This window comes from bacterium, assembly GCA_026708015.1.
Lineage (GTDB): Bacteria > Actinomycetota > Acidimicrobiia > Acidimicrobiales > Bin134 > Poriferisocius.
On sequence record JAPOVT010000035.1, the window covers coordinates 1 to 57,119 of the forward strand.

Genomic DNA, 57,119 nt, shown 5'->3' on the forward strand with positions numbered 1-57,119 from the left:
GGATCGGCCGCTACAACACCCGCAGAATCCACTCGACCCTCGACTACCTGACCCCAACAGAATGGGAGGCCGCCCATCGGCACCGACTAGAACAAGCCGCATAAACCAAGTGACCGGACAACAGGGGGAACCTCAAACCCAACAGCTCCGAAGCGCCGGCCTCCGAATAGTCCGGAAACCCGAAACCCCCAGCAACGCCGGCGTCAGCGCCGCCTGTACTGGGATTCAACGTAAATTCCATAAATGAAATTATACCGACCCCAGTGACACATTCTCCCTTGAAATACAGCTGAAATGTCTATATACAGGTGCCCGCTTCTGTCCCTATTGAGCGGTGACAGTTTCGTAGATGCCTCGGGCTAGGCCGGCGAACACAATTTCTTGGAAGTCGGGGTCGTTGAGGCAGCGTTTGACGATTTCGTCGTTGTCGGCCATGCGGTCGATCATCAACTTGGGCAGCTCTTGGCGGATGGCGAGCTCGAACTTCTCGAAGGGGTTGGCTTCGGCGGTCTGACTGATGTTCTCGTCGTTCGCACCGTCTTCTTGTATCTGCTCGAAGAACAGCCGATCTGAATCGTCGAAAGCTGTGCGGAAGCGGTCTGTCGGGAATTTTGTGGGCGGTTTCAATCGGTGGTTGTTTCGCCGGTTGGGAGGCTGGCGGTGGCTGAGGGGGGATCGTCCGGGGCGAGCCGGGCGCGGTGATCGGGCGTCGTTTGGGCCGGGCGTGCTCGACGATCGCTCGGGAGATCTCGCGCGACGGCGGCCGCCGCCGGGGAGGCCCGCTCAAAGACACGGCGCCGATCGCCCGGCGGCCCGCAGAGGCCAACGACCGGAAGACGCCGGGGCATTGGGAAGGCGATCTCATAATCGGCAAAGGCGGCCGCCCCGCGACAGCCGCCCTGGTCGAGCGGACCACCCGGTTCACCATGCTGGTCCGCTTGCCCGACGGCCGAACGGCCGGTTCGCCGCACGCCGCGCTCACCACGGCACTGCCAAGCCTGCCCGACGGATTGGCACGCAGCCTCACCTGAGCATCCAGGGCAAGGAAATGGCCGATCACGCCCAGATCACCGCCGATACCGGTGTCCCGATCTACTTCTGCCGGCCCCCGTGCCCCTGGCAGCGCGGCACCAACGAGAACACCAACGGCCTGCTGCGCCAATACCTGCCCAAAGGAACCGACCTCTCACCGATCTCCCAACACGAACTCGACCAGATCGCCGCCGAGCCCAACGGCCGACCTCGACGAGTCCTCCAATGGATGACACCATTGGAGGCAATCAACCAAACAAGTGCAATGACCACATGAGAGCACCCACAAAAACTGACAGACCCGAAGACAGGCGGGAGGCGATATCGGTCCTCTTCGAAGAAGCTATCTCTTTCTTGGATACCCTCGGTGAGATACAGGCTGGGGCGGCAAGTGGGGCATCAACCGCGTGTGTGGGTGTTTGCCTCTAGTCTCCGTAACGGATTTTGACAGAGAGTGGTAGCCTCTACTAGTAAATCCACCTTCTGCAAATGACTCTGTGCGAGCATGTCAACGCATGTGCGCAGTTCGTGCAGCGAAAGGATTCTGCTTTGGCGCTGTCTGAGCTGCCAGACTTTGAGCGACCGCCGGTCATCGAGGTAGCACTCTCAGTTCAGTTCGAAGAATCGCTGGACATCCAGGCTTCCGGTGAGGACGTTCTCGCAGCTGCCTGGCCCGACTACGACCTCGAAATGCGTCCAGTACTGACGACGATGGGATTGGAACCGGGCGCGTTCGATCGGTCAGACGATGAAGCGGGAGACCTTAGGTTGTGGCTTTCGAATCCCGGCGGCAGTCGCGTGGTCCAGATACAGCATGATCGCCTCGCGGTTCATTGAACTCAAGAGGATTCAGAGGAGACGTATCCTCGTTTTCTTTCGTTGCGGGAGTTCTTCGTAGAGACATGGGACAAACTCGACGGTGCTGTCGGTGATCAGTTGGTGCCGGGCATCTGCCAAGTGCTCTATGTGAATCACATCGGTGCGGAGAGCGGCTGGCAAGGCCCTGAGGACACGGCCGAGATACTGGCACCTTGGGGTGGCATCATGAGCGATGACTTTCTTCCTGACCCCGGGATTGCTGCCACCTACCTGCACTTCCACATTCCTGATCCGGGCGAGTGGCTCGACATTCAGGCAGGCCCTGTAGGCGTTGATGATGAAATCGTCCTCGCGGTCTATCTCGCAGCTAGAGGAGTTGCGGCAACGCCCGATCTGAAAGGCGCTCTCGAATTCTTGGACCTCGCCCACGAATGGATTGTTCGAGGGTTTGCTTCGTTCACAACACCATCAGCACACAAGACATGGGGGCGAAAACAATGAACAGCCAAGCAGCGGGCCTCCTAGTCGAAACGCACCCCGTCGACGACTGTGAGAGCGGGGTCTTTCCGTGGGATCTAGAGACCATCTCGCGCCCCCTAAGAATTGTGGCCCCTGCGGCGTTCAATTTTTGGTTTCCCTTCGCTATGACCAGGAGAAGCCGTGGCGATGCTCTGGTGAGTGAGCAATTGTCGTCTGCGCCCATCGGCGCCTTGCATCAGGAGATTGCAGGGCTCGAAGAGCTTGAAGACGGCTGGTACGACACTGATGGAGAGGCAGGTAGAGCGCCAAATCCGGAAGCGATCCAAGGAGTCCGGAACCTCACGCCAGCTTTCCGGTTCTACGCATTGCCTTGTCCACATGTGTTTCCGTCCGTTGACGGCGGCGTTGCTATGGAATGGACACTGGGAGAGATTGAGGCGTCCATCGAATTCGGCGACTCGTCCGAGTATGCAACGGTCGCCTCATGGGACGCGACAACGGATAAACACATTTATGAGGAAGGTGTCCGAGTCGACAGAAAGTTCCTAAGGGACTGGCTGGGTGGCCTCATAGGCACACAAGTGCGGTGAGTTGGCCCGAACTGGAGGCTGGAGAAGCCGAAATCACCGATTCTTCTGAACGCCTGAGGCGTCAGATACACCCCAGATGGTTCCGCACCGACGGGTCCATCAAGTCAGAGGCATTCAAGCCCGGAAATAAGGTTGCGTCCACGACTAGGGATTCACTTCTTTCGCCGGAGGAAGCCCATTCCCGCTATCTGAACCCAACAGTGGTAGCTGCTTTGTCACAGTAGCCGAAATCGAAGACTGCGGACTTCGTGCTATTGACGACTCTGAAGTCGATGATGTGCCGTACGGCCATGCTTATATCGACCTCCGAATCTGTGGCAGAAGCGAGATGGACAGGAAGGCAAAGCAGCTCAAGAAGTTCGCGATGGAAAACGGGATATGGCGTCCTAGCGAGGTTGCCTGAACAAAGCTGTCACTGAGTGGGCCGGGGAGGATTTGAACCTCCGAAGGCGAATGCCGACGGGTTTACAGCCCGTTCCCTTTGGCCGCTCGGGCACCGACCCAACGAGGGACAACCCTACTTGCCTGCATCATTACCGCCCTACTCGAATTTCAGCTCGCTGGGTGGGGATATCTCCCAGCCGGCTTCTCTGAGGGCGGCAGCAGCATCTTCCTGATTCCGGCGTACTGCCGCTTTCAGCTGAATGGACTCCCACCGGGCTCTGTGCTCTTGGACCACCTGCTCCCAACCGGGCCGGGGATCGACCATCTCTTCTGTGATAATGAACTCCACAATGTCTTCCAAGCTGGGACGGAAGCGCTTGCCTCCCACGGGTAGGTGGAGGTCCCGGAGCTTGCGGGTCTTGCGCCTGTCTCCCAGGTAGACCGCGTCTAGATCATCACGCTGACCGGCTACGTGGAGGTGGGCGCTGGGAAACTGGTTAACGGGATTGCGGGCATAGTCAACGCCGAGGAGTAATTGGTCGTCTTCCATATCTGGCGATGTGTAGAGGCTCATAGTGCTCTCGGTCATGGTCAGGTAGACACCTTCGGGGTCCAACTCGTATGAGTGCTGCATGTAGAGGAAGATGACGGCCTTTCTACTGGAGGGTGAAATCGGGATTGGTTCTGGGTTTGGATTGGAACTCGTAATCCCCTTGCCGATGATTCCGTGACCTTTGTCGGTCTTCAAGGATGAGACTCGAATGCCATGGGTGACCGTCTTGTTCAGCAGTTCTGAGACTTCGTCGGCAAAGCGGCGCGCCTGGCTTTCAAGGCTCCCGGTCATTCGGGGATTCGACGCTATTCAGCCGCGGCCGAGACCTGAGACCACGAACCATGTCCTCCGGAGCTTTTCGGACTCGAACCTGCCGAGACGCGCCTGGCGGCGGAGTTCCTCAAGCTCAACCCCGGCATTATGAAGGGTCTCTTCGATGAGCACGTCAAGCTCTTCTTCGGTGATGTGGTACACCTCTGCTTCAGGCGCTGACGGCATGGCCTTCTCCCGTTGATTGCGGCACATTCAGTGTACTGGAACGCATGACAGTATCTCCGGTAGGCGTGCAGCCTGACATCAATATTACCTGTGGCGGTGCGGTAGGTTCGGGCCATGCCGACGTTTGATGTTTCTTCTGAGCTGGACATGCAGGAGGTCCGCAATGCGGTGGACCAGACGGCTCGGGAGATACACAGCCGCTACGACTTCAAGAACACCGGTAGCGAAGTGGCGCTGGGTGAGGGGGTCATCACGTTGCGGTCGTCCAACGAGGACCGGCTGGCCGCGGCCCGCCAGGTGTTGGAGGAGAAGCTGGTTCGTCGCAAGGTGTCGTTGAAGGGGGTTACCTATGGGCCGGTGGCCGACGCGGCCGGGGGGACGGTTCGCCAGGAGGCGGCACTGGCCGCGGGTATCTCAGCCGACAAGGCCCGGGAGCTGAACAAGTTCATCAAGAATCTGGGCATGAAGGGGATCTCTTCGCAGACCCAGGGCGGTCAGCTACGGGTGAGTGGCAAGAAGCGGGACATGCTTCAAGAGGTGATCGCTGCGCTCAAAGAGGCCGACTTTGCTATCCCTTTGCAGTTCGGGAACTTCCGGGACTGACCGGCCCCGGGCGAGGTTGACGGCTTAGTACGCCTGGGGGACCCACTCGCCGGCCCGGAGGCGGCGGATGCGCTCCTCGGCGGGGGGGTGGGTGCTGAACAGGTTGCGGAAGCTGACCCGGCCGGTGAGCGGGTTGACGATGTAGTGCGACGCCTGCTCCACCGGCACGTTGACCGGTATGCGCTGGGAGGCGGCGTTCAGCTTCTCCAGTGCCCGGGCCAGCGGCTCGCCGTCACCGATGAGCCGGGCTGCCGATGCGTCCGCTTGATATTCCCGGGTGCGGCTGATGGTCATTTGGAGCATCGAGGCGGCAATTGGGGCCAAAATTGCGGCCAAGATCACGCCGACTAACTCTCCAGGGCCGTTATCGCGGCCCCTTCCACCGAAGAAGATCATGCCCCAAATTGCGATTCGGGAGGCGAAGGTGATGGCCATGGCGATGGCGGCGGCCACCGATCCGATGAGGATGTCGCGATTGCGGATGTGGGCCAGTTCGTGGGCCAGCACACCCCGGATCTCATCCCAGGTCAAGTGGTTGATGAGCCCCTCGGTAACCGCCACCGCGGCGTGCTTGGGGTTGCGGCCGGTGGCGAAGGCGTTGGGCTGGGGATTGGGGCTCACGTACAGCTTGGGCATCGGAATCTGGGCCTTGGCCGTGAGTTCTTCCATGATGGCATGGTACTGGGGAAGCTGCTCCGGGGTGACCGGCACGGCCCGGGCCGAGGCGATGGCCAGCTTGTCGCTGAACCAGTAGGAACCGCCCACCACGATCACCGCGATGACAATCCCGATGGCCAGTCCGCCGCTGCCCCCCAACAGACCGCCGACAGCCACAAACAGCGCCGCCATCAGCACCAGCAGGAGAAATGTCTTGAACGTGTTCATACCCAGGGTCACTCCCTTTCGATCTGCTAGCAGGTTATCGGAGTGCAGCGAGTGTGCGGCAATGGCCGGTCGGACGCGGATCGCGGCACACTCTTGACGGGGCTGCTCAGCTAGTAGTCGGGTTCTCGCAGTTCGGCGTAGCCGGCCTCGGCTTCCAGGGATCGGCGGCGCCAAAGCCCGCCCAGCCACACGGCGAAGATCGTGATGACGAAGGGGATCATTAGCACGAACTCGCGCGGAACTCGCTCCGTGATGTTTATCTGCGATTGGATGCCGATGGCGTCGGCGAAGCCGAAAAACAACCCGGCCAAGGCCGCTCCGATGGGGTGCCATGCCCCGAAGATGACGGCCACAAAGGCGATGAAGCCTCGGCCGTTAGTCATGTTCTCGGTGAAGTTGCGCAGAGCTCCTACCGACAGCTCGGCACCGCCGAGTGCACAGAGCGCCCCGGCTATGAGCAACGCTTGAAGTCGGACGATCGAAGGGTTCACGCCCGCAGAGCGGGCCGAGAACGGGTATTCGCCCACTGCGGCAAGCCTCAGGCCGAACCGGCTGCGCCGCAGCACAACCCAGGCGGCCAGCACAATCAGCGGTGTGATCCATACCAGGATCGAGAGCTCGGAGACGATAACCCCTGCCCCTGAGGTGATCCCGCGCACCGGTCGGGGCAGCACTACGTCGGTGAAAATGGAGCCGCGTTTGTCAAAGATGGCGCCGAGGGCGAAGGCCGTGCCGCCGAGGCCGATGGAAGTGAGCCCCAGCCCGGCAATGATGACGTTGGCGCCGAGGGGACCGATTACCCACCAGTACAGCGCAGACAGGGCCAGGTTGACGCCTACGGCGGCCAGAATCCCAAGTTCCACCGAACCGGTGGCATCGCCGACGGCCACGGTTGTGAACGCGCCGCTGATCATCAGCCCTTCGAGTCCCAAATGGAAGATCCCGGCCCGGAAGGCGAAGACGCCTGCGGTTGCCACCAGCACCAGGGGGGCGGCCGAGCGAAGCGTGGTGGCGAGAATCTGCTCCATCAGCCCGCCGCTGTTTTCCCCTGAATGCCCGTCCGCCGCCACACCGCCTTGAACTTGATGGTGACCAAGAACGCCACCATGCCGTGCAGCAGCACTAGGGCGGGCGGTGGGAGATCGGTCACGATCGGCAAGAACAAGATGGCAGACTGCAAGCCCCCGAACAGGACGGCGGCCACCACCGTGCCTTCAACCGTCAGCAGGCCAACGAGCGCCACCACAACAGCGGTGAAGCCCACTTCGGGTGAGAACCCCGTGACCAGACGGGCACCGGGGCCATATAGCTCCACCGCCCCGGCGAGTCCTGCGAGTGCCCCGGACAGGGCGAAGGCAGCAAGGCCGACGCGGCGCACGTCGATGCCCTGCCAACGGGCCATCGTGGGGTTCCGGCCCACCAGAGTCATGGCCAGCCCGAAACGAGTGCGCTCCAACAAGAGCCACACCAGCACGGCTACGCCGCCGACGATTACCAGCACCGTGGCCGAAACGCCGGAGCCATCGGTGATGCGGAACGCGTCTGGTATGCGCTCGCTGGCCGCGGTCTGGCCCGTGCCCGAGGGGTTTCTCATGGGTCCGGCGGTGAGGTACTGGAGCACAAGCGCGCCGATGAAACTCATCATCAGCGTGGTGAGCACCTCATCGGTGCCGAAGCGCACCCGCAGATAGCCGGGGAGCAGTGACCAGGCTGTCCCGGCACCGATGGCCGCGAGCGTTCCGCACAGCATCACCAGCGGTGCCGGACCCTCGCGCCATCCCAGCGACACGGCCAGGGCGCAGCAGGCGCCAATGTAGAACTGCCCTTGGCCGCCGATGTTGAAGAACCCGGCCCGAAACCCGATCACCACCCCCAAACCGATGAGCAGCATCGGAATCGACCAACGGATTGTCGAAGTGGAAGCCCCTGTAGCAGTGACTGCTCCTTGGATGATGCCGGAGAACACATCGCCCACGGAGTAGCCGCTGATCCACAGGATAAGCGTGGTAAAGAGGAGGGAAACCACCACCAGCACCACAGTGGAGGCCACCCGTTGCAGGCCGCCGGTCAACGCAGGGCCCCGGTCATGGCCTTGTCCCGGTCACCGCAGGGCCCCGGTCATGGCGTCGCCCACCGTGCGGCGGTCGTAGGGCGCTTCGAAACTTGCCACGATGCGTCCGCCGTACATCACGAGGAGGCGGTCGGAGAGCTCGAACAGCTCATCGAGGTCGGAGGACACCAGCAAGACACCCGCGCCGCCATCTCGCAACTCCCGCAGCGACTGGCGCACGAAGTTGGTGGCGGAGAAGTCGAGGCCGCGAGTGGGTTGGGCCGCCACCAGCAGTTCGGCTCCCGGAGCCAGTTCTCTCGACAGGATCAAGCGCTGCACATTTCCGCCGGAGAGGCTTTCGGCCGGTTGCGCTACGGTGTTGTAGCGCACCCGCCAAACATCCATCGCCTCGGCTGCTCGACGCTTGTATTGGCGAAGCGAGATCAGCGGGAACCGCCGCCGGCGCCGCCCAACAAGGCGAAGCGCCGATTGGTTCAGCCACAGAGGGGCACTGCGGCTGATCCCCTCGGTGTTTCGGTCAAAGGGCACCAGGCGCAGTCCCCGCAGCCGTCTGCGAGCGGGACCAGCGCGGGTTGCGTCGATATCGCCGAGGCGCATAGAGCCGTCGGCGATGGGAGTCAGGCCGGCGATGGCCGAGACCAGGCTCCGCTGCCCGTTTCCCTCCACGCCGGCGATGCCCACGATCTCTCGGGATTCGACTCGGAGGTTGATTTTGCTGAGACCGAGCTCGAAGGCTGATTCCCGGCTGGAGACACCTACCAACTCCAACAGCGTCTCCTGAGCTGCTTCGGCTCTGGGTGCCATGCTGATGGTGCGATCAGCGCCGGATTCGGGTCCAACGATGGCGTCGCTCAGCTGTCCTTCAGAGACCTCGGCCATCTCGCTGGGGCCGAGGACCAATTCGCCGTCGCGCAGCACGCTCACCGTTTCCGCGACATCGGCTACCTCCCGCAACTTGTGCAGCACAATGAGGATGGTGACCCCGCCGTCGCGAAGGCGCTGCAAGCGCTCAAACAGTTGGTCGGTAGCGGTAGGCGTGAGCAAGGCCGTGGGCTCGTCCAACAGCAGAATTCGCGCGTCTCCAGCCAGCGCCCGCACAATCTCCAGCGACTGGCGGGTTTCCACGGGCAGATCCCGGATGCGAGTCGACAGCATTGCCAGATCGCCTAATTCGGCCACCTCGTTCTGCCATTGCCGGTGCAGTTCGGTCCGCCGGAAGAACCAACGGCCGCCTTTTCGGGCCGCGGTCAACTCAAGTGCCTCGGCGACCGTGAATGAGGGGGGCAGCGAGAAGTGCTGGTGGACCATCGCCAGTCCAGCGATTTGGGCGGCCCGCACGTCGCCGGGAGGAACCACACGCCCGCCCACCTGCACCTCTCCAGCCTGCGGTGCTTGCAGTCCGCCGAGAACTTTGGCCAGGGTGGTCTTGCCCGCTCCGTTCTGGCCGACTAGCGCGTGGATGCGACCGGGGGCAAGGTCGAGGCTTACATCGCGCAAGGCCTGGACGGCCCCGAAGGAGACGCCGAGCGATCGGCAGCGAACCGCCGGGGTATCGCCAGATGCCGACTCGCTCGGCACCGTCATCGCTTCAAGGTTACCGGCCTCAGGCTTCGGGATCGAAGGACGCTAGCGGCCTCAGAGCTCAGGATCGAAGGGCACGTCGAGTGATCCGTCGGTGATCTGCGAGCGAGCCTCGTCGATCTCGCCCAGCGTGGCGTTGATGATGTCCACCATCTCGGCCGGGCCGTCGGCAAGGAAGTCGGGATTGATCAACAGGTCAACCCCGCCTTCGGCCACTCCGGCGCCGACGTAGCCGGGCGTGTAGTCGTCGCTGAGGGCGTGGTCTACTTGGTCGTAGAGAACCTGTGCCCAATAAAGCAGGACACTGGCGATCACGGCGGGGCTGTCGAAGTAGTTCTCCGAGCCGCCAATCACGTAGCCGCCCTTCTCCTCGGCGGCTTGGATAACGCCTAGGTCGGTGGCAGCGGCGTCGGTCATGATGATGTCCACGCCGCCGTCGTACAGCGCTGCGCCGAGTTCACGACCCTTGGCGGGGTCCTCGAAGGAATCCGCGAACGCGGCCTCGCCAGTGATGTCGGAGTTCTTGGTCTGGGCCGCGGCCACGAAGGCGTTGTAGTCGGCATTCAGCGGCGGGATCGACACGCCGCCCACGAATCCAACCTTGTCGGTGGTGTTCAGCGCACCGGCAAGGATGCCGGCCAGATAGGTGCCCTTGTAGTAGTCGAATCCGACGGAGACGAGATTGTCAACGCCTCCCTCGAAACCGAAGACGTGAATAAAGCGGGTGTCGGGGAAATCCGGGGCCACGGCTGTGACGGCATCCTGCATGGGTGGGAAGGTCACGGCGATGATGTCGGTGCCCTGATTGGCCAGATTTCGCAGGGTGGTCTCAAAGGTGGAGGGGTCGGTGGCCTCGATGAAGGTGGTTTCTGCGCCGAAGTCGGCCTCCACCATTTCGAGCCCTCGTAAGAGATCGTCGATCGGCCCCATGTCGCCCGCCTTCTGGTTGACCACGAGGGCCACCGATGGCGCCTCGGCTGGCTCTGGGGCGGGTGTCGGCGCCTCGGTGGGATCAGGCTCAGGTGCCTGCGTCGGGGCCTGAGTCGGCGCCTCAGTTGGGGCAGGGGTGGACTCCGGGGCGGCGCTGCCTCCGTCGTCATCGTTTCCGCAGGCGGCGGCGACAAGGGTGAGGGCCAGCAGGATGGCCGCGAACTTGAGTCGATTTCTCATTAGATTCCTCCCTGCTCGGGGCAGTGAGTTCACTATAATACAGTTTTTCAATTAATCGAAAGTGTAGATCTTCAGTTAATCGAAATTAGCCAGGTGCCCGACCGGCAGGGCGACTCAGCGGCCTTCCCATCGAGGGGCCCGCTTCTCGCTGAAGGCTCGAATTCCCTCCTCACAGTCCGACGACGTCAGCACCTCCACCAGGGCGGGAAGGTTGGCCATACGGGCGTCGGCGGCGGTCATATGGGAGGTGCGATTCACAATCTGCTTGATGGCCCGCAGCGACAGCGGGGCGCACGCCAGCAGATCCTCCAGCCAGCGGTCCACCGCGGTGTCCAGTTCCTCCGCGGGAACGACCTCGTTCAGCAGGCCCAGCCCCAGTGCCTCGGCGGCGCTGAAGCGCTTGCCGGTCAACAGCACCTCCATGGCCCACTTGGCCGGCAACTGCCGTGCCAGCGACACGATTCCCCCGTCCAGAGGAAGGCGACCCAATCGGGGCTCCACGAAGCCCAACACGGCATCGGCCGAGGCCACCGCCAAGTCGCATCCCACCACCAGTTCCAAACCGCCACCGAGGGCATACCCGTTGACCCTGGCCAGCACCGGCACATCCAGAGAGTCGCGCAGCGGAAGGTGGCCGAAACCGTCCTTGCGGGGCCGCAGCCAATAGTCGAGGTCGGTGGCCCCCTCGGCGCGCATGTCGTCGCCGGCGCAGAAGGAGCGGTCGCCGGCGCCGGTGAGAACCACCACCCGCACCGAGCGGTCGGCTTCGATGGCCTCCCAGGTCCGCAGCAGCTCGGTTTGGTGGGCCTCGTCGATGGCGTTCAGCCGCTCGGGGCGGTTGATCGTCACCCGGGCGACGTGATCGGCCACAACCAGATCGATGCTCATTTCAGCGCTCCACAATTCGACAACACGAGGTCAGGGCTCATGCCAGCACTCCTGCGGTGATGAGCGCATGGACGCGTTCAGATTCGATTCCGAAGTCAGCCAACGCCTCAGCAGCACCTTGCCCCAGTCTTGGCGGAGGAAAGCGCAGCGATGCTGGTGTATCCGGCAGATGCACCGGAGACGCCAGCGAGCGCAGCGGCGTCAGGGCCGCTCGGGGCATCTCCGCGATCATCGGCGCGGTATGGGGGTCGTCTAGAGCCTCTTCAAGGGTCCGCACCGGCGCGCAGAGCACGTCTTGGGCTTCGAGACGCTGGACCACCTCGGCAGTGCTGAATCGCCCGATAGCCTCGGCGATCAAGGTTTGAAGGCGGGGCCGGTTGACGGCTTGTTCTGCCATGGTAGCGAATTCGGGCTGAGTCGAGAGGTCTGGCATCTCAAGGGCGGTGCAGATGTCGCGCAGCGGATTCGCCTTGAAGGCCCCCACCACAACAACCTCGCCGTCGGCCGCGGCAAATGTGCCCACCAGGGGGAGTCGAGCCCAGTTCACGACCTCGCGACCCATCAGCGACATCGTGGCTTCCAAGATCTGCATGGCGAGAAGGGAGTCGTATAGCGAAACCTCGACCCTCTGGCCGCGTCCGGTGCGGGATCGTTGGAGCAGGGCCATGAGGATGCCCTGCACCATGTGCATTCCGGCGGTGTAGTCGGCCAGCGACACGGGATAGATCGCGGTGGGGTGGTCGTCGTCGGCCTTGTGGGCCATGGCCCCGGTGAGCGCCTGGGCCAGGATGTCTTGGCCGCCTTTGCGAGCGTACACCCCCTCGGTGCCGAAGCCGGTGCCTTGGGCGTAGACGATGCCGGGGTTGACTTCCGACAAGCGCTGGTAGCCCAGTCCCAAGCGGTCCATCACGCCTGGCCGGTAGTTGTTCACCACCACGTCGGCCTCGGCCACCAGATCGTCGATCAGGGCCAATCCCTCGGGGGTGCGGACATCAACCGCCACGCTGCGCTTGTTGCGGTTCACCGCTCCGAAGGCAGGATGCTCGGCACCGTCGGGATCGACGATGGCATGGCGGAAGATGTCGCCGCTGCCGGGGCGCTCGATCTTCAATACGTCGGCCCCGTGGTCGGCCAAAAGCTGGGTGGCGACGGGGCCCATCATGATCTGTGAGAAATCCAGGACCCTTATCCCGGCCAGCGGTTGGGCCGCGTTGGTGTCTGCGGCCCAACCGCTCACGGGGCCCCCTTTGTTGGGGGGCTGGCCGGGCGCGCCCGGGGGGAGGGGATGTCTCCCGGGTCGGCGCCGTGGCGGCGCAGGCGGCGCTGGATCGCGGCCACATCCGCTTTGCGGACGGTAACGCCAGTGTCCAGCGCCTCGACGGCGGCTGTGCCTGCCGCCTCGCCCATCGCCATGCAGGGCGGAATCTCCCGCGACAGCTTCTGGGCCTCGGGGGTCACTGAGTAGTGCCGTCCTGCGACCAGTAGCTGCTCCACCCGACGCGGCAGCATCGCCCGGTACGGCGTGTAGTAGCCGCGGCCGCGGGCCACGCTGTCGGTGAAGTGAACCCGGTTCACCACGTCGTCTTTGGTTACGACGTACTCGCCATCGATCAGGCGCGACTGGCGGACTCCTATCTGGGGCGCCACGTCGATCACCACGGCCTTCTCGAACCCCGGATAATGGTCGCGCACATAGTCCACAAGACCGGCGATCTTCTTGCGCCCCTCCCGGTCGGCAGCGGTGAGATCCTCCACGCTCAGGCCGTCGTAGCCGGTCATGTGGGGACAGTTGCACCACACCACCCCCGGCAGCGGCGTCTTCAACCACCAGATGGCCCATGAACCGCCGAGGATTCGCCGGGCCTCGCGGTTCACCGCATGGCACTCGGCGGGCTGGGAGCGCTCGAAATGCTCGGCGGCGTCGGTGTCCACATTGCCGAGGCGAAAGACCGGGGTGACCATGTACGATCCCTCCACGAAGGGCGCGCCGGCGCGGGCAGCCACATCGGCGTCGCCGCTGGCGTCGATCACCACGTCGCCGAGCACCGCTTGGGGGCCGGCTTTGGTTTCGCAGATCACGCCGGATACGGCATCGCCCTCCATGATCGGCGCCGAAAACCACGAGTGGAGCCGAACGTCGACCCCTGCTTCCTCCACAAGGTTGTTGGATACCCGCTTCCATCCGTCGGGGTCGAAGGCCACGGCGTACAAGATGGACTTCTTGGGGCCTTTGGCGTAGAGGTCGAACACCCCCCATCGAGACCAGCGGTTCCACATCTCGTCACTCAGGATGCGGTCTTCTGGCGGTGGGTAGACGGCCAACCCCAGCGCGTCGAGGCGCTGCACCATCTCTTGGGCGATGCCATGAACGGTGACCTCTTCGGCGCCGTCGGCGAAGTCGTCGAGCACCAGCACCATTCCTCCCGCCGCCAGACCTCCGAGGTAGGCATAGCGCTCCAGCAGGGTCACGCTGGCTCCTTGGCGGGCTGCCGACACCGCGGCAGCCAACCCGGCCGGTCCGCCCCCGACCACAACCACGTCGCTTCGGGCCATCACCGGCGCGTCGGCAGCGGCTCGGGTGACGGAGGCGCCCATCGCCTCAGAAGCTCGGTGGGGTTACCACCCACAGGGTCACCGATGTGACTTCGCCAGGGTTCTCGTACCAGTGGGGGATGGTGGAGTCGTAGGAAATGGAGTCTCCCGCTCGCAGCACGTAGTGGGCGCCGCCCACGTTCACGGCGTGGCTTCCCTCCAAGACGATGCCGAATTCCTCGCCTTCGTGTGCGAATGGCGTGTCCTCGGTGGAGTATCCCGGCTCGGTCTCGATGCGGATGACCTCGAGGGCGCTGTCGGGCCTCGTGGTGAGCAATTCGGCCACGATGAGCTCATCGTTGGGAAGGTTGAGCCGGCGCCGATCCTCTTTTCTCAGCACCGGCGAGGTCATCTGCTCCCCGGCGACGAGGCGCGCCACCGGGATGCCAAGGGCGTGGGCCACCTGCACGAGCGTGTTGAATGACGGGTTGCCCTGTCCCCGCTCCACTTGGGAGAGCAGCCCCGCGCTGACCCCGGAGGCCGCGGCAAGCTGCTCTAGCGTCAATCCTTGGAGCTTTCGCAGCCGCTTGATCTCATTGCCCACTACCTGCACGGTGAGCGGGGGGCGGTCGGCGATGGCAAGGCGGGCGGCAGGGGCCGGAGTGTGCCAGTTGGACTTGTCGCTGTTCGGGTCTGGCGAATGCACTGTGGTCACTTCTACGAGAGGGTGGCTATCTTCAACAAAGTATATTATTTCAATATGGTGACGCAGGGGCACCAATCGAACGTGGTGATAATCGGCGCCGGCGCCTCGGGCTCAGTCGCCGCTGCACGCCTGACTGCCGCCGGTTTTGAGGTTGTCTGTTTGGAGCAGGGTGATTGGGTGGGTCCCGCAGATTATATGGGTGCCCAACCTGAGGCTGAGCTGGCATGGATTGAGCGGTGGAATCCCGATCCCAACGCCCGCCAAGGTTGGGCCGACTATCCGCTGACCGGGGATGCCGATGTGCGCCCGGTGATGTACAACGGCGTCGGCGGCGGCCTGGTGCAGTGGGCGGCCATGTGGCAGCCGCTGCTGGTCTCAGACTTCCGAGTGCGAACGCTCGACAGTGTTGCCGAAGACTGGCCCATCAGCTGGGGCGATCTGGCTGATGCCTACGCGCAACTGGCCGTCGACATGTCAGTGTCGGGCTTGGGCGGCGATCCAGCTCTGCCCGAGATGGACCCCTATCCCAACCCGCCGATACCCATTGGAAAGATCGGGAGGGTCGCAGCAGAAGGCATGGACCGCCTCGGCTGGCATTGGTGGCCCGGCGCCAATGCAATCGCCTCTCGTCGCCACCGAAGCCTTCAAGCCTGCCAACGGCGGGGCACCTGCATGACCGGATGCCCGGAGAACGCCAAGGCCACCCCATCGCTCACGCACTGGCCTTCCGCTCAGGCCGCAGGTGCCCGACTAGTGACCGGCGCCCGCGTGATGGAGATTCCCGTGGACGAAAGAGGTCGGGTGCGCGGTGCTGTGTATCGAGACCGCGATGGCGTCGAGCACTTCCAGCCGGCGCAGGTGGTGATGTTGGCTGCCAACGCGGTGGGGACTGCTCGTTTGTTGCTGCTGTCGGTGTCGTCACGATTCCCCGATGGTCTGGCCAACTCTTCAGGACTGGTGGGACGACGGCTGATGCAGCACCCCTATCAAACAGTGACCGTCGTCTGCGACGATCCGCTCGAAGGCTGGCAGGGTCCTTGGGGGCAGGCCATCTACTCGCTGGAGTTTGCGGAGACCCACCCTGATCGGGATTTCCTGCGCGGCGCCAAATGGATGGTGATGCCGCACGGCGGGCCAATGTTCGCCGTGGCGGAATACCAGGAAGCCCGCCGGCACGAGGGCTTCGATGCGATATGGGGCCCCAATTTCCATCGGGCGGCCAATGAGATTTTCGGGCGCGCATTCACCTGGGGTATTCAGGCGGAAGATCTTCCCGAAGACCACAACCGGGTGATTCTTGATCCGTCGGAGTGCGACTCTTCGGGACTGCCTGCTGCTCGCATCGAGTACCGGGTGTCGGAGAACACCCGTCGCATACTCGACTTCAATGTGGCACGGGCCGTTGAAGCGGCAGAGTCGTCGGGAGCGGTGTCCACCATGGTGCGCGACATCTGGCCTACTGGCATCGGCCATGTGCTGGGCACAACCAGAATGGGCGACGACCCTGAGTCCTCCGTGGTGGATCGTTGGTGCCGGGCCCACGGCGTGCCAAATCTTTATGTGATCGACGGGGGTGTCTTTGTGACTGGGGGATCGGCTAATCCGACGGCCACCATTATGGCCAACGCTCTGCGTGTCACCGACCACATGATTGAAGCCCGGGCCTCACAAGAGGTGCCCTAATGAACGGTTCGGAGCCGACTCCAGCCCAACGTTTGGCGCTGGCGCGTCTGGCTGACATCCTCGTGGCCGAGGGGCTCGACATGCCATCCGCCTCTGCGGTCGGCGTGGCCGGCGACCTGCTGGACCGATGCCTCGTGGCTGCACCCTCCTTGTTTGAGCCGCTAGTGGCTTTGCTCGACGAGGTGCCTGCTGACGGCCTAGAAGACTTTGTGCGGCGATTGGAAATCGAGCGTCCTGGTGATTTCGCCATTCTGTCCACCACTGTGGTGGGTGCCTACTACCTCAGCGAGGAGGTGCGGGAGCTGATTGGCTACCCCGGCCAGCAGCCCAGCCCATTTTCGGTGGCCTCCGAACCCGACTACCTCGAGCTGCTAGAACGGGTCTACGAGCGGCACCCCGGCTATCGGGAGTGCTCATGACCTACGTGATCGGACCCCCTTGCATCGATGTCAAGGATGCCGCTTGTGTGGCCGAGTGCCCGGTGGACTGCATCTACACAGGCGGGCGGATGCTCTACATCCAACCTGATGAGTGCATTGACTGCGGTGCCTGTGAACCGGTCTGCCCGGTTGAGGCCATCTATCCCGAAGCGTTCCTGCCCACTGATTTTCAGGCCTTTACAGAGGTCAATGCAGATTTCTTCCAGGTCGCGGGTCTCGGCGCACCAGGCGGTGCCGCCCATGTCGAGGCTGTGGAGACCGATCATCCCGTAGTGGGCGGCTGGCCGCAGTCCCCTCCTCCTGAGGCATCCGCTCCAATCGCTCGTTAGCGGTCGTAGTAGCCGGAGTAGACGTAGATGCAGGGGACATCGACCTCGGCGTACATCTCCACGTTGCGGGGGTCGTCCTCGAGGGCGCACAGCAACTCGAAACCGTGTTGGCGGAGATTGGCCACTTCGGCGGCCTTGTAGGCACGAGACCTCTCGCTGCTGTTGGGGGGTCGCAGGATCAGCAGATCCCAGCGGACTTGGTGGGTCTTGAGCCAGGCCACCGTGTCGTCCAGCAGCGACCAGGGGCGGGCGGTGAGCAGCACGACGGTGATGTCGGAGGCCAATGAGTTGACCAAGGCCACCGCCGCCTCCAGCGGGGGGTCGTCGGGGCAGCCGGCGAAGAACTCATCCCAGCGGCGGGCTTGAGCCAAGTGCTGGCGGTTGCTGCCGTCGGAGATGACCCCGTCCACGTCCACAATCACCGCGGGACCCCCGTCGAGGGGGGCGTCCCGCCATGTCCAGTGAGATAAGGTGGTTGGCTGGCTCAATCTTCTTGGGGGGACTCGGAGGCCCGGGTCCGGATCTCGTCCACCACCGACTGGTCGGCCAGGGTGGTGGTGTCGCCCAGGCTGCGGCCCTCGGCCACATCCCGCAACAGGCGGCGCATGATTTTGCCCGAGCGGGTCTTCGGCAGGTCGGGAACCAGCACCACCGTCTTGGGGCGGGCGATGGGGCCCAGCTTGGTGGCCACGTGCTGGCGAACCTCCTCGCCCAACTCCTCGGTGGCGTCATGGCTGCCTCGCAAGATCACATAGCCGATGATGGCTTGGCCGGTGGTGTCATCGGCCGCGCCCACCACGGCGGCCTCGGCCACCGCGGCGTGGTCCACCAGGGCCGACTCCACCTCGGTGGTGGAGATGCGGTGACCGGAGATGTTCATCACGTCGTCCACCCGGCCGAGCAGCCACAGGTAGCCGTCGTCGTCGACCTTGGCCCCGTCGCCCGCGAAATAGCGGCCATCGAACCGGCTCCAGTACGTCTCCCGGTAGCGCTCGGGGTCGCCCCAGATGCCTCGCAGCATCGACGGCCACGGGCGGGTGATGGTGAGGTAGCCGCCGCCTCGCTCCACCGGGCGGCCGTCATCGTCTACCAGTTCGGCGAACACCCCGGGAATGGGGTGGGTGGCCGACCCCGGCTTGGTGGTGGTCACGCCGGGCAGCGGGGAGATCATGTGGCCGCCGGTCTCGGTCTGCCACCATGTGTCCACTATGGGGCAGCTGCCCCCGCCGATGTGGGTGTGGTACCACATCCACGCCTCGGGGTTGATGGGCTCGCCCACCGTGCCCAGCACCCGCAGGCTGGACAGGTCGTGCTTGGCCGGCTCTTGGGCGCCCCACTTCATGAAGGTGCGGATGGCGGTGGGGGCGGTGTAGAGCTGGGTGACGCCGTAGCGCTCCACGATGTCCCAGAGGCGGTCGCGGTCCGGGGTGTCGGGGGTGCCCTCGTAGATCACCGAGGTGGCGCAGTTGGCCAGCGGGCCATACACGATGTAGCTGTGGCCGGTGACCCAGCCGATGTCGGCCGCGCACCAATAGACATCGCTGTCGGGCTTCAGGTCGAACACGTATTTGTGGGTGAAGGCCACCTGGGTGAGGTAGCCGCCGGTGGTGTGCATGATGCCCTTGGGCTTGGCGGTGGTACCTGACGTGTAGAGCAGGTAGAGGAGGGCCTCGGAGTCCATGGGCTCGGGCGGGCAGTCGGCGGCGGCATCGGCCATGAGGTCGTGCCACCACAGATCTCGGCCCTCGGCCATCTCGACGTCGGTATCGCAGCGATTGACCACCACTACGTGCTCCACGGAAGCCGCTCCTTGGCTGAGGGCGGTGTCCACGTTGGGCTTCAGCATGGAGGGGGCACCGCGGCGGTAGCCGGCATCGGCGGTGATGATGAGGCGGGCCTCGGCGTCCTCGCACCGGTCGACAATGGCGTCGGGGGAGAAGCCGCCGAAGATCACCGAGTGGGCCACACCGATGCGGGTGCAGGCCAGCATGGCCACCGGCAGCTCGGGGATCATCGGCATGTAGATGGCCACCCGGTCGCCTGCGCTCAACCCCAGGCCCTTGAGCACGTTGGCAAACTTGGAAACCTCGGCAAGCAGATCGGCGTAGGTGATGGTGAGGGTGTCGCCCGGCTCGCCCTCCCAGTGGAAGGCGATCTTGTCGCCCTTGCCCGCTTCGACGTGGCGGTCGAGGCAGTTGTACGACACGTTGAGGGCGCCGCCGACAAACCACCGGGCAAAGGGCAGATCCCACTCCAGGGCGGTGTGGAAATCGGTGTCCCAGCTCAGCAGCTCCCGGGCCTGCCGAGCCCAGAATGACTCATAGTCGGCGTCGGCTTCGTCGTAGAGCGAGCGGTCGTTGGTTAGCGCAGCAGCGGCGAAATCGGCGGCCGGGGCGAAAGTGCGGTCCTCGACGTAATAGTCCTCGATGGTGGCGTCGGCCATGGGTCAGTCCTTTCCGGTGCTCTCGCGGGACAGCGCGGCGAGCCTACATTCTGCCGACATGCCAATTAAGGCCAGGGGAAGTTGATGGGTGGGGATTGGCTCCCAAATTGCTGCGTTGTTGTCGACAAGAACTGTGTTGGCGAGATAATTCGAGCCTTCGCGGAAACGTGGGGTGGGGTGGTCTGAGGGTCCGTTAATCGGGGTCGGGGCCCTGCTGGAGTCGGTGATGTCAACGTCGCCTGTCCCAGAGGGCCCCGATGAGTTCAGATGTTATGCGGGTGCGGTTGCACTTGCGCCGGGTTCGCGTGCTCGTGGTTGTGTCGGACGCGCCTTTCGAGCTGGTTGTGGAGGTGGAGTCGGCGGTCCGCCGGCCGAGGTGCCCGGAGTGCGGGTTCGCCTGCTCGTCGGTCCGCGATGTGCGCTCCAAGAGGGTGCGCGACTTGGAGGTGTCGGGCCGCACTGTGGTGTTGTTGTGGCGGAGGCCCAGGATGGCGTGCGGCGGCTGCTGCGGCCGGTTCTTGGAGGACCACCCGGTGTTCGAGGGCGCGTTGACCGCCCGGCTGGCCCGTCGGCTGGTGGCCGACGCCAGGGTCATGCCGATCCGCCGGGTGGCCCGGCGCCACAAGATCGGCTGGCACAAGATCGGCTGGCACAAGATCGGCTGGCACAAGATCGGCTGGCACAAGATCAACGCGCTGGTGGGTGCCTGGGCGGCGCTGGTCGCCGCCCGGCGGCGCAGCCGGTCGTGCCGGGTGCTTTCGGTCGACGAGACCTCGATGCGCAAACGCCACCGGTATGTGACCGTTATCGTCAACGCCGACACCGGCCAGACCCTGGCCATGGTCCCCCACCGAAGCGCAGCCGCCCTATCAGGGTTTTTCGCCTCGCAGGGCCGCAAATGGTGCAAACAGGTCAAAATCGTCGTCACCGACGGGTCCCCCGCCTACCGCTCCGCCATCGCAACCCACCTCGGCCACGCCCGCCACGTGCTCGACCGGTTCCACGTCATCAGATGGTTCTCCGCCGGGCTCACCGCAGTGCGCCGAGACGTCCAGCGCCGCCAGCCCGGGGGCCCGCAACCAGCGTTCGACCCGCAGGTGTTCAAAGCCCGCTTCGCCCTGCTCAAACGGGCCGACACGCTCACCGGCACAGACCGGGCCCGCCTCGACGAGATCTTCGACGCGCACCCGAGACTCGAAGCCGCCTGGCAGGCCCTCCAACAGCTCCGAGGCCTCTACGACGCCGACGACCACCACCGCGCCCTACACCTAGACAACTTCAGCGACCTCTACCAGACCGGCCAACTCCCAGAGTTCCACGACATCGTGAACACCTTCATCGAATGGTCCGATGAGATCCTCAACTGGCACCACACCGGCCGACCCTCAAACGGGCGCATAGAAGGAACCAACAACCTCCTCCAAGTCCTCAGACGAACAGCCCACGGCTTCACCAACCCCCACAACTTCCAAGCCCGCGGCCTGCAGATAACCTGACCCCCACACCGGAGACAGCAACCCGAACCCCACAAAAACGCGCAGGGCCGATAATTTCTTGTCAATCTGTGTCTGAAACTGTCGCTGAACTCGGTTTCCATCTCATAAATCGCACAACCTTTTGCGATTTATGGCTATACCAATGAAATATGGTATCAGAATATCGCATTACCAAAAGACCATTGAGAACAATAGACCCAAGAATGAAGGGGACACCGATAAGTCGATTTTCTGAGCTCGCGAATATCCCACCAATTGCACAAGCTCCTACTGCAACTACGAGAATACGGAAAGCTCTCCTGCCTAATCTGGAGGCAATCTTATACTCCTTCTTCAACTTGGAAACACCAATAAAGCTAAACACCAAGATAGAGCCAATCAATATTGCAATAGAAACTATGAACATGTATTCGAGAGAAATTCTACTATACAGTCTTGCATGAAATCAGCGACGACAGGTGTAATGGCCGGGATTGACGAAGGGGTTAAATCCGGTCCAAGCCCATTGTAGGCCAACTTTTATCTTGAGGCAGGTGTTGCTCCTATAGTATGCAGTCACTGCAAAAGCTAGAATTGTGAGCGCCACCAATCCTATGTATGTTGTGACAATGGTAGGTATCGCGGTAAAGACAGCCACGTAAGCCATAAGAGTTGAAACACCAAACTGAGCGATTTGCTCTGTTTCGTACCTGTCGAAGTAAATTGTTCCTGAGATAATGCCCCAATTAAAGTCAGGGTCTGCAATTATGGGATACTGGGTTCCGGAGCCATGTTTGACCTCAAATACAAGAGTTTCATTGTCAATTCGAAAAGTAGAATCAATCGGGTTACCCGCAGCGTCATATGCCCAAGGTCTGTTAATTATAGAAATCACAACATTATCGCTATTGACTACGGCTACTCTGCCGTCTTTTAACGACTTGAGTTCTTCGTCCTCGTTTAGTCCGACAGGAAAATAAAATTGAGTTGGTGCATCTGAAGCTTCAATCAAGACAAGTATCCTAACAGTAGCGTTAGTCTTTGCTTGTGCAATAATATGGGTACTAATGGATACACTTTCATATAGAAGTGATACATCAGATGCGGTCTTTGATTTTACAGCTTGACCATGCAGTTGTACTGAAACACTAGTCCCATCAGGTCTAGACATAGCAATAAAATCACCACTATCGGAGGGAAGAGTTAGCGTGTCCTTGGTAGAAGACTCCATAAAGGCTTGAAAACCACCATCCCTCTGTGCTGTAAGGGACACCTGAGATGAATCGGCTAATGACATGGCAAGTTCTTGTTCCAAGTCAGGCACTGCTTGCAGAAGTTTGCCAACCATTCCAACCTTATCTTCTGCCGAAGAATCTGGGGCTACTTGACTTTGGGTTGAATCTTCCTCATCCGTGGCCTTGTCTTCGTCATCTTCTTCGTCAATATCTTCTTCTGTGCTGTCTTCATCAGAAGGACCGGCAAAATCAGCCATTTTGTCTTCAGAGGGATCAGCAACAGTTTGAGCAGTAGCTACTCCTGAACTAAAGAGGGAAATTGTCAGAATTAATCCCAAAATACGAACAAATCGCACTGACAATATTGAAACATTCATAAGAATAATTCTAAATTGGAGCCTTTAATGCTGCCAAGTCGGACTGGATGTCGAGGCCGATCGGCCATGATGGTGGGTTGCCAGAGTCAGTGACCGACCGGAGGAGGTGTTCAGTATGGCACGGCGTTTGGATGCGGGTGGAGGCGTTCAGAATAAGGTACGGGAGACCCTGGGTTGCGAGGAACAGCCGCTACGCGGTCTTGGTGGCGCTGCCAGGCGGCTATATCGTCCACAGGGCCGCACGAGTTGCTGTTCAAGTACCGGGTCACCAGCCAACCCATGCTCATGACCATCACTCAGGATATGGTCACCTAGTGCAACTCCAGGAAGGGAGCTGATCGGCGGTCATGGATATCAGAGTCGCCACATTGTGCGATTTCGCCCAGGTGCGGGAGGGGCTGCTGTTTGTGAGCTCGGCGGGCATCACCCGGGTGTATCGGGAGTCGTTTCCCGCGCCCATCGGAGTCATGCTGGCGCTGGTGCTGGAGATGTCGCCGGCTGAGGCCGCCAATGCCAACAAGATCAGGGTGCGGGTTGAGGACGCTGACGGGAAGAAGCTGGCCGAGATGGTCGGCGAGGTCCAGGTGAAACTGGGGTCGGGTCATGATCCTGGAGAGCTGGTCAATGTGCCCTTCGTGGCCGACTTCCGGGCGATGAAGCTGCCGTCACCGGGCCGCTATCAGGTGGCCATCCACCCCGAGGTCGACGGGGCCAACCCAGTAGCGCTGGGGTTTCGGGCCGCAGTTCGGGCCAAGACCTGATTTATCTCATCCCGGGACAGGTACATCCCATTCGGCCACGGTGAATCCACCCAGCCCGGCCGGGTCCAGCAAAGCCTCAGCTTCAATGGCCCGGCTGCGTCCGGCCAGCGCGGCGAGATCGCCTTTGGCGGCCCCGGAACGCCAGGCGGCAATGCCCTCGGCCACCAGCTCGTCAATGCCGTGGGCCTTGAGCCAGGTGGCTTGGTCGGTGACCCTGGTAGGAGGACACACCGCCGTGAGTTGATCAAAGGCCACCTCGCAGGTGATGTCCTGGGTGCCGGGGGCGGTCCATGGGTCGGTGCCCCGCTCGTGGCCCCTGTAGGTTCGCAGCCACTCGGGCCACGGTCGGGAGGCCATCTCCTCAGTGGTGCTCGTGTAATCGATGACTACAACGGTCCCCTTCTCGATGATCGATAGGGCTTGGGCCAGCCAAGCAGAGGCCTGATCTTGTTGGGGGGTCAGCCGGGTCTCCGGGCTCGGAGGATGCTCGCCAATCTCGACTCCCTCGGAATCAAAAAGGCGCAGCGGCAGGTTGTCGAGAAGTTCGTTGGCCATGACCACTCCGATGATCGGCCCATCGGGCATGGCAGAGGCCGACTCTCCCACGGTGTGAGTCGCCCGTCCCGTGGCGCTGCGCTCCAGGTTGATCCATCGCAGAGCCGGTGTGCAGCCAGGCTCTGCCTTGGCCACCGTCCGGGCCAGCGTGCCCGGTCCGGCACCGGCGTCGATAACGGTGAACGGATCGGGATGACCCAACTCGATCCAGCGACGGTCCAACATTCGCCCTACCACGGCACCGAACAGCGGCCCGACTTCGGGGCTGGTGATGAAGTGGCCCCCGCGCCGTCCGGCCTGGCCCGACTCGTAGAACCCGTGCTCAGGGTTATACAGCGCCCGTTCCATGAACTCGGCAAAGTCGGTCATTTCACCGCGTGAGATCGGTCGCCTGTCACTGAGAACCCCACCGTTCCAGTATGGCGATGCGTTCGATGGAGAACCTCAGCAGTGCGCCGCTTTTCTGTTCTCAATACACTGTGCCCATCGGACGAGCGGAACCGCATGGATTGCGGTATCCAGCACTGGAGGCACCATGACTGAGACCCCGATGAGCCGGCCCGGCGAGGTTGCCGGTTGGCCGAAGCTGACCGTGGAGTACCGGACTGACCCGGCCGGCATTGAGCAAATCCTTCCTCCGGGACTCACTGCGGGCGATCCGATCGTCACCGTGGGGGTGTACTGCGTGCCGGTGCTGGGCGAGCCAGAGTACGGCGTGAGCGTCAAGGTTCCGGCGAGCTGGAAGGGCGTGAATGGCCAGTACAGCTTGGGCTTGGGAATTGATCAGGAAGCCGCCATCTTCATCAGCGGCGAGACCAACGGCCAGCCCAAGTATCCGTGCGACATCCGCTTCTATCGCCTGGGCAATCGGGTGGAGGCCCGGACCATCCATCAGGGCTACACGTTCATCGAGTTCGAGGGCGATGTCACCGGAGCGGTGGAGCCGAAGGCTGGCGAGTACACCGAGCACGAGTGGTGGACGAAGTACTCCCGGGCCATCGGCGGCGCGGAGAAGGAGTACGACTTCCCACCCCACGTCGTGGACGTGGCCACCACCTTCGAACAGGTCCACGTTGAGGAGATCGACGGTGAGCTGCGGTTGCTGGACAGCCCCTGGGATCCCGTGGCCCGCTACTTCCCCATCGTCGAGCAGTTGTCGGCGCAGCTGGTGACCAACCGGATGATCGACCGGCAGATCACCAACGCCGGCCCGCTGGATCCCGATGCGTTTTGGCCGATGGCCGACGTCATAAGCGGCTCCCGCTGGCCCGGCACCCGAGGCGGCCCCCGCAAGCCTTAGTGACTAGCTAGAACGACAAGTCGACGAGGCGCTCGCTGAGATCCCAGAGAGCAGCTTCGGTGGGCGGGTTGTAGATGTGGGGGGCGTAGCCGATTTCGCCTGTCCCCGGCTCCGCCACGTTGCAGTCGGCCAGATACTTGCCGTTCTGGTCAGCCAGTTCCGCAGCCGTTGCCGCCCATACCTGGGTGGCGGCGCCGGACTCCAGGGTCTTGTACTGGAGGCCTTGGCCTGAGGCCGAACTCGCTTTCGCCCGTTCCCTCATGCCCTCGATCATCTCTTTGGTCATGTGCCGGCCCAGCTTGGTAGGGATCGCGCCGGGATGGACCGAGAGCGAGAGCAATTCATCGCCGAAACGCCGGGCCAACTCGGCGGCGAAGTGGATGTTGGCGGTCTTGGATCGGCCGTAGGCCACCCAGGGGTCGTAGGGGGTGTGCTCGAAGTTGGGGTCGGCGAGGTCTACGTCGGAAATGCGATGGCCGCCGGAGGAGAGGGTGACAACGCGGGGGTTCTCGGCTTGGCGCAAGAGCGGCATCAGCCGAGCGGTCAAGGCGAAATGGCCCAAGTGGTTGGTGCCGAACTGCATCTCAAAGCCGTCGGCCGTTCGCCCGAACGGACAGCACATTACCCCCGCGTTGTTCATTAGCACGTCGATGCGGTCGAAATGATCAGCGGCCTCGGCGGCGAAGCTCTCCACGCTGGACAGATCAGAGAGATCCAATTGGTGCGTCGACAGGTTGGCGTCAGGCACCGATGAGCGAATGCGGTCGGCGGCCTCAAGATTCGCTTGGGCGTTTCGGGCCAGCATCGCTATTCGGGCCCCGCGAGCAGCCAGCACCCGGGCTGACTCTTCTCCCAGCCCGCTGGTGGTGCCGGTGATCATCAAGACCTGCCCCGACAGGTCGAGTCCGTCAACGACCCCTTCGGCGGTGGACTCTCGACTGAACGAACTCATGTTGCGGCCTCCTCGTCGACATCGGGAAGATAGTTCGCCGAGAGGAAGGCTGCCGATCAGTCCTCAAGGTCTTCGATGTTGCGGGGCCAGTCGTCCTTGAGGAGGCGGGACAGGGAGCGGTCGGCCAGCACCCGGCCGTCGGTCTGGCACTGGGGGCAGTAGTTGACTTCGTTGTCGACGTAGACGATGCGCTGAACGGGAAGCCCTCTTGCGCTTGCTGACCTCGGTGAGCAGCAGGGTGCCGTGGTCGAAGTCGAAGGCAGCCAGGCCGATCTTCTCCGGCGGCTTGGCCCTGGGTTGATCTCGCCATCGCAGCCGTCCGGCCACCATGAGGTGGATCACTAGGTACAGCTCGTCCGGCCCGTCCATTTCCAGCACCAGTCGCTTGCCCAGCCGCCGGGTTCTCACGACGACCCGACCCTCGGCTGCGCTGATTGGCGGGTCGAACGACTTGAGCAGGCTGATGCCGACCACCCGGATCTTGCGCAGTTTCCGGCCCACCACAAACCGGTTCAACGCCTCCAGATACACCACCACGTCAGGCAGCTCAGGCACGAATGCGCTCCTTTCCTGTGGTGGTCACCTGGAGACGCTACAAGGACCCTGGACCGGCGAGGTACGCATCTCGTCGAGGTCGCCCTCCCAACCGGTTCCCTGCATCTGAAGGGCCTCTTCCACTGTGAATGGTTCGTCAGCCACTATGTTCGGAGCCAAATTGGCTGCTCCTCGCTTTGTATGTTGCTGGTTTCGCTGGATTTCGCTAGGGCTGACCGCCTCGTCGCTATCTACGCCCATTTGGGCCATGTACAGATCATTACACCGCTAATCCACCAAGTTGCCCCTGAATTTCGATGGTTTCTTGAGGGGAGCGCAAAAAAACGCTAGAATTTTCTGTACATTTTTGATAGGAGTGTTTCATGGGTGCTCCAGAGTGGACAGTTCCCGCGGCTCAATTCCGTGACAAGTGCCTGAAGCTTCTCGATGTTGTGATGGCTACCGGCAACACACTGGTTGTCACCAAGCATGGACGGCCAGTGGCTGCCGTCGTCCCGTTTGTCGAACAGCCTCGGGGGAGCGCAATTGGATGGGCTGATGACATGGTCCTTGACCGAGATCTGACGCAACCGGCTATACCTCCCGAACACTGGCATGTGGTCGCTGATCCCGACCGGATCCTGACCGGATCCACAGTCGACGAACAAGGTTGAGCGTGGACATCATCTTGGACACCGACGCCTTGCTGTGGATGTCTCAAGGCAGTTCACGGTTGGGTAAGGAAACCAGGGTCACAATCGAAGAGGCGATTCGAGAAGGCAGGGTGCGGTTCTCGCCGATCTCCATGTTGGAGGCCACTCGGCTCCACTGGGACGGGCGCATCGATCTTCGAAGAGCGCCCGAAGTCTGGCATCGTGAACTCTTGGACAGGGGGGTAAGAGAAGTTCCGGTGACTACGAACATCACTATCTTGGCCGCGTCACTGGAACCCCAAGAAGGCTTCCACGCCGACCCCGCCGATCAGATGATTACCGCGTCGGCAATGGTGACTCGGTTCACCCTGGTCACTTCTGATCGAAAGATTCTCGGTTGGGCGTCGGAGCGAACAGACATCAACTGCCTCAACGCGCGTAATTAGCCAGGGAATAGGAGACTACACCTCGAAAGCGTTTCCCTTACCCAAGTTGCACCTTTTGCCCACTCAACAAAGCTCTCAAGTGCCTTAGTCCATGAACTAAAGCGATTTGCATAGGTCTTGGCGCTGTACTGCGATTTCGGACCGTCAATGTCACTATACGTTGGCTATCGTCTGAGGTGTAGCCACAGTTCAAGGAGATTCTGGAAAAGATCGTGTTCAGGGATATTGAGTTTTGAACGTGTCGGCGGGAGTCCTGCTCTTTCCAGGGCAACTGTCCATGAACCAAATCGTCTAATTGCCGTGCTCGCGTGTCCGATGCCATGTTCATTGTATTACTCGATTGTTACTGTTTCTTGTCCTAACTTCTCTGCACAATCACAAATCAACTGAAGCAATTCTTCGTCCGATCTTCCCCGTAGGGTCTTCTTAAGCTCAAATCTCATGTACCGACCAATCTGCTGGAGCTAAGGCGCACGGAGATCGCAATCATAGCTACGTACAGAATGCTGTGGCGCAATCTGAGTAAACGCGCACTCGGAGGAAACCCCTGCCGGTTGAGTTGCGAGACTGGGCAGGCCAGAGTCCTTGAAGGAAGGTTGTAATCAGTCTGGCTCCGATGAGCGCTGCCGCTCAGTAGGGGAGGGCGATGAGGGTGCCGTCGGTGAAGTGGGTGATGACGGCGGGGTAAATGCCGAACAGGAGGGTGGCGGCGGCAGTGAGGCCGAGAGCGGCCACCAGCGAGGGGGGTACCCGCAGAGACGTGGTGTCGGCTTCTTCGGGGGTGTCTTCGAACCACATCATGCGGGCCACTTTGGCGTAGTAGAAGAGTGCGATCACCGAGTTCACCGCGGCGATGGCGGCCAGGGAATATCCCCAGCCGGTATCGGCTTCCACCACGGCCCGGAACACCGCGAACTTGGCGAACCAGCCGCCCAACGGGGGAATGCCGGCCAGGGAGAACATGAACACCGACATGAGGATGGTCATGCCGGGGGCGTATTTGAACAGTCCGGCGTAGGAGCGGATTTCGCCGGAGGCGGTGCGGCGGGCCACGGCGATGATCACCGCGAAGGCCCCCAAGTTCATAGCCGCGTAAATCAGCACGTAGGTGATCACCGCGGAGAGGGCCTCTTCGCCGATGTCACCGGCTACCGCCAGAGGGGCGAGCATGAAGCCGGCCTGCGACACCCCGGAGTAGGCCATGAGGCGCACGATGTTTTCCTGGCGCAGGGCAATGAGGTTGCCGGCGGTCATAGAGCCCACTGCCAGGATCCACAACAGCGGCTGATAGACGTCTTGGGCGTCGGGGAAGCCGACATGCACCAATTGCATGAGAGCCACGAACCCGGCCGCCTTGGAGGCCACGGCCAAGAAGGCCGTCACCGGGGTGGGCGCGCCCTCGTAGGTGTCGGGGGCCCAGGTGTGGAAGGGGAAGCCCGACACCTTGAAGGCGAAGCCGACGATCACGAAGATGATGCCCAGGATCACCACCGGATTGGAGCCTTCTTCGGCCACCGCGGTTGAGATCGCGGCCAAACGGGTGTCGCCGGCCAGCCCAAACAGCAGCGACATGCCGTACAGCATGATGGCCGAGGCGAACACCCCCATCAGGTAGTACTTGAGCCCGGCCTCGTTGCTCCTGGGGTCGGCCTTGCGCCACGCGGCCATCAGATAGGCGGGGATGGACAGCAGTTCCAAGGCCACGAAGATGGTCACCAAGTCCCGAGCTGAGGCCATCAGCACCATGCCCATGACCGACGCCAGGAGCAGGCCGTAGTACTCATTCTCCCAGTAGTCGCCCTCGGCGATGTAGTTGGTGGACAACAGCACCACGATGTAGGCGACCACGATGAACATGGCCTTCAAGATGAGGGCGAAATCGTCCACCACGAAGGCGCCGCCGAACATCTCCCGGGTGTCGCCGGCCGCAGCCAAGGTCACGATAGGAATCAGCGCCACCAGCAGCCCAATGCCCGCCAGTGCCGAGGTGTAGGCCCGGCCTCGCTCCAACAACACGATGTCGAGCAGGGTGACCACCGCGCCTACCCCCAGCAGGGTGAGTTCGGGCGCGACGGCGTGCCAGTCGATGTCCGGTCGGACGAAACCGACGATCGAAGGCAGGGATGAGAGCATCAGTGAGGACTACTTCCCAGCCGCGGCGTCGAAGCAGGTCTGGCCTTCGCTCAGACCTGGACAGTTGCGAATTGACTCGATCACCGCGGGGTCGGTGGCTCCGAATAGGAGATGGGGATAGACCCCCAGCACCAAGATCAGGATGAGCATCGGGGCCCAGGCCAGGTACTCGGAGACGGTGGCGTCGCGGACGTGGGGGTCGTTGGCGAACTCTTCACGGGGAGTGCCGAAGGCCGTCTTCTGAAGCATCCACAGCAGGTAGCCGGCGGCCAGCACCGTGCCCAGCGCGGCGATGACCATGTACGACCGGAACGTCTCCTCGGCCAGTACCTCGGCGGGGTTGTAGGAGGCCAAGATGGCAGGGAACTCGCCCCAGAACCCGGCCAGACCGGGTAAGCCAAGCGAGGCCATGGCGCAGAATCCGAGAATCCAGCCCATGCGAGGGGCTTGTACCAGCAGCCCTCCCAGTCGGGACATGTCCAGTGTGTGGTAGCGCTCCTTCACCGAGCCAGCCAAGAAGAACAGCATCCCGGTGATGAGTCCGTGGGCCACCATGCCGAACACCGCGGCGTTGATGCCGAACTCGGTGAGGGTGGCAATGCCCAGCATCACGAAGCCCATATGGGCCACCGATGAGAATGCCACCAGACGTTTCAGGTCGCGCTGGGCCAGACAGCCCAAGGCGCCGTAAATGATGCCGATCACCGCCAGCAGCCCGATGAACGGGGCCCATTCGACGGCCCCCTCAGGCAGGATGGGGATGGCGATGCGGACGAATCCGTAGGTGCCCAGCTTCAACAGCACCGCGGCCAGGATCACCGAGCCCACCGTGGGGGCCTCGGTGTGGGCGTCGGGCAGCCAGGTGTGGAACGGGAACATGGGCACCTTGATCCCGAACCCCAGGAACATGCCGCCGAACACCCAGACTTGAGACGACTTGGCGATGCCGGCAGCCGCCTCGGGCAGCTTTTGCATATCAAAGGTGCGGGTCAGTTCGTCGGCCACCATCACTGGATCGGCCAAGAAGTACAGGGCTAGGAAGCTCACCAGCATCAGCGCCGAGCCGAACAGGGTGAAGAGGAAGAATTTGATGGCGGCGTAGCGCCGGTTCTCGCCGCCCCACACCCCGATCATGAAGTACATAGGCAGCAGCACGACCTCGAAGAACACGAAGAACAGGATCAGGTCTTGGGCGGCGAAGGTGCCGATCATTCCGGTTTCCAGGATGAGCAGCAGCATCAGGAATGCCTTGGGGTTGTGCGGCTCGGGGAAGTGGTTCCAGGAGTAGATCACGCACAGGGGCACGATCAGCATGGTCAGCAGCATCAGCGGCAGGGAGATGCCGTCGACGCCCATGATGTAGCGGGAGTCGATGACGTCGATCCAGCCCTTGTCCACCACGAAGTTGAGCTTCCCGTAGTCATCGTTGTCGATGAACTGGATCAGCAGCAGCAGGCCGAAGACGGCCACCGCCATGGTGGTGGCCAAGGCGATCAGCTTGTGCAGATGCTCTCGGTCTTTGGGGATGAGCAGCATGACGGCCGCGCCGATGATCGGCAGGAACGTCGGGATACTGAGCCCCCAGTCGTTGAGAAACTCACCCATGTGTACGTGTGCTCCCTCTCAGCCACCGCTTAGGCGTCGGTGGAATCGATATTTCACCCATGTGTACGTGTGCTCCCTAGATGACGATGATGAAGATCCCGGCCAGGATGGTGGCGGCGGCGAACATGATGGCGGCGTACTGCTGCACCTTGCCGGTTTGGATGCGGCGCAGCTCCTCCCCCGAGCTGTCGGAGATTTTGCCGGTGGCGTTGACGATGCCGTCCACCACCAGTTGGTCCACCTTGTGGTAGACGATGTTCCCGGCCTGCACCGAGCGGGTGCCGGCCTCGTTGACCACCCGGTCGATCACGTTCTGGTTGGTCCAGTACGCCGCCTTGGCCAAAGGCCCTTTGACGAAGCCGACGATCACCGTGGTGTACAGCCAGTCGAGGTAGTACTTGTTGACCAGGATCCGATGGCCGAGACGGGCCACGGCCGATCTCGAAGTGGGTCCGTCGGGCAGTTCGGTGGCGGTCGGACTCACCGCCCGAACCCGGACGAAATAGTAGTAGTAGGCCGCACCGATGCCGATCAGGGCCACGATCACCGACACGATGGCCAGCGTCCACGACGGGGTGGCGTGGGCGATGGACGGGAAGTAGCTCACCCCCACGGCGGGCTCCACCCACTGGAGGAACTTCTCCTCCCACGACGCGGGAACCAACTGGAACCCGGCCGGGAGATTGATGAACCCGGCCACCACCGCCAAACCGCCCAAGATCCACAGCGGCACGGTGATCCGGGGACCGGACTCGTGGGGGGTGCCATGGCCCCGGAACTCGCCGAAGAAGGTGAGGTACACCACCCGGGTCATGTAGGCCCCGGTGAGCGCGGCGGTGATCATGCCCATGGCCAGCATCACGGTGTAGGCACCGTTGCCCCCGGTGCCGCCGAACAGGCCCCACCCGCCAGTGCCCACCAGGATCTCGTCCTTCGACCAGAACCCCGACAGGATGGGCAAACCAGCCAGGGCCACCGTGCCGATCATGAACGTTCGATAGGTGTGGGGCATGGCCTTGCGCAGCCCGCCCATGTCCTTCTTCATGTCGAAGGAGTGCACGGCGTGGCTGACCGAGCCCGAGCCCAAGAACAGGCAGGCCTTGAAGAAGGCGTGGGTGAACAGGTGGAACAGGGCCGCCGTCCACGCTCCCACGCCTAATGCCATCACCATGTAGCCCAGCTGGGAGACGGTGGAGTAGGCCAGCACCCGTTTGATGTCGTTCTGAACGAAGGCCAGGGTGGCGCCCACCAGCGTGGTCAGCCCGCCGATCAGGGCCAGTGTGTTGATGCTGGAGTCGCCGATGGCGTAGCCCTCAAAGAACACGCCGTAGAGCCGGGCCACCATGAAGATGCCGGCCACCACCATGGTGGCGGCGTGGATGAGGGCCGATACCGGGGTGGGTCCGGCCATGGCGTCGGGCAGCCAGGTGTGGAGGAAGAACTGCCCCGATTTGGACATGACCGCAGCGGTCAAACACAGGGCGGCGGCCAGGGTGACCGTGTGGCTCATGGTGTCGTTGAGGGCGGCCTCGTTCACCCCGATCACGTCGAAGGTGCCCGCGCCGAAGAACAGAATCGACACCCCGATGATGATGCCCATGTCGCCCACCCGGTTGGTGAAGAAGGCCTTGAGGGCGGCGTCGGAGTTGTCCTTCTCCTCCCACCAGTGGCCGATGAGCACGAACGAGCACACGCCGACCAGCTCCCAGCCCACCAGCATCTGGATGGTGGTGGAGGCGGTGACGAAGAAAAGCATCGACGCGGTGAACAGGCTCAAGAAAGCGAAGAAGTGGGTGTAGCGGCGGTCGCCGGCCACGTAGTCGGTGGAGTAAATGTGTACCAGCAGCGACACCACGGTGACCACGAAGATCATCATCACGGCCAAGCCGTCGATCATGATGCCCGCCCCGATGGCCTCGGCCCCGTTGGTGAGCCAGGTGATCGACCGGGTGAGCGCACTCACCCCGCCGGAGACCTCACCCTCCGCTGCGGCCAGCCCCCCTGCTCCCAGCGCGTATTCGCCCTCAGATCCGTTTCCGCCAGCCCCCTCTACCTCGCTGATCCACTGGATGGCGGTGATCAGCCCGAACACGAAGGAGGCGCCCACCGCGGCAATGCCGATCTCTGAGCCCCCTCGGGGGAACCGCTTGCCGAACAGCAAGATCAGCAGGAACGAGACTGCGGGGAACAGCCAGATCAGCCAGGCGTTCTCCAGGAACCATCCCGAAGCGGCGACGGCCTTGCCCGCAGTTTCGGCGGCGGCGATGTTCGCGCTCAGCACCGGTCGATCACCCCTTCATGAGATCGACTTGGTCCAAGTCGATGGATCGACGGTTCCGGTACAGCAGCAGCACGATGGCCAGGCCGATTCCCACTTCGGCGGCGGCCACGGTGATTACGAACAAGGCAAATATTTGACCCATGACCGTGTCGTGGAACGCCCCGAAGGCGATCAGGTTGATGTTCACCGCGTTGAGGATGAGCTCGATGGACATGAGCACCAGCACGCCGTTGCGGCGGGCCAGCACGCCGTAGACCCCGATGCAGAACAGCACCGCGCCCAGAAGGAGCATCTCATTCAAGAGCATCAGCGATCAGCTCCCCATGAGAGCGGGCACCAATTCGTCGACATCAGCCGCCCTCCTCTCGGCGGGCGATCACGATGGCGCCGATGAGGGCGGCCAACAGCAGCACCGATACCGCTTCGAAGGGCACGATGTACTGGGAGAACAGCTCGTCGGAGACCTGCGCGGTGGTCTGCGGGGATAGGCCGCCGGGCAGATTGGCATCCAGCTTCACATCTTCGAAGCGGTCCACCAGCGCGCCGATCATCACGGCCAGCAGCAGGAGGGCGGTCAATATGGCGGGGAACTTGCGCTTGTGGTCGGTTTCGGTGTCTTGGTCGAAGTCAGACCGGGTGAGCATGATGCCGAACAAGAACAGCACGATCACCGCGCCGATGTAGATGAGCACCTGGGTGATGCCGGTGAACTCGGCGCCAACCAATAGGAACAGAGCGGCGACACCGGCCAGCACGATCACCAAGTAGAGGGCGGCGTGGACGATGTCGCGGGTGGTCACCACCCGCAGGGCGGAGGCCACCATCACCGCGGCGATGATCCCGAAGGCGACGTGCTCGGCGATCACCGGGGAACCTTCAGCACCTTCTGCTCGGATCCGGCCTCGTAGGGCTCGAAGTCGGGAACGGTATCCATCCACTCGCTGAGACGCTCCTTGTCGTGGAGCAAGTCGGCGATTCGGGGTTCGGAATACTCGTACTCGGGGCTCCAGAACAGCGCTTCGAACGGGCAGACCTCCACGCAGATGCCGCAGTACATGCACAGGGCGTAGTCGATGTCGAAGCGGTCGAGCGCGTTCTTCTGGCGGGGCTTGCCCCCCTCCCGGCGGGGCGGGGCCAGGTACTTGTGGCCCTCGATGTAGATGCACCAGTCGGGGCACTCACGAGCGCAGAGCATGCAGGCGGTGCAATTCTCCTCGTGGAGGGCGATCACCCCTCGGGCCCGGTCGGTGGGCATCTCTTTGACGTGGGGGTACTGCACGGTGTGGGAGTGCTTGGAGGGGGCGGGGACCACCGGTGGGCCGTCGCCGAACAGGGTGCGGAACATGGTGCGAGCAGTGACCTTGAGTCCGGTGATCAATCCTGGTACCAGTGCCATGGCAAGCTCCTACAAGACAACCTTGAAAACACCGGTGACAACGATGTTGACCAGTGACAACGGAATAAGGAATTTCCACGCGAGGCGCTGAAGCTGGTCCTCTCTCAGCCGCGGATAGGTGAAGCGGAACCAGAAGATCAGGGCGGAGACGGCCATGATCTTCACCAGCATGATGACCGGCCCGGCGATGTTGAAGCCCCAGTGGGTGATGTCGCCCCACGGGAGCGCCCAGCCGCCGAGGAACAACACAGAGGCCAGCGCGCCGAAGGCGAAGGCGGTGCCGAATTCGCCCATGAAGAAGAACAGAAATCGGAAACCGGTGTACTCAACCTGGTACCCGCCCACGATCTCGGACTCGGCCACCGGCATATCGAAGGGCGGCTGGGTGGTCTCGGCCTGGACCGCCACCAAGAAGATGAAGAAGCCCACAAACTGGGTGAGGATGAACGGGTTGCCGATGCCCCCCCAGCCGAAGATCTCTCCGTTGGCTTGGGCGGCGACGATCTTTTGTAGATCCAATGTGCCGGCCTGGATGACAACGCCCATCACTGCCAGCACCAGCGGCAGCTCGTAGGCGATGAGCTGGCCGGCGGCTCGCAAGCCCCCCATTAGGGCGTACTTGTTGGCCGATGCCCAACCGGCCATCAAGATTCCCACCACCGACAGCGACGACACCGCCAAGGCGTAGAAGATGCCCACGTCCAACTGGGCCACCACCGCGTCGGGTCCAGTGGGGATGACCACGAATATCAAGAAGGTGGAGATCAGAACCACCAGCGGGGCCAGTGCGAACACCGTCCGGTCGGCCTTCTCCGGGAAGATGTCCTCTTTCTGGATGAACTTCAGCCCGTCGGCCAGCAGTTGCAGGGTGCCGTAGGGGCCGGCTTCCATGGGTCCCAGCCGGCTCTGCATAAAGCTCATCATCTTCATCAAGAACACATAGCCCAGTATCAGCGCAGCGGTGGGGACGACGAGGGCGACGACGCCCAGCTTGATGATGGACGACGCCCAGTAGGGCACCTCCACGGCCAGCAGGCTCGACATGACGGAGGCCGCGGTCACCGGTCGATGTCTCCCAGGATGAAGTACAGGCTGGCCAGGATCGTGATGATGTCGGGCACGTACACGCCCTTTAGCAGCCACGGCGTGATGGAGATGTTGGAGAAGCTGGCCGAACGGATCTTGACTCGGAACGGCACTAGGTCGCCCTTGCTCACGATGTAGTAACCCATCTCGCCCAGCGGGTTCTCGGTGGCGGCGTAGGCCTCGCCCGCGGGGACTTTGATGATGCGGGGTACCTTGGCCATGATCGGCCCCGAGGGAAGCCCGTCCAGTAGCTGATCCACGATGTGGGTGGCTTCTCGGGTCTCCTGGAGCCTCACCCAATAGCGGGCGAACGAGTCGCCGTCGGGATGGGTCCACACCCTCCAGTCCACCTGGTCGTAGGCCAGGGCCTCATGGCCGTCGCGGCGCAGATCCCAATCCACCCCGCTGGCCCGGATGTTGGCCCCCGAGAGCCCGTAGGCCAAGCCCACCGCGGGAGGCACAATGCCGATTCCCCGGCTGCGGGCCTGGAAGATCTCATTGCCCAGCACCAGTTCCTCGAACTCGTCGCAGAAATCGCGAATCTTCTCCATTACCTGCTTGGTGTCGTCGATCCAGCCCTGAGGCAGGTCGTCTTTGAGGCCTCCGATGCGGTCGAAGTTGGGGTGGAATCGCCCGCCGGTGGCCGCTTCGATCTGGTTGAGCACGAACTCCCGGTCGCGGAAGGCCATGAACACCGGGGTGAGGGCGCCGAGCTGCACGGCCATATCGCCCAAAAACAGGGTGATGTTGGCGATCCTGCTCAGCTCGAACAGTGCGGTGCGGATCCACTGGGCTCGGGGCGGCGCCTCGACCTCCATGAGCTTCTCGGCCGCCAGGATGAAGGGCACCTCGTTGGCGAAGCTCCCCAGCCAGTCGATGCGGTTGATAAGCGTGGTGACCTGGGGGTAGGTGCGAACCTCGGCCAGCTTCTCGTAGCCCCGGTGCATGTAGCCCATGATCGGCTCGGCCTCCACCACCTGCTCCCCGTCGAGACGGGCGACCAGTCGAAGCGTTCCGTGGGTGGCGGGGTGCTGGGGTCCGATGTTGAGGGTCATGCCCTCGGTCTCGATCTCCACGTTCAGGCGGGCGTCGGCTGCCTGGGTGGCCACGTAGGCCATCTGCTGGCGCTGGTCGGCGCCGACCGCGGTCACGGGCCCTCCTCGCCGGGGAACAACTCCACGTCCACGATGCCGGGCCATGGCTTCACCCGCCGGGCCAGCAGGGGGAAGTCCTTGCGGAGGGGGTTCCCCTCAAACTCGCCGGGCAGGTAGATGTTGCGGAGGTCGGGGTGGCTGTTGAAATGGATCCCGAACATCTCCCAGGCCTCGCGCTCGTGCCAATCGGCCCCGGGGTATACCCCGATCAGTGTGTCGATGCTCAGATCGTCGTCGGGGAGGTCGGCCTTGATGGTGATGCCCAGGTGGTCGGTGATGGAATAGAGGCGCATCACCATTTGGAACCGGGTCTCGCCGCCGGCATGGCCCTGCTCCATGGGATCGGCTGCTTTGGTCTCGGGGTTGTCCTCTTGGGCATCCATGTCCCGCCCGAAGGGAGAGGGAAGCCAGTCGATCGCCGAGAGCCAGTCGAAGAATTGGCAGCCCAACTGGTCACGCGCCGCGGTGGCCGCGTCGGTCCACGATTCCCGGGCCACCCGCACCCACAAGTCGCTGCCGCCGATGATGTGATGCTCGGCGTAGCCGTCGCCTAGGGCGTCGGCCAGCCGAGCCGCCCACGCCTCCCGGCGCTCGTCGGGCTGCGGCTCGGCCTCGGCGCTGGTGTCGGTGTCAGTCGACGACAATTGGGTCACCTCGCCACCGCATTGCCGGGTCCTCGTTCATGATGCGCTCTTGCAGCAGCACGATGCCTTCCAGCAGGGCCTCGGGCCGGGGTGGACAGCCGGGCACATAGACATCCACAGGGATGATCTGGTCGACACCCTTGGTCACCGAGTAGGAGTCCCAGTACGGGCCTCCGCAATTGGCGCAGGAGCCCATGGAAATGACGTACTTCGGGTCGGGCATCTGCTGGTAGAGGCGCAAAATCGAAGGCACCATCTTGTCGGTGACTGTCCCCGATATCACCACCAAGTCGGCCTGGCGGGGGCTGGCGGGAAACGGGATCACCCCGAGACGCATGACGTCATAGCGGGGCGAGCCGATCACTGCGCCCATCTCGATGGCGCAGCAGGCCAAGCCCCATTGATACATCCAGATGGAGTATTTCCGGCCGAGATTAAGCAGCTTGGTCAGGGGTTTTGGAGCTTTGCCGCTGGCGACCAGTCCCACTGCCTACCTCAGATCCACCGAAGGACACCCTTTCGCCAGGCGTACACCAAACCCAGCGCAAGGATGAAAATGAATATGGCCATCTCGACCAATCCGAAAGTCCCGTAGGCCTCCAGTCGGGTGGCCCAGGGGAAAATGAACACCGCCTCCACGTCAAACATCACAAACAGGAGGGCGAATACGTAATAGCGGATGTTGCTCTGCGACCAACCCAGTCCCACCGGGTCGACGCCACTCTCGTAGGTGATGTACTTCTGAGGCTGTGAACGGGTGGGTCGTAGCAGGCTCCCGAGTCCCAGCATCCCGAAGACCAACGCGCCCGCCAGCACGAGGAATAAGACGACTAGGAGGTAGTCGCGGAGGAACTCCGACACGGCCCGAAGGTTACCGACGGCGTTTTCTACGGGCCAAGACGTACTTAGGCGGTGGGCACCATGGCGGCGGCGATGACTCCGGGGCCGGCATGGGTGCCCACAACCGGCCCGATGAGGGCGACCGTAAGGGGGTTTTGAGCAGGGGATTCGCCCAAGCTGGCCACGAATGAGTCAATGTCGTCGGCCGCGCCGTGGGCGATGGCCAAATGCTCCAACTCCCCGGCTTCAGCCACCTGCCCCGCAAGCCAGTTCCGGGCCTTGCCCCGGGTTCGCTGCTTGCCCGCCTCTTCCACAACACCGGAAGTGAGGTCCAGGCAGGGCTTTATAGACAAAGCGCTGCCCAAAAGGGCCTGTGCAGTGCCGATGCGGCCGCCCTTTTTGAGGTTTTCCAGGGTGTCCAGCACGGCATAGATGAAGACCCGCTCCTTCAGCTGGGCGAGTTGGGCCTCGATCTCATCGGCGCTGTGTCCGGCTGCGGCTGCGGCTGCGGCCGCCTTCACCATGACCCCTAGGCCCACCGACACTTTGCCGGAGTCCACCACCCGGACATCCACCTCGCCCTCGGTAGCTCGGGCCGCGGCCTGGGCCGACTCCCCGGTGGCCGACAGGGCGAATGACAGGTTGACGCATACCACTGCCTCGGCGCCTTCGCCGGCCAAGCCTCGGAACGCGGCCTCGAACGCACCCGGAGCGGGGGCGGCGGTGGACGGCAATTCGCCGCTGGCTGACATCTTCTCGTAGAAGTTCTCAGCCGACAGACCTACGCCGTCGGTGAACTCCTCTTCGCCAAACCGGATGGTGAGCGGGACCACGGTGATTTGGTGGCGCTCGATGTCAGCGGCGCTGAGGTCGCAGGAACTGTCGGTCACTATTCGAACGGTCATAGCGCGACACTACTTTTTTGCGGCACGGATTTGGAGCGATGTCGAGCCCACCAGTTCCGAGCCCACCAGAGCATCAAGATGGCCAGCGCGGCCGCGGCAATCCCCACCCCGGTGCCTGAAAGCGACGTTGCCCTCACTGTCAGCTGGGATTCGCCCAAGGCCAACAACCCTGTGGGAGAGTTGATCTTGATCTCCAGCACGGCGTCTCCCGATGTCTTGGCCTGGACCGGCACTTGGACCTGGTTGACTCCGGGAGACAGCCGCCAAATCAAGGAATCCCCGTCGGGGAAGTCCAGCTTGTCGCTTTTGAGGTCCAGTTGCACGACCACGTCGTGGTCGAGGCTGTTGCGAATGAGCATCGGGATGCTCTCCGACCGGCTGGTCAGGGTGATCCTCTGGCGAATGGGGGGTTGAATGGCGGCCACGGTGTCCCGCACGGTCTGGGCCACCACCGCCAAGTAGGCGTCTCGCTGGGTCTCGGTCAGGCCGTAGGCACCGGAGAGCAGCAGAGCTCGGTCCAGGGTTTCGATCAACTGCCGTTCGGGAGTGTCCACGGTGGCGATGGGGTCCACCATGTTCTGATATGAGCGGGCGATACGCTGGCCATCGCTCAAAGCGGCCTTGTAGTCCTCCCCGAAACCGTTCTCCTCGGCCGGGCGCACTCGACGGAGTACTTGGGGCTCAAGGCTCTCGACAATCGCGGCAGGGTCCACGGAGGAGAGGATCGGACTTGCGCTGATCTCGTCCAGCAATATGCCAAGCCCAGTCGAGTCAGGTAGAGAATCCAGAGGTGGGGCCATCACGATCCCCCGGAGCTGTTGGGGGTCTTCAAACCAGCGGACAGCCAAGTCGGCCAACACCAGATAGGGAGCGGTGTCAGTGCTGTCGCTCCGGGTGAAGTGAGCCGTGACCGTGTTGTCGATGGCGACCGCCTCCATCGGCTCGTCGAATGCGGGTAGCAAGAATGAAGTCTTGGCCGAAGTGCTGACCAACTCGTTGGCTGGATCGAGCAGCGCATCGGAAACCAGCACCAGTTCCACTCGCTCCCGCTGGAGCCGTTGGAGCAATTCTGGGGAGGCCGAGGTGGTCAACACCATTGTGGTGCGGTCGGTCTGAGAGCCAAGAAATCCGTCTAGTACCGCGGCTCCCGCCTCGATCTGCCAACCGATCTCGAGGCTGAGGTCTTGGTCGATCCACGCGTCGCTGTCCAAGGGAACATAGGTGTTGCTCGTGATCTGGCGGTTGATGGTGGCCTGTTGGAGTCGGGCCAGAAGCATGGTGTGCTCGGGCTGCTCGCCGATGGCCAGAGCGTCAACCAGATGGGGGTCAACTGAAACTGCGGCTAGGGGTTGAGGGCGAATGCGGGGATCGAACACATCGGCCAGCGTTTGCAGGCTTCGGAAGGTGGTTTCCAGATCCACGTTGCCCTCGGGGCTGACCGCAGGGGGTCCACTCACCGAGAGCACGGTGCTCACCAACAGGGGAGGTTGATCGGGATCAGGCGGAGGGGTGCGGACCAGGAAGGTGTGAATCGTGCCCAATCTCGAGCCCTCGGAATCCCGGAGAACGAGGCTTACCGGGTACACCCCTTCGGCGGAGAGATTGAGCCTTGGTTGGTCCGGTGTGTCGCTTTCGGGGTCCTGGCTGCCGGTGGTGGCGATTTGCAGCGGAGTGATCCCGTTGGCATCGGGCGGAGGGATCGGCAATCGGACTATCTGCTGATGGCCCAATCCGGTGGAGGGCTCAGCCAGCCGATCCAAAAGAGCGGAGCGAGACCGGATGGGCAGGCCGATGTTGATGTCCACGGTGGATTCGTCTGGAGCATCGAGTAGTCGGAGGGAGACTCGAAACACGTCCTCATCGGCGACCCACATGCTTTGGCTGGCCAGCTCGAAGGCGGGTGTGGGTGCCTCTATGGGCGTGTCCTCTTCCTGAGCTGCTGCGTTGGCAGGCAAAAAGGCGGGGGAGGCCAATATGATCAGGCCCACAACCAGGCCCAATGCCTTGGCGACCGGCCGTCGGCATTCCGAGTGTCTCGGACGGGACTCACTGTCCAAGGTCCAACTCCAGAACTTGCAGGCCGGGAGGGACTTGTTCGAAACCCAACCTCTCATAGAGTCTCAGCGCCCCGGTGTTGTGCTGAGGGGTGTTGACCCAGGCTTGGGTAGCTCCCCAGCGGGCCATCCATCTCAGCCCGTCGACCACAAGGGCGGCGCCGACGCCCTGGCCCTGTTGGCAGGGAGAGATGGCCAGCCGTTGGAGATAGCCGGCCGGGCCACTGCGCCCCGAGATGGCATATCCAGCGAGTTCAGTATCGGCTTCGTGGCGGGCAACTCGAAAGTGCCGAAATGGGGTGGCCCGTAGGGCGTCGTGAAGTCCGGCTTGGTCGAGATGCCAAAAGAGCTCGAAGGCGGCGTGGTCCACGGCCAGAACCGAGGATTGGTCGCGGCGGCGAGCCCTTCGAATGGCGACGCTGCTGTTCGCGCTGGGGAGTCCGTTGGCAATGGGCCGGGATAGCAGGGCGAGCACTTGGCAGGGCTCGAAACCGGCCCGTATGAACGGCTCTGATTCGATCCCCGACAGCGCCGATGTCCGCAGCCGGTTGTAGCCGCGGCCAGTTGCCGCTTCAATGGCCGCCGACGTCATGGAGTCAGATACCGCTGCTCCCGGTGCCAGCAGGATGAGGAGGCCGGTCCTAGCATCACCGGCCCAAGACCTGAGCCGCAGACGGTCTTGACCGAGTCGGAGTGTCTCGGCAGCAGGCTCCCGTTGCCGCCGCATCATGGGATGAGGCTAGTGGCCTGTATACGAGATGGCTGCACGGGGATATTGGAGGGGTCGGCTGAGACAGCGGGGGTACCGTAGGGTTGTGGCGGTTCTTTGGATCACCGATGATCGCTTCCTAGACCACGACACCGGGCGGGCCCATCCGGAGCGGCCTGCCCGCCTGCGGGCTGTGATCGACGGGGTGCGGCAGGCCGACCTCGGCGACGCCCTTGTTCCCACCGAGCCCCGGTTGGCCACTGACGCCGAACTCCTGTCGGTCCACCATCCCTCGGTGCTCGATTCGGTGCAGCGGCTAGCCCAAGCCGGAGGTGGTCGACTGGACCCCGACACGGTGCTGTCGGCCGATTCGGAGGCGGCGGCTCGGCTGGCTGCGGGGGCAGGCATGGCGGCCATTGAGGGCTTGGACAAGGGAGTAGCTGATGCCGCGTTCTGCGCCGTGCGCCCTCCGGGCCACCACGCCACCCCGGTGCGGTCGATGGGCTTCTGTATGTTCAACAGCGCGGCCATCTGTGCTCGGGTATTGGCAGAACGGGGCGAGAGGGTTCTGGTGGTGGACTACGACGCCCACCACGGCAACGGCACCCAGGATGTGTTCTGGGAAGACGGCCAGGTGATGTGCGTGTCGTGGCACCAGTACCCGTTCTATCCGGGAACCGGCGGTCTGCTGGAACGGGGCGCAGCGGCCGGTGTGGGCACCACTATCAACCTGCCCATGCCCGTGGGCGCGACCGGCGACGCGTACCGCCAGGGTTGGGACGAAGCCGTGCTGCCCGCTGTAGAGGCATTCGATCCCGATTGGCTGGTGCTGTCAGCCGGATTCGACGCCCACCGGGCCGACCCGCTGACCAGCCTGGGTTTGGCCGCGGGCGACTTCGCCGACCTGACTCAAGCGGTTATCGACGTGGTGCCCCCTGGTCGGCGAATCGCCTTTTTGGAGGGCGGCTACGACCTGGATGCCTTGGCCGACTGCGCCGCCGCCGCGGTGGCCGCATTGGCAGGCACCGAATGGCGTCCGGAACCGGCCACCGGGGGTGGACCAGGTGCGGAGGTGGCCACCGCGGCGGCGGCGCTGCTGTCATGAGTTTGGAACGCCTGGCTCCTGTCCGCGAGGAAGCCCGCGGGCTGGCTGAGCGGTTCGCCGCTCAGGGCTATCGGGTTTTTCTGGTGGGCGGGGTGGTGCGCGACGCCTTGCTGGACTTGCCGTTGGACACATCCTTCGATCTGGATCTCACCACCGACGCCCAACCGCTGGTGGTGAAGTCGATTCTGGAGGGCTGGGCTGACACCTTGTGGACCCAGGGGGAGCGATTCGGCACCATTGGGGCTCGCCGCGGTGATCGGCGAGTCGAGATAACCACGCACCGCACCGAGCGGTACCAGCCCGGCTCTCGCAAGCCCGACGTGGTTTTTGCCGACGCCATCGAGGTTGACCTTTCCCGGCGCGACTTCACCATCAACGCCATGGCGGTGGAATTGCCCGATGGCGGGTTGGTGGACCCCTTTGGGGGAGCCTCTGACTTGGCTGACCGCCGTCTCCGCACGCCTCTGGACCCTGAGGCAACGTTCAGCGACGATCCCTTGCGCATGCTGCGGGCGGCGCGGTTCCTGGCCCAGTTTGAGTTGACCGCGGAACCAGCGCTGATTACCGCCATGGACGCCATGGCCGAACGTCTCAGCATCGTTGCCGACGAGCGGATTCGCGACGAATTGGACCGGCTTCTCTCAAATCCCGACCCCGGCCCTGGCTTCGAGTTGCTGTTCCGGACTGGTTTGGGTGAGCGGGTTCTGGGCCCGGTGGGAGATGGTGTTGCCGCAGTGGCTCGTCTTGGCCGGGTGGGCGATGAACCAACGGCGCGATTGGCCGCATTACTGGCTGATGCGGGACCGCCCGCTGACGTTCAAAGGGCTTTGGCCGAGCGGCGAGCAACCACAGCAGCCAGTCGAGCGGTGGCTGCAATTCTGAATTCGGCTCATCAAGCTGTCGGCCAGCCCCCCGAAGACGTGGCCGGATTGCGCCGTTGGGTGGTCAACGCTGGTCCCCACGTCGATGAGTCGGTGGCGGTGGCGTCAGCTATGGGCGAGGTGGGCCCGTTGGCCGCCGACGTAACCGCCCTCATGGAAGCTGAGCCCGATCTTTGCGGACCCCCGGTTCTTGATGGAGAGGAGATTATGGGCCTGCTCGAGCTGGAACCCGGTCCCGCCGTGGGCGCAGCCGTAGAAGAACTCCGTCGACACCGCCTCGATTCCGGCCCGATCACCCCTGATGAGGCTCGGGAGCACTTGCTGAAGTGGCAACGCCTGAAGACCTCAGAACGTAAGGTGTGAACCGGTGCTCACCAAGTTGACTGTTCGCAATTTCAAAGGATTGTCTGAGGCTGAGATCGAGCTTGGCAATCCGGTGGTTTTCATCGGTCCAAACGACTCGGGGAAGACGTCGGCCTTGCAGGCGCTGACTTTGTGGGACCTCGGTCTACGCCGGTGGATAGAGAAGCGGGAGGACTCAGCACCAGAAAAGCGGCCCGGTGTAGCGATCAACCGCCGAGATCTCACATCAGTTCCTGTGCCTTCCGCTCGCCAGATTTGGAGAGAGTTGGAAGTTCGTCGAACTTATCGCAATGATTCTGGTCAACAGCGTACTGAGAACATCTGCATCGACGTGATAGTGGATGGGCTGACAGGCAGTTCTGCCTGGTCATGTGGCCTTGAGTTCGACTTCGCCAATCCAGAGAGCTTCTACTGTCGTCCGCTGCGCACAGTTCCTGACGGCACTGAGCGGATGCCCGTGCCTGAGCAAGCGTTGCGCTCCCAAGTTGTGCTACTCGGTCCCATGTCGGGTCTGGCGGCCAATGAGACCAAGCTGGAGCCCGGTGCCATCAAGGTGCGGTTCGGCGAGGGGCGGACCGCTGAGGTCCTCCGCAACCTCTGCTATCAGGTGGTCGAGTTGCCTGATGGTGCGAGCCGCTGGGGAACGCTCTCTCAGCGCTTGGAGGGGCTCTTTGGCGTGCAGTTAGACGAGCCTCGACTGTTGCCCGAACGGGGGGAAATCGAATTGACTTATCGCACCCGCGACGGTGCTCGCCTGGACTTGGCTGCGTCTGGACGGGGGATGCAGCAGACCCTATTACTGCTTTCGTTCATTGCTCTCAACCCTGACAGCGTTGCACTTTTTGATGAGCCTGATGCCCATCTGGAAATTCTGCGACAACGCCAGACCTACGAGTTGCTGAGCGAAGCGGCGTCCGACAACGGCACTCAGATCATTGTGGCGTCGCACTCGGAGATAGTTCTCAATGAAGCCGCCGAACGGGGCACAGTCGTAGCGTTTGTGGGAAGTCCTCATCGTTTGAACAAGAGCAGCGACGTGCTCAAGGCTCTTCGCGACATTGGTTTCGAGGACTACTACCAAGCCGAAATCACTGGCCTTGTGTTGTACCTGGAAGGATCAACTGATCTGGCGATCCTACGCAGCTTTGCTGCGCTTGTTGATCACCAGGCATTGGAAGCCTTGGAGCGACCTTTTGTTCATTACGTCGGAAACCAGCCCAACCAAGCTAGAAAGCACTTCAACGGCTTGCGAGAAGCGAAGCCCGATCTGGTGGGCTTTGCACTGTTCGACCGACTCGAACGCGACGATTTGGAGGCAGCAGGTGATCTAGCAGAGCGAATGTGGCCGCGACGGGAAATCGAGAACTATCTGCGTCCTGTCCAATCACTGGACCGGTATGCCCAACGCCAGGGGGCAAGATTCGTAGGACCTGGCCAATTGTTTGAGGAAGCAGAGTCAAAGCGGTGGCGCGATGCCATGCAGCGCTCCGTTCAGGATCGGGTTCCGCCTGCGGCCTATCGAGATGAAGATGACCCGTATTGGCGAAATGCCAAGATAAGCGATGAACTGCTTGCTCCGGTCTTTGCTGCTTTCTCCAGAGACCTTGAATTGCCCACTGGCCTGTCGAAGGCGGAATACCACCAACTGGTTAGTTTCCTAGAACCCGAAGAGGTCCATGAAGACGTGGTGGCCATACTCGATGCCATAGCTGCCCAGCAGCATCGGGCTCGGCCTGCTAGATGACCTCGCCTCGGGTGTAGGCCTCGACCATTTCGCGGGCCGCCTCGTCGCGGTACTGGATGGGGGGGCTCTTCATGAAGTAGGCCGACGGGCCGAGCAGGGGGCCGCCGATGCCGTGGTCCAAGCCGAGCTTGGCGCAGCGCAATGCGTCGATGATGACGCCGGCGGAGTTAGGGGAGTCCACCACTTCCAGCTTGAGGTCGATGTTGAGGGGGACGTCGCCGAAGCCCCGACCTTCGAGGCGGATATGGGCCCACTTCCGGTCGTTCAGCCATGGGACATGGTCGCTGGGGCCGATGTGTACGTCATCGGCGGCGATGCCCTTGTCGAGCTGGCTGGTGACTGATTGCGTCTTGGAGATCTTCTTGGATACCAGCCGGGATCGCTCCAGCATGTTCATGAAATCCATGTTGCCGCCGAAGTTGAGTTGGTAGGTGCGGTCGAGCTCCACCCCGCGGTCCTCATAGAGCCGAGCCAGCGTGCGATGCAGGATGGTTGCGCCCACCTGGCTCTTGATGTCGTCGCCCACCACCGGCACTCCGGCGTCGGTGAAGCGCTGGGCCCATTCCGGATCGGAGGCGATGAACACCGGGATGGCGTTCACGAAGGCCACACCGGCTTCGAGACAGCACTCGGCGTAGTAGCGCTGGGCCTCCTCGGAGCCCACCGGCAAATAGGAGATGAGCACGTCGGCGCCGGATTCCCGCAGGGCTTCGGCCACGTCGATCGGCTCAGCGGGAGACTCCTCGCACTGGGTGCGGTAGTACTCACCGAACCCGTCCAATGTGGGGGCCCGCTGCACCCTCACGCCCAGCTCGGGCACATCGCAGAATTGCACGGTGTTGTTGGGTTCGGCGCTGATGGCCTTGCCCAGATCCAGCCCGACTTTGGAGGCGTCCACGTCGAAGGCGGCCACGGGCTCCACGTCGTTGATGTGGTAGCCCCCGAGCACCACGTGCATCAGGCCGGGGACGTGGTCGTCGGGTTCGGCGTCGGCGTAGTAGTACAGGCCCTGTACCAAAGAGCTGGCGCAGTTGCCGACACCGGCGATTGCGATGCGGATGGGATTGCTCATAGTGACTGCCCTCCCTGGGCGCGTTGGGATCGATCGGTATTGATCATCGGTCGTTCGGTTCTTGTGGGCGATTGGCGCGCTCGTCGGCGATCAGCCGGTCGAGCCAGACCAAGTCGTGTTCGAGGCGCTCCTGATCTCTTTCAAACAGGGAGCGCACGTAGGGATCGGTGGTTTGCACGGGGTCGCGGCGGGCCATGGCTTGGAGGCTGACCAAGTGGGCCCGGCGCAGCTCGAAAAGCGCCAGCCTCCGGTCGGGGGGCAGGAAACGGCAGAAGGCCAGCTGCAAGCGGAAGCGGCGCTCGTTGTTGGCGTCTTCTTGGAGCAGCTCCAGCAGGTAGGACTCGCCAGCTTCGGTGATGTGGTACACCTTGCGGGTTCGGCCCGACTTGGACTTGGTGCTGCGCTTACGGCTGCGACGAGCGTGCCCTTCAGAAACCTCCTCTTCGGCTATGAGTTCTGGGGCCACGGCGGTGGAGCTCACCCAGCCGCGGCGCTCTAAGCGGGCCAGCGCCGGGTACAGGGCGCCGAACGAAGTGGAGTATCCGCCGACCAGCGACTTGAGCCGCTTGTTCAACTCGTAGCCGTGAAGATCGCCGTCTTTGAGCAACCCAAGCACCGCGAGATCCAACATTGGACCGCGATTATATCGAATCGCTATATCTTTTCAACTCGTTGCTGCGCTACGTGTGCCGAAGGCGCTTCAGCTGAACAGAGCGACGGAGGAGTCTTCCGGGCCGCGGATTGACCGGTGATCGTGGGGTTCAGGATTGGAGTTGGGCAAGGTCACGGAGTGGTCGGTGATGTAGTTGCGGTGGTCGATGGCCCACTGCCCGTCACGGAGGGACCACTGGTCGACGTAGCGGCCTCGGCTGTAGATGTCGGCGACATCGGCACTCTCGCCGAATGGCAGGGTGCGCAGCGCAACAGTCACATAGGCCTCGCTGACGGCTCGATCGCCGTCCACCTGGATCAACACGTTGGTGATCTGATGGGAGTGGGTGGACATGGCCGCGTGGGCTGTCCAGACCCAGTCCACAAACCCCCAACCGGTTCCCTGGTAGATGTTCTCGCCGTAGTCGGCGGTTCCGTCGGTGTGCCAGACCGAGTAGGCCGCATCCTTGTCCATGCGGTCCAGCGCCCGGCAGTAGCCGTAGATCACCTCGGTAATGGACTGCTTGGCCAGCATCGTTTGAAGTGCGTCATCGTGGGGAGCGTCGGTCATAACTCTATTTTCTATCGCGGAAGTGCCTCGGTGCTGATGAGATGAGAGGCAGTTCTGTTGTTTATCGTTTGGCCCATGTCTGACCTGATCATTCGCGGCGGCAGCCTAATCGACGGTACCGGGGCCCCGGCCCGGCCCGCCGATGTGCGCATCAACGAAGGCGTTGTCACCGAAGTTGGTCCCAGTCTGGCCCCCGATGGTGAGACCGAACTGGATGCCGGCGGCTGCTACGTGACCCCCGGGTTCATCGACTCCCACACCCATCTGGACCCGTCGATGTTTTGGGATCGGGGCTGCGACCCAATGCCCCAGCACGGGGTGACTACTGCATTGGTCGGCAATTGTTCCCTGTCGCTGGCCCCGGCCAAGCCCGAGCATCTCGACGAGCTCATCGACGTGTTCTGCTACATCGAGGACATGCCGGTGGCCGACTTCGAGTCGGGTGTTCCCTGGACCTGGGGTTCTTGGCGCCAATACCGCGACGCCATGAACCAAGGGGGAATCGCGCTGAACATGGCCTCGCTGATCGGCCATTCCATGCTGCGCATCTACGTCATGGGCGACGATGCCTGGACCCGAGAGGCCACCGAGGACGAGATTGCTGCTATGGCCTCAGAGATGGCCGATGCCATGGAGGCCGGTTGCTACGGCTTCAGCACCTCGTTTTTCGACTTGGACCGGCGGAGCCGCCCGGTGCCTAGTCGACTGGCCTGCGATGGGGAGCTGAGCGCGTTGGCCGACGTGCTGTCTGCCGCGGGCCACGGATTGGTCGAGTTCATCCCCAACCTCACTGGCGAGGATCCCGAAGCCGATATCCGACGGATGGCCCGGGTGCTCGGTCCCCGAGGGGTGACCTCTATCTGGAACGGGATTTCCCACAGCGACATGGCACCGCACCGTCCAGAGGAATACATGGCGTTCACCCAGGCGATCCGGGATGAGGGTTGCGACATGTGGCCCATCTCCTCGCCCCGCACCGTGGACCTCAATGTGAGCTGGGAGCAGACCATGGTGTTCATGATGCTCCCCAAGGGATGGAACCAGATCATGGGGGTCACCGGGGAGGCCCGGCGGGAGATGCTGGCCGATCCTGGTTGGCGGGAGATTGCCCGCAACGAGTGGGACGCTACTGAGAAGTCGCTGTTCCCCATCAACCGGCCCGACTTCGCCCGGTTCACCTCGGTGACCCGTCCCGACAACGAGGCTTGGCTCGGCCGTTCGCTAGCCGATCTAACCGAGGCTCGGGACGGCCATCCCTCCGACGTGTTTGCCGACTGGATTCTGGAGAACGACTTGGAGCCTGGGGTAGTGGCCATGGGCGTGAGCAACAGCAACACCGATGGCGTGGCCCAGATGATCGCCGATGAGCGCTGCCTCATCAGCGCCTCCGACGCCGGTGCGCATGTGCAAATGATGTGTGCGGCGGGCGACACCACCCTGCTGTTGACCCGCCATGTGCGAGACCGTGGCGACCTGGAGTTGGAGGAGGCGGTTTACGAGATCACCGGTCGGCAGGCCGAGATCTTGGGATTCAACGACCGGGGACGCCTGCTGCCCGGCTACGCCGGCGATGTGACCGTGTTCGATTTGGAAGAGCTGTCGTGGGACACCGACAGATTTGTGTCCGATCTGCCTTCAGGCGCACCTCGTTTGCGCCGTCCTGCGGGCGGCTACCGGGCCACCGCGGTCAACGGCGTGGTGACACAGGTGGAGGGGTCGCTTACCGGCGCCAAGCCCGGCGCGGTGCTCGACGCCAATACCCCGTCGCCCTAGGGCATCGCTGCGAACTTGAACCGGGTTCATGGCCAGCCACGACAACGACGCCAGCAGGTTGTAGACAGCCTAGTAATCCTTGCCTCGGCTGGCGTTGTGGGCGCCCCAACCACCGGGGATGTAGCCGTCCATGGTCACCGACCGCTCGGTGAAGAGCCACCGCCCGTCCACCACGCCGTAGCGGTCTATGTAGCGGCCCCAGTGGTCGAGGCCGTGCTCCATGATCACGTGGTAGTAGCAGCGGCCTTTGGCCTCAGTGGGCGAGAGAAGGTCGATCTGGTGGGTGGCGGTGTGGTGGCGGATGTACTTGGGGGTGCCGCCGCCGATCTGCGACAACGTGTCTTGGGCTCCGGTAAAAATCGTGCGGATTTCGTCGATGCCGTACTTGTCGGGTTGGGTCGGGGTTCGCATGATGGCGTCGGGGGCGAACAGGTCCATGACTTGGTCGAAGCGGCCCGAGTCGCCGTTGGCGTTGTACCGAGCCACGAGGTCTCGGATTGATTCGCGAGCGTTCAATTCCCACTGCTCCATGAACCGACGGTACATCGTCTCGGTGCCATGAGGGCCGTTAGGGTGCGGGCGTGAGTGTTGACGACAGAACTCCGGTGCTGGTGGGGGTGGGGACGGCTGCACAGCGGCTAGACGATCCCACCGAGGCAAAGGAGGCAGTAGACCTCATGGCTCAGGCGCTGGTGGTGGCGGCTGATGACGCCGGATCAAGCAGCCTGATTGGCCGCTTGGATCAGGTGAGGGTCACCCAGGGTACGTGGGGGTATAGCGATCCGGCCCGGTGGGTGGCCGATGCGGTGGGGGCGAACCAGGCCCGCAGCTATCTGGCTGACGTGGGCATCTTGCAGACCGCGGTGATGGGCGATGCGGCCGCGGCCATCGCGTCGGGGTCGGCCGATGTGATCGCGGTGGTGGGCGGGGAGGCCAAGTATCGGGGACTGCGGGCTTCGATCACCGGCATCGAGGCTCCCGATACAGACCAAGGTGGTGCCGAGCCCGATGATTTCGTCACCCCCCACGGGATGATCATCAGCCGAGCAGAGATCGACACCGGTCTGGTGATGGCCACCCACCACTACGCCATGATCGAGAACGCCCGCCGGTTCGCCGACGGCCACACCATCGAAGAGCACCGCGACGAGGTGGCTGGACTGTGGGCCCGCTTCGCCCAAGTGGCCGCAGCCAATCCCGATGCCTGGTTCCAGGACGGATTGGACTCCGCCGCCATCGCCACTCCGGAAAATGGCAACCGGATGCTGGCTTGGCCCTACACCAAGTGGCACAACTCCCAGTGGAACGTGGACCAGGCCGCCGCGCTGATCTTCTGCTCGGCGGACACCGCCCGGGCACTGGGCATCGCCCCGGATCGCTGGGTGTTCCCCTGGGCCGCGGCCGAGTCCAACCACATGGTGCCGGTTACCGAGCGGCCCGAACTCCACCGCAGTCCGGGGTTCGCCCACGCCGGCCGGGCCGTGGCCGACCATGTGGGCATGGCCCTCAGCGAGGCTGGCCACGTGGACCTGTACTCCTGCTTCCCCATCGCGGTGCGCACCCAGGCGCTGGAGTTGGACATCGACTTGAGCCGGGATCTGACGGTGACCGGGGGCATGACCTGGGCTGGGGGCCCACTCAACAACTACGTGATCCAGGCGGCGGCGAAGCTGGCCCAGGTGCTGCGAGCCGATTCCGGATCCACCGGTCTGCTCACCTCCGTCAGTGGGATGATCACCAAGCAGGGGGCCAGCATGTGGAGTTCTGAACCGCCTGCCCAGCCATTTGCCAACATCGACGTGACCGATGCGGTGGCGGTCGAGCTTCAGCCCAAGCCCTATCGCACGGGAGAAAACGAGCAAGCCACCGTGGTGTCTTACACCGTGATCTGGGGTCGGGAAGGGCCGGAGCGGGCGGTGGCCATTGGCGAGTTCGCCGACGGCGCCCGAACCCTACTCGTCTCCGCCGTCCCCCCCGTCATGGCCGCCGTCGCCGTCGAGGAGTTCTGCGGCCGAACGGTCACTGTGGCTGGTGACGGGTCGTTCACCCCCACCGACTGAGCCGGGAGTTGGCTGCTCCCCATTGTCGTCGGCATCGCTCTCGTTGCGGATCCACACGGTGCGCTGGGGGAAGGGGATCTCAATACCCACCTCGTCGAAGGCCTTCTTGATGCGGGCCCGCAAGACGCGACCGACCGCCCACTGTTCGCTGGGATCGGTCTTGACCACTAGGCGGATAACCACGGCATCGTTGCCCAAATCCTGAACCCCCCATACCGAGGGTTCCTCCAGGATGGTGAGGTCCGGATCGTTCTCCTGCCACAGCTCGTCGGCCACCGCCTTCATCACCTCGCTGGCCTGGTCGATATCGGTGTCGTAGCTCACTCCGATGTCCAAGATGGCCCGCGACCACAGCTGCGAGTGGTTGGCGGTCCGATGAATCTCTCCATTCGGCACGGTCCACACCACGCCGTGAACGTCCCGCAGAGTGGTGGTGCGCAAGCTGACCTTCTCGATGGTGCCCGAGGTATCGCCCACGTCAACCACGTCGCCCACCCCGAACTGGTCCTCGATGAGGATGAACATGCCGGCCAGAAAGTCGCGCACCAGCGATTGAGCCCCAAAGCCCACCGCCAGACCGGCGATACCGGCGCCGGCGATCAGCGGGGCCAGGTCGATATTGAGCTCGCTCAAACACAACAGCGCAGCCACGGCCAGGATGAGTGCAGTGGACAGGCTCTTCAACACGGCGGCGATGGTTTCTATTCGTTGGGAGCTGCGCACTTGGCGCTCTTGGATCCGATTGATGGCCTTGGCGGCTCGGGCGCCGAAATCCAGCTTTCCCGCACTCTCCAGCTGTTCCTCGGTGTTGGTCTCGCTCTGGCGCACCAGTCGGGCCACAGCCCGTTCGATCACCTTGTGGACGATCTTCTTGATGATCCAGGCCACCAGCAGGATGAGGATGATCCTCAGAGGCCGCTCCACCACCCAGCCGATGATCTCGGCCAGCCGTTCGTTCTCGGTGTTGTCGAAGACCAGCTCGCAGAAGAATCCCGGGTCGGGGCCGCAGGCGTCGGTGACGGTTTGCGCGGGTACCCCGAGAGCCATCGGCTCAGCGTACCGGCGAGCCCATCAGATGAGTCAGTCCAGGCGGTAAACCCGGGCGGCGTTGTCGTGGAGGACCTTGGCCAAAAGCTAGCCGCCCCCGGCAACTGTCTCAGGTTTCTCAGGCGTTGAGGGGGTTGTCGGGGGCCGCGGCAAGGAGGGCTTGGCCGAGTTCGAGGGCGGGGCCGGCGCTGGCGAAGTAGTGCTGGGTGCCGGCGTGGATGTCCCGGAAGGCCCGCTGGAGGCCACCGGAGCGCAGGGCATCGGTGCCGGCCAGCAGATAGGCCCGGCGCAGGATGTCGGCGCCTTCCTGGGTGATGAACGCGGTGGCCTGGCGGGTGAGGAGCGCTTCCAGCGGGTCGGGCGCTCCGGTTTCGATCACTGTGTGCTCGGCGCTGGTGAAGGTGTCGTGAAGCCAGCAGCAGGCCGCCCGGAACCGGGACTCCAGCTCGCCGATCTCGTGGATGAAGCGGTCGCTTTGGGCCATCGGTGTGGCGTCGCCCATGCGGTGCTTGGAGCGGGCCACTGCTAACAGCTCGTCGAGGCCCCGCTGAACCACCCCGATGGCGAATCCGGCGTGCCCGGCCGCGGTGAGGGGCAGCACTCCCAGCTTGTAGAGGGGGCCGCCCCGGTACACGTTGAGGTCGAACATGTCGAAGGTGGCGGCACCGGGCACGTACACGTCATCAAGGGTGTAGTCGTAACTGGCGGTGGCCTGAAGGCCCATCACGTCCCAGTTGCCGGTGATCTGGGCTTTCTCCACCGGGTAGATGGCGAACAAGAAGCGAGGGTCGGTTCCCTCAGGCTCCTCGGTGAACACTCCCGCGCCGGCCCACTGGGCGTGGTTGATACCGCTGCCGAACGAGTAGCGGCCACTTACTCGGAAGCCGTTGCCGTCAGGAACTGCGGTGCCGTTAGGAGCGAACTGCCCGGCCGACAGTGGCACCCCGTCGGCGAACATCCGTTCGATGTGCTCGTCGGGACACCAGGCCCCGAAGTAGGCCGTGGCCGCACAACTGGCCATCAGGCACCACCCCACCGAGCCATCGGCCCGGGATATCTCGGCCCATATGTCGATGCATTCGTTTATGGAGAGCTCAACCCCGCCCACCGCCTCCGGCACCATCACCTTGTGCAGCTCGGCGTCCACTAAGGCATTCACCGTTTCCTGGGGGATGGGTAGCCCGTCGGTCTTGGCCGCGTTCTCGTCGATCAGCGAACGCAACTCTCGGGCCCGGTCAAGATATTCGCTGGCCATGCCAAGACCCTAGAAGCCAGCACTCGCAGAGGAGAACCCGATGAGTTCGGACATTGGACAACGCATCCCTTGCTCGGCAGTAGGGTCGGCGGGGTGGACCAGGTACTCACGTTTCGCGGCGGGGCGGTGCCGGTGTCGGCGGTTGTCTGGCGCTTTAGTCCCTCGGGCGGGCCGGGGGGTCAGCACGCCAATCGGTCGAATACCCGGGTAGAGGGGGTGGTTGATCTTGCCACGGCTGGTGATATGGCCCCAGAGGTCCGCCAGAAGCTGATCGACCGGCTGGGCGATGAGCTGCGAGTAGTGGTTGACGACACTCGGTCACAAGCTCGCAACCGCGAGATAGCGCTCGACCGACTAGAGAAGCGCCTCCGCAGCGGGATCGTTACCGCCAAGCCGCGCAAGCCGACCCGCTTTATCGCAACTTCACCGCCGCCTCGGGTCTCTAGACACCCGCGGGTTGGCGGGCGGGGAGACCCAGGATCTCGACGGCTTGGGCGGCGGTGGCCACAGGGCGGCCCATGTCGGCGGCCAGCGCCGCGACCTCGGCTACCAGCTCATGGTTGGGCCGGGGGCGGTCGCCGGCGTAGTCCTCGTGGCCCACGCGGAGGTGTCCGCCCCGCTCCAGGGTGAGTTGGGGAATCGGAGATTCGATGAGGTCGCCGCCCACCACTGCGGCGAACCACGGCAGGTCGCAGCCGGCCAACTCCAGCATCTCCAGATAGGCATCCAGCGCCTTTTCGGTAGGGGGCAGGCCAAAGCTCACGCTGTCGCCGATAGCGAAGTAGCCGCCCGGCCCGCCGAGGTAGAACTTCACAAACGAGCCGGGGGTGAGCTGGCCGTAGCGCCAGTAGGAAAGCACGTTGCGCAGAAAACCAGGCTCGAAGATGGCGAAGTGCATGCCCAGGCCCAGCCGGTTGCACTGCTCGATGGCCACCTCCATGTCGGCATAGGTGTTGATGTACACGTGGCTGTTGGGATCGGGCAAGCCATTGGCTCCGGCCTTGCCCAAGATCATGGTGCCGGGGTCGATGAACCCCAGCCGCTGCAAGCCGCCTTCAGCCAGATGCTCCAGATGGCCGAGCTTTTCGGCCATGTTTTGGCCCCAGCCCAAGGTGGGCAGTACCAGCACGTCAGGGTCAGTGGCCACCCACGGCTCAAAGGTGGCCCGATACTCGGCGGCGGCCTCTTCCGCTGGCACCCTCATGTTGGCGATATGGCAGTGAATGATGGTGGCCCCGGCCTCTATGCAGGCCAAGCCCTCTTCGATGAGCTCCTCCCGACTGATGGGCACGTGGGGATTGCGCTCCCGGGTGGTGGTGCCGTTGAGGGCGACTTCGATGATGACCGGCGTGGTGTCCATGGCCTGAGAGTACCGTCGGGAGTCGTGGGGGAGTCCAGCAACGCCGACGAGTGCGGCACGGCCACCACGTGAAGGGCACGGAACCATGAGTCGGGAGTGGAAGGCGCTGTGGTTGGTTTCGCTAGCCTCGGCCGCCAGCTCCCTGGACGTGACGCTGATGTTCGTGGCCTACCCGGAGATCATCGACACCTTCAGCGGCACGCCGGCCACCCAGGTGTCGTGGGTGATCAGCGGCTACAACATCATGGTGGCGGCCCTGCTCATTCCGGCGGGGCGCCTAGCCGACCGGATCGGCCACCGACGGGTGTTCTTGTGGGCCATCGCCATCTTCGTTACCGGCTCAGCCGCAGTGGGGCTGGCCCCCAACGCTCCGGCCATGATCGCAGCCCGGTGTTACCAGGCCTTCGGCGGCTCCAGCCTCATCACCTCCGGTCTGGCCCTGGTGATGTCCACCC

General features: G+C 63.1%; 57 protein-coding genes, 1 tRNA gene and 1 pseudogene (1 of these 59 running past the window's edge). 19 read left to right on the forward strand and 40 right to left on the reverse strand.

Going from position 1 to position 57,119, the window contains the following annotated elements; all coding sequences use genetic code 11:
* Positions 1-324: 324 nt before the first annotated feature.
* Positions 325-627 carry a hypothetical protein gene (locus OXG30_07740; protein ID MCY4134789.1) on the reverse strand — a complete coding sequence of 101 codons (303 nt, stop codon included), beginning with the start codon at positions 625-627 and terminating at the stop codon, positions 325-327.
* Between the two features lie 71 nt (positions 628-698).
* Between OXG30_07740 and OXG30_07745 the strand changes: the two genes are divergently transcribed.
* From OXG30_07745 to OXG30_07765, 5 genes are all read left to right on the forward strand, one after another.
* Positions 699-1,031 carry a hypothetical protein gene (locus OXG30_07745; protein ID MCY4134790.1) on the forward strand — a complete coding sequence of 111 codons (333 nt, stop codon included), beginning with the start codon at positions 699-701 and terminating at the stop codon, positions 1,029-1,031.
* Positions 1,032-1,048: 17 nt separating this feature from the next.
* Positions 1,049-1,309, forward strand: coding sequence for an IS30 family transposase (locus OXG30_07750; GenBank protein MCY4134791.1), 261 nt, complete (start codon positions 1,049-1,051; stop codon positions 1,307-1,309).
* A gap of 212 nt (positions 1,310-1,521) precedes the next feature.
* Complete coding sequence (locus tag OXG30_07755; GenBank protein MCY4134792.1) at positions 1,522-1,869, forward strand: hypothetical protein; 348 nt, start codon at positions 1,522-1,524, stop codon at positions 1,867-1,869.
* 42 nt (positions 1,870-1,911) lie between these two features.
* Positions 1,912-2,352: a hypothetical protein gene (locus OXG30_07760; protein ID MCY4134793.1), complete on the forward strand. Its 441-nt coding sequence runs from the start codon at positions 1,912-1,914 to the stop codon at positions 2,350-2,352.
* A complete protein-coding gene (locus OXG30_07765; GenBank protein ID MCY4134794.1) occupies positions 2,349-2,921 on the forward strand; it encodes a hypothetical protein in 573 nt (190 codons plus the stop codon). The genes OXG30_07760 and OXG30_07765 overlap by 4 nt, the downstream gene beginning before the upstream one ends.
* Positions 2,922-3,341: 420 nt before the next feature.
* Here OXG30_07765 and OXG30_07770 read toward each other — a convergent pair.
* From OXG30_07770 to OXG30_07780, 3 genes are all read right to left on the reverse strand, one after another.
* A tRNA-Tyr gene (locus OXG30_07770) sits at positions 3,342-3,424 on the reverse strand.
* A 38-nt stretch (positions 3,425-3,462) separates the two neighbouring features.
* A complete protein-coding gene (locus OXG30_07775) occupies positions 3,463-4,149 on the reverse strand; it encodes a hypothetical protein (GenBank protein ID MCY4134795.1) in 687 nt (228 codons plus the stop codon).
* 18 nt (positions 4,150-4,167) lie between these two features.
* Entirely contained in the window at positions 4,168-4,383 is a 216-nt protein-coding gene (locus OXG30_07780; GenBank protein ID MCY4134796.1) for a hypothetical protein, read from the reverse strand.
* 87 nt (positions 4,384-4,470) lie between these two features.
* Here OXG30_07780 and OXG30_07785 point away from each other — a divergent pair, with 87 nt between their 5' ends.
* Positions 4,471-4,959, forward strand: coding sequence for a YajQ family cyclic di-GMP-binding protein (locus tag OXG30_07785; GenBank protein ID MCY4134797.1), 489 nt, complete (start codon positions 4,471-4,473; stop codon positions 4,957-4,959).
* A gap of 24 nt (positions 4,960-4,983) precedes the next feature.
* On the opposite strand, the gene OXG30_07790 is transcribed toward OXG30_07785, so the two are convergent.
* The 9 genes from OXG30_07790 to OXG30_07830 form a co-directional block, all read right to left on the reverse strand.
* Positions 4,984-5,844 (reverse strand): M48 family metalloprotease, encoded by an 861-nt coding sequence (locus OXG30_07790; GenBank protein MCY4134798.1) that lies wholly within the window; start codon positions 5,842-5,844, stop codon positions 4,984-4,986.
* Between the two features lie 110 nt (positions 5,845-5,954).
* Positions 5,955-6,872, reverse strand: coding sequence for an ABC transporter permease (locus OXG30_07795; protein ID MCY4134799.1), 918 nt, complete (start codon positions 6,870-6,872; stop codon positions 5,955-5,957).
* Positions 6,872-7,915 carry an ABC transporter permease gene (locus OXG30_07800; protein MCY4134800.1) on the reverse strand — a complete coding sequence of 348 codons (1,044 nt, stop codon included), beginning with the start codon at positions 7,913-7,915 and terminating at the stop codon, positions 6,872-6,874. Before OXG30_07800 ends, OXG30_07795 begins: the two co-directional genes overlap by 1 nt.
* A 30-nt stretch (positions 7,916-7,945) precedes the next feature.
* Positions 7,946-9,499, reverse strand: coding sequence for an ATP-binding cassette domain-containing protein (locus OXG30_07805; GenBank protein MCY4134801.1), 1,554 nt, complete (start codon positions 9,497-9,499; stop codon positions 7,946-7,948).
* Positions 9,500-9,550: 51 nt separating this feature from the next.
* Positions 9,551-10,666: a BMP family ABC transporter substrate-binding protein gene (locus OXG30_07810; GenBank protein MCY4134802.1), complete on the reverse strand. Its 1,116-nt coding sequence runs from the start codon at positions 10,664-10,666 to the stop codon at positions 9,551-9,553.
* A gap of 114 nt (positions 10,667-10,780) precedes the next feature.
* A complete protein-coding gene (locus tag OXG30_07815; GenBank protein ID MCY4134803.1) occupies positions 10,781-11,554 on the reverse strand; it encodes an enoyl-CoA hydratase-related protein in 774 nt (257 codons plus the stop codon).
* 37 nt (positions 11,555-11,591) lie between these two features.
* Entirely contained in the window at positions 11,592-12,791 is a 1,200-nt protein-coding gene (locus OXG30_07820; protein MCY4134804.1) for a CoA transferase, read from the reverse strand.
* Positions 12,788-14,149, reverse strand: a complete 1,362-nt coding sequence (locus OXG30_07825) for an FAD-dependent oxidoreductase (GenBank protein MCY4134805.1) — start codon at positions 14,147-14,149, stop codon at positions 12,788-12,790. Before OXG30_07825 ends, OXG30_07820 begins: the two co-directional genes overlap by 4 nt.
* Before the next feature lie 4 nt (positions 14,150-14,153).
* Complete coding sequence (locus tag OXG30_07830; GenBank protein ID MCY4134806.1) at positions 14,154-14,801, reverse strand: XRE family transcriptional regulator; 648 nt, start codon at positions 14,799-14,801, stop codon at positions 14,154-14,156.
* A 45-nt stretch (positions 14,802-14,846) separates the two neighbouring features.
* Between OXG30_07830 and OXG30_07835 the strand changes: the two genes are divergently transcribed.
* From OXG30_07835 to OXG30_07845, 3 genes are read left to right on the forward strand one after another with little or no spacing between them, the layout of a single operon-like run.
* Positions 14,847-16,475 carry a GMC family oxidoreductase gene (locus OXG30_07835; GenBank protein ID MCY4134807.1) on the forward strand — a complete coding sequence of 543 codons (1,629 nt, stop codon included), beginning with the start codon at positions 14,847-14,849 and terminating at the stop codon, positions 16,473-16,475.
* Positions 16,475-16,894, forward strand: a complete 420-nt coding sequence (locus OXG30_07840; protein MCY4134808.1) for a hypothetical protein — start codon at positions 16,475-16,477, stop codon at positions 16,892-16,894. The genes OXG30_07835 and OXG30_07840 overlap by 1 nt, the downstream gene beginning before the upstream one ends.
* Positions 16,891-17,244, forward strand: a complete 354-nt coding sequence (locus OXG30_07845; GenBank protein MCY4134809.1) for a ferredoxin family protein — start codon at positions 16,891-16,893, stop codon at positions 17,242-17,244. Before OXG30_07840 ends, OXG30_07845 begins: the two co-directional genes overlap by 4 nt.
* On the opposite strand, the gene OXG30_07850 is transcribed toward OXG30_07845, so the two are convergent.
* Entirely contained in the window at positions 17,241-17,666 is a 426-nt protein-coding gene (locus OXG30_07850; GenBank protein ID MCY4134810.1) for a hypothetical protein, read from the reverse strand. The genes OXG30_07845 and OXG30_07850 overlap by 4 nt on opposite strands.
* Before the next feature lie 62 nt (positions 17,667-17,728).
* Positions 17,729-19,687, reverse strand: coding sequence for an acetate--CoA ligase (gene acs / locus OXG30_07855; GenBank protein ID MCY4134811.1), 1,959 nt, complete (start codon positions 19,685-19,687; stop codon positions 17,729-17,731).
* 257 nt (positions 19,688-19,944) lie between these two features.
* Here acs and OXG30_07860 point away from each other — a divergent pair, with 257 nt between their 5' ends.
* Entirely contained in the window at positions 19,945-21,183 is a 1,239-nt protein-coding gene (locus OXG30_07860) for an ISL3 family transposase (GenBank protein ID MCY4134812.1), read from the forward strand.
* A gap of 445 nt (positions 21,184-21,628) precedes the next feature.
* On the opposite strand, the gene OXG30_07865 is transcribed toward OXG30_07860, so the two are convergent.
* Positions 21,629-22,774 (reverse strand): hypothetical protein, encoded by a 1,146-nt coding sequence (locus OXG30_07865; protein MCY4134813.1) that lies wholly within the window; start codon positions 22,772-22,774, stop codon positions 21,629-21,631.
* Between the two features lie 347 nt (positions 22,775-23,121).
* Here OXG30_07865 and OXG30_07870 point away from each other — a divergent pair, with 347 nt between their 5' ends.
* Positions 23,122-23,535, forward strand: coding sequence for a hypothetical protein (locus OXG30_07870; GenBank protein ID MCY4134814.1), 414 nt, complete (start codon positions 23,122-23,124; stop codon positions 23,533-23,535).
* Between the two features lie 6 nt (positions 23,536-23,541).
* Here OXG30_07870 and OXG30_07875 read toward each other — a convergent pair whose 3' ends face one another.
* The gene (locus tag OXG30_07875; protein MCY4134815.1) at positions 23,542-24,459 is read right to left on the reverse strand and encodes an SAM-dependent methyltransferase; all 918 of its coding nucleotides are present in this window, start codon (positions 24,457-24,459) and stop codon (positions 23,542-23,544) included.
* A 166-nt stretch (positions 24,460-24,625) separates the two neighbouring features.
* Between OXG30_07875 and OXG30_07880 the strand changes: the two genes are divergently transcribed.
* Complete coding sequence (locus OXG30_07880) at positions 24,626-25,390, forward strand: acetoacetate decarboxylase family protein (protein MCY4134816.1); 765 nt, start codon at positions 24,626-24,628, stop codon at positions 25,388-25,390.
* A 7-nt stretch (positions 25,391-25,397) separates the two neighbouring features.
* On the opposite strand, the gene OXG30_07885 is transcribed toward OXG30_07880, so the two are convergent.
* Positions 25,398-26,342: an SDR family NAD(P)-dependent oxidoreductase gene (locus tag OXG30_07885; GenBank protein ID MCY4134817.1), complete on the reverse strand. Its 945-nt coding sequence runs from the start codon at positions 26,340-26,342 to the stop codon at positions 25,398-25,400.
* A gap of 56 nt (positions 26,343-26,398) precedes the next feature.
* Positions 26,399-26,897, reverse strand: a pseudogene (locus OXG30_07890) (hypothetical protein).
* Positions 26,898-27,552: 655 nt separating this feature from the next.
* On the opposite strand from OXG30_07890, the gene OXG30_07895 reads away from it, so the two are divergent.
* Positions 27,553-27,975: a type II toxin-antitoxin system VapC family toxin gene (locus tag OXG30_07895; GenBank protein ID MCY4134818.1), complete on the forward strand. Its 423-nt coding sequence runs from the start codon at positions 27,553-27,555 to the stop codon at positions 27,973-27,975.
* A 630-nt stretch (positions 27,976-28,605) separates the two neighbouring features.
* On the opposite strand, the gene OXG30_07900 is transcribed toward OXG30_07895, so the two are convergent.
* The 14 genes from OXG30_07900 to OXG30_07965 all read right to left on the reverse strand — a co-directional run bounded on the left by OXG30_07900 (position 28,606) and on the right by OXG30_07965 (position 42,803).
* A complete protein-coding gene (locus tag OXG30_07900) occupies positions 28,606-30,108 on the reverse strand; it encodes an NADH-quinone oxidoreductase subunit N (protein ID MCY4134819.1) in 1,503 nt (500 codons plus the stop codon).
* 9 nt (positions 30,109-30,117) lie between these two features.
* Positions 30,118-31,713 (reverse strand): NADH-quinone oxidoreductase subunit M, encoded by a 1,596-nt coding sequence (locus OXG30_07905; protein ID MCY4134820.1) that lies wholly within the window; start codon positions 31,711-31,713, stop codon positions 30,118-30,120.
* 76 nt (positions 31,714-31,789) lie between these two features.
* The gene (locus OXG30_07910) at positions 31,790-33,994 is read right to left on the reverse strand and encodes an NADH-quinone oxidoreductase subunit L (GenBank protein MCY4134821.1); all 2,205 of its coding nucleotides are present in this window, start codon (positions 33,992-33,994) and stop codon (positions 31,790-31,792) included.
* Positions 33,995-34,001: 7 nt separating this feature from the next.
* Complete coding sequence (gene nuoK / locus OXG30_07915; protein MCY4134822.1) at positions 34,002-34,301, reverse strand: NADH-quinone oxidoreductase subunit NuoK; 300 nt, start codon at positions 34,299-34,301, stop codon at positions 34,002-34,004.
* 43 nt (positions 34,302-34,344) lie between these two features.
* Positions 34,345-34,860 (reverse strand): NADH-quinone oxidoreductase subunit J, encoded by a 516-nt coding sequence (locus OXG30_07920; protein ID MCY4134823.1) that lies wholly within the window; start codon positions 34,858-34,860, stop codon positions 34,345-34,347.
* Positions 34,857-35,390, reverse strand: a complete 534-nt coding sequence (locus OXG30_07925; protein ID MCY4134824.1) for a 4Fe-4S binding protein — start codon at positions 35,388-35,390, stop codon at positions 34,857-34,859. Before OXG30_07925 ends, OXG30_07920 begins: the two co-directional genes overlap by 4 nt.
* A 9-nt stretch (positions 35,391-35,399) precedes the next feature.
* Positions 35,400-36,452, reverse strand: a complete 1,053-nt coding sequence (gene nuoH / locus OXG30_07930) for an NADH-quinone oxidoreductase subunit NuoH (GenBank protein ID MCY4134825.1) — start codon at positions 36,450-36,452, stop codon at positions 35,400-35,402.
* A complete protein-coding gene (locus tag OXG30_07935; protein MCY4134826.1) occupies positions 36,449-37,594 on the reverse strand; it encodes an NADH-quinone oxidoreductase subunit D 1 in 1,146 nt (381 codons plus the stop codon). Before OXG30_07935 ends, nuoH begins: the two co-directional genes overlap by 4 nt.
* A gap of 29 nt (positions 37,595-37,623) precedes the next feature.
* Positions 37,624-38,283 (reverse strand): NADH-quinone oxidoreductase subunit C, encoded by a 660-nt coding sequence (locus OXG30_07940; protein ID MCY4134827.1) that lies wholly within the window; start codon positions 38,281-38,283, stop codon positions 37,624-37,626.
* Positions 38,261-38,725: an NADH-quinone oxidoreductase subunit NuoB gene (gene nuoB / locus OXG30_07945; GenBank protein ID MCY4134828.1), complete on the reverse strand. Its 465-nt coding sequence runs from the start codon at positions 38,723-38,725 to the stop codon at positions 38,261-38,263. Before nuoB ends, OXG30_07940 begins: the two co-directional genes overlap by 23 nt.
* Positions 38,726-38,769: 44 nt before the next feature.
* Complete coding sequence (locus OXG30_07950) at positions 38,770-39,135, reverse strand: NADH-quinone oxidoreductase subunit A (GenBank protein ID MCY4134829.1); 366 nt, start codon at positions 39,133-39,135, stop codon at positions 38,770-38,772.
* 44 nt (positions 39,136-39,179) lie between these two features.
* Positions 39,180-40,019 (reverse strand): DegV family protein, encoded by an 840-nt coding sequence (locus OXG30_07955; protein MCY4134830.1) that lies wholly within the window; start codon positions 40,017-40,019, stop codon positions 39,180-39,182.
* Positions 40,016-42,007, reverse strand: a complete 1,992-nt coding sequence (locus tag OXG30_07960) for a DUF6049 family protein (GenBank protein ID MCY4134831.1) — start codon at positions 42,005-42,007, stop codon at positions 40,016-40,018. Before OXG30_07960 ends, OXG30_07955 begins: the two co-directional genes overlap by 4 nt.
* A gap of 58 nt (positions 42,008-42,065) precedes the next feature.
* On the reverse strand, positions 42,066-42,803 hold the full coding sequence (locus OXG30_07965) for a GNAT family N-acetyltransferase (GenBank protein ID MCY4134832.1): 738 nt from the start codon (positions 42,801-42,803) through the stop codon (positions 42,066-42,068).
* An 85-nt stretch (positions 42,804-42,888) separates the two neighbouring features.
* Between OXG30_07965 and OXG30_07970 the strand changes: the two genes are divergently transcribed.
* The 3 genes from OXG30_07970 to OXG30_07980 are packed head-to-tail and all read left to right on the forward strand — an operon-like array spanning position 42,889 to position 46,875.
* A complete protein-coding gene (locus OXG30_07970; protein MCY4134833.1) occupies positions 42,889-43,887 on the forward strand; it encodes a histone deacetylase in 999 nt (332 codons plus the stop codon).
* Complete coding sequence (locus tag OXG30_07975) at positions 43,884-45,131, forward strand: CCA tRNA nucleotidyltransferase (protein ID MCY4134834.1); 1,248 nt, start codon at positions 43,884-43,886, stop codon at positions 45,129-45,131. Before OXG30_07970 ends, OXG30_07975 begins: the two co-directional genes overlap by 4 nt.
* Before the next feature lie 4 nt (positions 45,132-45,135).
* Positions 45,136-46,875: an AAA family ATPase gene (locus OXG30_07980; GenBank protein ID MCY4134835.1), complete on the forward strand. Its 1,740-nt coding sequence runs from the start codon at positions 45,136-45,138 to the stop codon at positions 46,873-46,875.
* On the opposite strand, the gene OXG30_07985 is transcribed toward OXG30_07980, so the two are convergent.
* From OXG30_07985 to OXG30_07995, 3 genes are all read right to left on the reverse strand, one after another.
* Positions 46,868-47,947, reverse strand: a complete 1,080-nt coding sequence (locus OXG30_07985) for an inositol-3-phosphate synthase (GenBank protein MCY4134836.1) — start codon at positions 47,945-47,947, stop codon at positions 46,868-46,870. The two genes, OXG30_07980 and OXG30_07985, sit on opposite strands and share 8 nt — an antisense overlap.
* A gap of 43 nt (positions 47,948-47,990) precedes the next feature.
* Positions 47,991-48,578 carry a PadR family transcriptional regulator gene (locus OXG30_07990; GenBank protein ID MCY4134837.1) on the reverse strand — a complete coding sequence of 196 codons (588 nt, stop codon included), beginning with the start codon at positions 48,576-48,578 and terminating at the stop codon, positions 47,991-47,993.
* A 69-nt stretch (positions 48,579-48,647) separates the two neighbouring features.
* Entirely contained in the window at positions 48,648-49,169 is a 522-nt protein-coding gene (locus tag OXG30_07995) for a nuclear transport factor 2 family protein (protein MCY4134838.1), read from the reverse strand.
* A 75-nt stretch (positions 49,170-49,244) separates the two neighbouring features.
* Between OXG30_07995 and OXG30_08000 the strand changes: the two genes are divergently transcribed.
* A complete protein-coding gene (locus tag OXG30_08000; GenBank protein ID MCY4134839.1) occupies positions 49,245-50,942 on the forward strand; it encodes an amidohydrolase family protein in 1,698 nt (565 codons plus the stop codon).
* A 69-nt stretch (positions 50,943-51,011) separates the two neighbouring features.
* Here OXG30_08000 and OXG30_08005 read toward each other — a convergent pair whose 3' ends face one another.
* On the reverse strand, positions 51,012-51,473 hold the full coding sequence (locus OXG30_08005; GenBank protein ID MCY4134840.1) for a nuclear transport factor 2 family protein: 462 nt from the start codon (positions 51,471-51,473) through the stop codon (positions 51,012-51,014).
* A 50-nt stretch (positions 51,474-51,523) separates the two neighbouring features.
* On the opposite strand from OXG30_08005, the gene OXG30_08010 reads away from it, so the two are divergent.
* Positions 51,524-53,002, forward strand: coding sequence for an acetyl-CoA acetyltransferase (locus tag OXG30_08010; protein MCY4134841.1), 1,479 nt, complete (start codon positions 51,524-51,526; stop codon positions 53,000-53,002).
* Here the strand turns inward: OXG30_08010 and OXG30_08015 are convergent.
* From OXG30_08015 to OXG30_08025, 3 genes are all read right to left on the reverse strand, one after another.
* Positions 52,895-54,049, reverse strand: coding sequence for a mechanosensitive ion channel family protein (locus OXG30_08015; protein MCY4134842.1), 1,155 nt, complete (start codon positions 54,047-54,049; stop codon positions 52,895-52,897). The genes OXG30_08010 and OXG30_08015 overlap by 108 nt on opposite strands.
* Before the next feature lie 118 nt (positions 54,050-54,167).
* The gene (locus OXG30_08020; GenBank protein ID MCY4134843.1) at positions 54,168-55,304 is read right to left on the reverse strand and encodes an acyl-CoA dehydrogenase family protein; all 1,137 of its coding nucleotides are present in this window, start codon (positions 55,302-55,304) and stop codon (positions 54,168-54,170) included.
* 442 nt (positions 55,305-55,746) lie between these two features.
* A complete protein-coding gene (locus tag OXG30_08025) occupies positions 55,747-56,664 on the reverse strand; it encodes a 3-keto-5-aminohexanoate cleavage protein (protein ID MCY4134844.1) in 918 nt (305 codons plus the stop codon).
* An 85-nt stretch (positions 56,665-56,749) separates the two neighbouring features.
* Here OXG30_08025 and OXG30_08030 point away from each other — a divergent pair, with 85 nt between their 5' ends.
* Positions 56,750-57,119, forward strand: partial view of an MFS transporter gene (locus tag OXG30_08030; GenBank protein MCY4134845.1) — the 5' portion only. It continues 977 nt past the right edge of the window; 370 of the gene's 1,347 nt are visible here — the first part of the coding sequence; the start codon lies at positions 56,750-56,752; its stop codon lies off the right edge, out of view.

Coding starts and splice junctions, on each gene's coding strand:
- OXG30_07810 (MCY4134802.1), bottom strand. CDS start 10,666: ATGAGAAATCGACTCAAGTTCGCGGCCATCCTGCTGGCCCTCACCCTT.
- OXG30_07750 (MCY4134791.1), top strand. CDS start 1,049: ATGGCCGATCACGCCCAGATCACCGCCGATACCGGTGTCCCGATCTAC.
- OXG30_07925 (MCY4134824.1), bottom strand. CDS start 35,390: ATGGCACTGGTACCAGGATTGATCACCGGACTCAAGGTCACTGCTCGC.
- OXG30_07955 (MCY4134830.1), bottom strand. CDS start 40,019: ATGACCGTTCGAATAGTGACCGACAGTTCCTGCGACCTCAGCGCCGCT.
- OXG30_07815 (MCY4134803.1), bottom strand. CDS start 11,554: ATGAGCATCGATCTGGTTGTGGCCGATCACGTCGCCCGGGTGACGATC.
- OXG30_08025 (MCY4134844.1), bottom strand. CDS start 56,664: ATGGACACCACGCCGGTCATCATCGAAGTCGCCCTCAACGGCACCACC.
- OXG30_07880 (MCY4134816.1), top strand. CDS start 24,626: ATGACTGAGACCCCGATGAGCCGGCCCGGCGAGGTTGCCGGTTGGCCG.
- OXG30_07875 (MCY4134815.1), bottom strand. CDS start 24,459: ATGACCGACTTTGCCGAGTTCATGGAACGGGCGCTGTATAACCCTGAG.
- OXG30_07885 (MCY4134817.1), bottom strand. CDS start 26,342: ATGAGTTCGTTCAGTCGAGAGTCCACCGCCGAAGGGGTCGTTGACGGA.
- OXG30_07845 (MCY4134809.1), top strand. CDS start 16,891: ATGACCTACGTGATCGGACCCCCTTGCATCGATGTCAAGGATGCCGCT.
- OXG30_07935 (MCY4134826.1), bottom strand. CDS start 37,594: ATGGCCTACGTGGCCACCCAGGCAGCCGACGCCCGCCTGAACGTGGAG.
- OXG30_07840 (MCY4134808.1), top strand. CDS start 16,475: ATGAACGGTTCGGAGCCGACTCCAGCCCAACGTTTGGCGCTGGCGCGT.
- OXG30_07755 (MCY4134792.1), top strand. CDS start 1,522: ATGACTCTGTGCGAGCATGTCAACGCATGTGCGCAGTTCGTGCAGCGA.
- OXG30_07985 (MCY4134836.1), bottom strand. CDS start 47,947: ATGAGCAATCCCATCCGCATCGCAATCGCCGGTGTCGGCAACTGCGCC.
- OXG30_08005 (MCY4134840.1), bottom strand. CDS start 51,473: ATGGAGCAGTGGGAATTGAACGCTCGCGAATCAATCCGAGACCTCGTG.
- OXG30_07965 (MCY4134832.1), bottom strand. CDS start 42,803: ATGATGCGGCGGCAACGGGAGCCTGCTGCCGAGACACTCCGACTCGGT.
- OXG30_07905 (MCY4134820.1), bottom strand. CDS start 31,713: ATGGGTGAGTTTCTCAACGACTGGGGGCTCAGTATCCCGACGTTCCTG.
- OXG30_07900 (MCY4134819.1), bottom strand. CDS start 30,108: ATGCTCTCATCCCTGCCTTCGATCGTCGGTTTCGTCCGACCGGACATC.
- OXG30_07785 (MCY4134797.1), top strand. CDS start 4,471: ATGCCGACGTTTGATGTTTCTTCTGAGCTGGACATGCAGGAGGTCCGC.
- OXG30_07825 (MCY4134805.1), bottom strand. CDS start 14,149: ATGGGCGCCTCCGTCACCCGAGCCGCTGCCGACGCGCCGGTGATGGCC.
- OXG30_07865 (MCY4134813.1), bottom strand. CDS start 22,774: ATGAATGTTTCAATATTGTCAGTGCGATTTGTTCGTATTTTGGGATTA.
- OXG30_07975 (MCY4134834.1), top strand. CDS start 43,884: ATGAGTTTGGAACGCCTGGCTCCTGTCCGCGAGGAAGCCCGCGGGCTG.
- OXG30_07990 (MCY4134837.1), bottom strand. CDS start 48,578: ATGTTGGATCTCGCGGTGCTTGGGTTGCTCAAAGACGGCGATCTTCAC.
- OXG30_07790 (MCY4134798.1), bottom strand. CDS start 5,844: ATGAACACGTTCAAGACATTTCTCCTGCTGGTGCTGATGGCGGCGCTG.
- OXG30_07805 (MCY4134801.1), bottom strand. CDS start 9,499: ATGACGGTGCCGAGCGAGTCGGCATCTGGCGATACCCCGGCGGTTCGC.
- OXG30_08015 (MCY4134842.1), bottom strand. CDS start 54,049: ATGGCTCTCGGGGTACCCGCGCAAACCGTCACCGACGCCTGCGGCCCC.
- OXG30_07765 (MCY4134794.1), top strand. CDS start 2,349: ATGAACAGCCAAGCAGCGGGCCTCCTAGTCGAAACGCACCCCGTCGAC.
- OXG30_07775 (MCY4134795.1), bottom strand. CDS start 4,149: ATGACCGGGAGCCTTGAAAGCCAGGCGCGCCGCTTTGCCGACGAAGTC.
- OXG30_07995 (MCY4134838.1), bottom strand. CDS start 49,169: ATGACCGACGCTCCCCACGATGACGCACTTCAAACGATGCTGGCCAAG.
- OXG30_08000 (MCY4134839.1), top strand. CDS start 49,245: ATGTCTGACCTGATCATTCGCGGCGGCAGCCTAATCGACGGTACCGGG.
- acs (MCY4134811.1), bottom strand. CDS start 19,687: ATGGCCGACGCCACCATCGAGGACTATTACGTCGAGGACCGCACTTTC.
- nuoK (MCY4134822.1), bottom strand. CDS start 34,301: ATGCTCTTGAATGAGATGCTCCTTCTGGGCGCGGTGCTGTTCTGCATC.
- OXG30_07860 (MCY4134812.1), top strand. CDS start 19,945: ATGAGTTCAGATGTTATGCGGGTGCGGTTGCACTTGCGCCGGGTTCGC.
- OXG30_07870 (MCY4134814.1), top strand. CDS start 23,122: ATGGATATCAGAGTCGCCACATTGTGCGATTTCGCCCAGGTGCGGGAG.
- OXG30_07835 (MCY4134807.1), top strand. CDS start 14,847: ATGGTGACGCAGGGGCACCAATCGAACGTGGTGATAATCGGCGCCGGC.
- OXG30_07780 (MCY4134796.1), bottom strand. CDS start 4,383: ATGTGCCGCAATCAACGGGAGAAGGCCATGCCGTCAGCGCCTGAAGCA.
- OXG30_07795 (MCY4134799.1), bottom strand. CDS start 6,872: ATGGAGCAGATTCTCGCCACCACGCTTCGCTCGGCCGCCCCCCTGGTG.
- OXG30_08020 (MCY4134843.1), bottom strand. CDS start 55,304: ATGGCCAGCGAATATCTTGACCGGGCCCGAGAGTTGCGTTCGCTGATC.